The 45,122-nt window shown below is 67.0% G+C and carries 41 protein-coding genes and 1 pseudogene; 21 read left to right on the top strand and 21 right to left on the bottom strand.

Going from position 1 to position 45,122, the window contains the following annotated elements; genetic code table 11:
- Positions 1-1,298, bottom strand: a 1,298-nt coding sequence (locus APZ21_RS23670; protein WP_204249144.1) for an IniB N-terminal domain-containing protein, incomplete at its 3' end; no start/stop codon positions are given.
- A 296-nt stretch (positions 1,299-1,594) separates the two neighbouring features.
- Between APZ21_RS23670 and APZ21_RS23665 the strand changes: the two genes are divergently transcribed.
- The 6 genes from APZ21_RS23665 to APZ21_RS23640 all read left to right on the top strand — a co-directional run bounded on the left by APZ21_RS23665 (position 1,595) and on the right by APZ21_RS23640 (position 11,066).
- Positions 1,595-3,421, top strand: a complete 1,827-nt coding sequence (locus APZ21_RS23665; protein WP_054815518.1) for an Hsp70 family protein — start codon at positions 1,595-1,597, stop codon at positions 3,419-3,421.
- Positions 3,414-5,972 carry a LuxR C-terminal-related transcriptional regulator gene (locus APZ21_RS23660; RefSeq protein ID WP_082393405.1) on the top strand — a complete coding sequence of 853 codons (2,559 nt, stop codon included), beginning with the start codon at positions 3,414-3,416 and terminating at the stop codon, positions 5,970-5,972. The genes APZ21_RS23665 and APZ21_RS23660 overlap by 8 nt, the downstream gene beginning before the upstream one ends.
- Positions 5,973-6,014: 42 nt before the next feature.
- A complete protein-coding gene (locus APZ21_RS23655) occupies positions 6,015-7,163 on the top strand; it encodes a hypothetical protein (protein WP_054815516.1) in 1,149 nt (382 codons plus the stop codon).
- A 109-nt stretch (positions 7,164-7,272) separates the two neighbouring features.
- Complete coding sequence (locus tag APZ21_RS23650; RefSeq protein WP_054815515.1) at positions 7,273-8,631, top strand: S1 family peptidase; 1,359 nt, start codon at positions 7,273-7,275, stop codon at positions 8,629-8,631.
- 110 nt (positions 8,632-8,741) lie between these two features.
- Positions 8,742-10,070, top strand: coding sequence for a S1 family peptidase (locus APZ21_RS23645; RefSeq protein WP_082393403.1), 1,329 nt, complete (start codon positions 8,742-8,744; stop codon positions 10,068-10,070).
- Positions 10,071-10,208: 138 nt separating this feature from the next.
- Positions 10,209-11,066, top strand: a complete 858-nt coding sequence (locus APZ21_RS23640) for an NRDE family protein (protein ID WP_054815514.1) — start codon at positions 10,209-10,211, stop codon at positions 11,064-11,066.
- A 56-nt stretch (positions 11,067-11,122) separates the two neighbouring features.
- Here APZ21_RS23640 and APZ21_RS23635 read toward each other — a convergent pair whose 3' ends face one another.
- Complete coding sequence (locus APZ21_RS23635) at positions 11,123-11,836, bottom strand: DUF8020 domain-containing protein (RefSeq protein ID WP_239476784.1); 714 nt, start codon at positions 11,834-11,836, stop codon at positions 11,123-11,125.
- Between the two features lie 461 nt (positions 11,837-12,297).
- On the opposite strand from APZ21_RS23635, the gene APZ21_RS23630 reads away from it, so the two are divergent.
- The 5 genes from APZ21_RS23630 (at position 12,298) to APZ21_RS23610 (ending at position 18,330) form a co-directional block, all read left to right on the top strand.
- Entirely contained in the window at positions 12,298-15,522 is a 3,225-nt protein-coding gene (locus APZ21_RS23630; RefSeq protein WP_054815513.1) for a (Fe-S)-binding protein, read from the top strand.
- Positions 15,523-15,932: 410 nt separating this feature from the next.
- A complete protein-coding gene (locus tag APZ21_RS23625) occupies positions 15,933-16,268 on the top strand; it encodes a WXG100 family type VII secretion target (RefSeq protein WP_156371303.1) in 336 nt (111 codons plus the stop codon).
- Positions 16,265-16,564: a WXG100 family type VII secretion target gene (locus APZ21_RS23620; RefSeq protein ID WP_054815511.1), complete on the top strand. Its 300-nt coding sequence runs from the start codon at positions 16,265-16,267 to the stop codon at positions 16,562-16,564. Before APZ21_RS23625 ends, APZ21_RS23620 begins: the two co-directional genes overlap by 4 nt.
- Positions 16,565-16,568: 4 nt before the next feature.
- Complete coding sequence (locus APZ21_RS23615) at positions 16,569-17,873, top strand: hypothetical protein (RefSeq protein ID WP_156371302.1); 1,305 nt, start codon at positions 16,569-16,571, stop codon at positions 17,871-17,873.
- Between the two features lie 16 nt (positions 17,874-17,889).
- Complete coding sequence (locus APZ21_RS23610) at positions 17,890-18,330, top strand: hypothetical protein (RefSeq protein WP_054815509.1); 441 nt, start codon at positions 17,890-17,892, stop codon at positions 18,328-18,330.
- Between the two features lie 68 nt (positions 18,331-18,398).
- On the opposite strand, the gene APZ21_RS23605 is transcribed toward APZ21_RS23610, so the two are convergent.
- The 3 genes from APZ21_RS23605 to APZ21_RS23595 form a co-directional block, all read right to left on the bottom strand.
- Positions 18,399-19,547: an acyl-CoA dehydrogenase family protein gene (locus APZ21_RS23605; RefSeq protein ID WP_054815508.1), complete on the bottom strand. Its 1,149-nt coding sequence runs from the start codon at positions 19,545-19,547 to the stop codon at positions 18,399-18,401.
- Positions 19,547-20,776, bottom strand: coding sequence for an acyl-CoA dehydrogenase family protein (locus APZ21_RS23600; RefSeq protein ID WP_054815507.1), 1,230 nt, complete (start codon positions 20,774-20,776; stop codon positions 19,547-19,549). The genes APZ21_RS23605 and APZ21_RS23600 overlap by 1 nt, the downstream gene beginning before the upstream one ends.
- 124 nt (positions 20,777-20,900) lie before the next feature.
- On the bottom strand, positions 20,901-21,437 hold the full coding sequence (locus APZ21_RS23595) for a YdcF family protein (RefSeq protein ID WP_054815506.1): 537 nt from the start codon (positions 21,435-21,437) through the stop codon (positions 20,901-20,903).
- Positions 21,438-21,575: 138 nt separating this feature from the next.
- Between APZ21_RS23595 and APZ21_RS23590 the strand changes: the two genes are divergently transcribed.
- A complete protein-coding gene (locus APZ21_RS23590) occupies positions 21,576-22,898 on the top strand; it encodes a UDP-glucose dehydrogenase family protein (protein ID WP_054815505.1) in 1,323 nt (440 codons plus the stop codon).
- 191 nt (positions 22,899-23,089) lie between these two features.
- Positions 23,090-24,547, top strand: coding sequence for a DUF7159 family protein (locus APZ21_RS23585; RefSeq protein WP_239476783.1), 1,458 nt, complete (start codon positions 23,090-23,092; stop codon positions 24,545-24,547).
- Between the two features lie 109 nt (positions 24,548-24,656).
- Here the strand turns inward: APZ21_RS23585 and APZ21_RS23580 are convergent, their stop codons facing one another.
- From APZ21_RS23580 to APZ21_RS23570, 3 genes are all read right to left on the bottom strand, one after another.
- Complete coding sequence (locus tag APZ21_RS23580; protein ID WP_156371301.1) at positions 24,657-25,955, bottom strand: YibE/F family protein; 1,299 nt, start codon at positions 25,953-25,955, stop codon at positions 24,657-24,659.
- A 364-nt stretch (positions 25,956-26,319) separates the two neighbouring features.
- Positions 26,320-27,567, bottom strand: coding sequence for a pyridoxal phosphate-dependent aminotransferase (locus tag APZ21_RS23575; protein ID WP_054815502.1), 1,248 nt, complete (start codon positions 27,565-27,567; stop codon positions 26,320-26,322).
- Between the two features lie 58 nt (positions 27,568-27,625).
- A complete protein-coding gene (locus APZ21_RS23570; RefSeq protein ID WP_082393402.1) occupies positions 27,626-28,966 on the bottom strand; it encodes a helix-turn-helix domain-containing protein in 1,341 nt (446 codons plus the stop codon).
- 279 nt (positions 28,967-29,245) lie between these two features.
- Here APZ21_RS23570 and APZ21_RS23565 point away from each other — a divergent pair, with 279 nt between their 5' ends.
- Positions 29,246-29,713, top strand: a complete 468-nt coding sequence (locus tag APZ21_RS23565; RefSeq protein WP_054815500.1) for a hypothetical protein — start codon at positions 29,246-29,248, stop codon at positions 29,711-29,713.
- A gap of 102 nt (positions 29,714-29,815) precedes the next feature.
- Here the strand turns inward: APZ21_RS23565 and dcd are convergent, their stop codons facing one another.
- Positions 29,816-30,415 carry a dCTP deaminase gene (gene dcd, locus APZ21_RS23560; RefSeq protein ID WP_054815499.1) on the bottom strand — a complete coding sequence of 200 codons (600 nt, stop codon included), beginning with the start codon at positions 30,413-30,415 and terminating at the stop codon, positions 29,816-29,818.
- Positions 30,416-30,493: 78 nt separating this feature from the next.
- On the opposite strand from dcd, the gene APZ21_RS23555 reads away from it, so the two are divergent.
- A complete protein-coding gene (locus APZ21_RS23555) occupies positions 30,494-31,267 on the top strand; it encodes an SDR family NAD(P)-dependent oxidoreductase (RefSeq protein WP_054815498.1) in 774 nt (257 codons plus the stop codon).
- A 126-nt stretch (positions 31,268-31,393) separates the two neighbouring features.
- Positions 31,394-32,146: a phosphatase PAP2 family protein gene (locus APZ21_RS23550; protein ID WP_054815497.1), complete on the top strand. Its 753-nt coding sequence runs from the start codon at positions 31,394-31,396 to the stop codon at positions 32,144-32,146.
- A gap of 180 nt (positions 32,147-32,326) precedes the next feature.
- On the opposite strand, the gene APZ21_RS34360 is transcribed toward APZ21_RS23550, so the two are convergent.
- From APZ21_RS34360 to APZ21_RS23540, 3 genes are all read right to left on the bottom strand, one after another.
- The gene (locus tag APZ21_RS34360) at positions 32,327-32,488 is read right to left on the bottom strand and encodes a hypothetical protein (RefSeq protein ID WP_156371300.1); all 162 of its coding nucleotides are present in this window, start codon (positions 32,486-32,488) and stop codon (positions 32,327-32,329) included.
- 339 nt (positions 32,489-32,827) lie between these two features.
- Positions 32,828-32,986 (bottom strand): hypothetical protein, encoded by a 159-nt coding sequence (locus tag APZ21_RS23545; protein WP_156371299.1) that lies wholly within the window; start codon positions 32,984-32,986, stop codon positions 32,828-32,830.
- A gap of 188 nt (positions 32,987-33,174) precedes the next feature.
- Positions 33,175-33,396, bottom strand: a complete 222-nt coding sequence (locus APZ21_RS23540; RefSeq protein WP_054815495.1) for a helix-turn-helix domain-containing protein — start codon at positions 33,394-33,396, stop codon at positions 33,175-33,177.
- A 144-nt stretch (positions 33,397-33,540) separates the two neighbouring features.
- Here APZ21_RS23540 and APZ21_RS23535 point away from each other — a divergent pair, with 144 nt between their 5' ends.
- A complete protein-coding gene (locus APZ21_RS23535) occupies positions 33,541-35,010 on the top strand; it encodes a Scr1 family TA system antitoxin-like transcriptional regulator (RefSeq protein WP_054815494.1) in 1,470 nt (489 codons plus the stop codon).
- Here APZ21_RS23535 and APZ21_RS23530 read toward each other — a convergent pair.
- Positions 35,007-35,234, bottom strand: a complete 228-nt coding sequence (locus APZ21_RS23530) for a hypothetical protein (protein ID WP_156371298.1) — start codon at positions 35,232-35,234, stop codon at positions 35,007-35,009. The genes APZ21_RS23535 and APZ21_RS23530 overlap by 4 nt on opposite strands.
- 168 nt (positions 35,235-35,402) lie before the next feature.
- Positions 35,403-36,161: a DUF8020 domain-containing protein gene (locus tag APZ21_RS23525; protein WP_156371297.1), complete on the bottom strand. Its 759-nt coding sequence runs from the start codon at positions 36,159-36,161 to the stop codon at positions 35,403-35,405.
- Between the two features lie 231 nt (positions 36,162-36,392).
- Here APZ21_RS23525 and APZ21_RS36480 point away from each other — a divergent pair.
- Positions 36,393-36,870: pseudogene (locus tag APZ21_RS36480) on the top strand (IS1634 family transposase); the annotation flags it as partial.
- 92 nt (positions 36,871-36,962) lie between these two features.
- On the opposite strand, the gene APZ21_RS34355 reads toward APZ21_RS36480, so the two are convergent.
- The 3 genes from APZ21_RS34355 to APZ21_RS23510 all read right to left on the bottom strand — a co-directional run bounded on the left by APZ21_RS34355 (position 36,963) and on the right by APZ21_RS23510 (position 39,360).
- Positions 36,963-37,211 (bottom strand): hypothetical protein, encoded by a 249-nt coding sequence (locus APZ21_RS34355; protein WP_054815491.1) that lies wholly within the window; start codon positions 37,209-37,211, stop codon positions 36,963-36,965.
- 1 nt (position 37,212) lies between these two features.
- Positions 37,213-37,845 carry a TNT domain-containing protein gene (locus tag APZ21_RS23515; protein WP_204249143.1) on the bottom strand — a complete coding sequence of 211 codons (633 nt, stop codon included), beginning with the start codon at positions 37,843-37,845 and terminating at the stop codon, positions 37,213-37,215.
- A 231-nt stretch (positions 37,846-38,076) separates the two neighbouring features.
- Positions 38,077-39,360 carry an alpha/beta hydrolase gene (locus APZ21_RS23510; RefSeq protein WP_239476785.1) on the bottom strand — a complete coding sequence of 428 codons (1,284 nt, stop codon included), beginning with the start codon at positions 39,358-39,360 and terminating at the stop codon, positions 38,077-38,079.
- Positions 39,361-40,222: 862 nt separating this feature from the next.
- Here APZ21_RS23510 and APZ21_RS23505 point away from each other — a divergent pair.
- A complete protein-coding gene (locus APZ21_RS23505; protein WP_054815489.1) occupies positions 40,223-40,636 on the top strand; it encodes a hypothetical protein in 414 nt (137 codons plus the stop codon).
- A 21-nt stretch (positions 40,637-40,657) separates the two neighbouring features.
- On the opposite strand, the gene APZ21_RS23500 is transcribed toward APZ21_RS23505, so the two are convergent.
- From APZ21_RS23500 to APZ21_RS23485, 4 genes are read right to left on the bottom strand one after another with little or no spacing between them, the layout of a single operon-like run.
- A complete protein-coding gene (locus APZ21_RS23500) occupies positions 40,658-41,281 on the bottom strand; it encodes a hypothetical protein (protein ID WP_054815488.1) in 624 nt (207 codons plus the stop codon).
- Positions 41,278-42,579 (bottom strand): putative toxin, encoded by a 1,302-nt coding sequence (locus APZ21_RS23495; protein WP_054815487.1) that lies wholly within the window; start codon positions 42,577-42,579, stop codon positions 41,278-41,280. Before APZ21_RS23495 ends, APZ21_RS23500 begins: the two co-directional genes overlap by 4 nt.
- Positions 42,580-42,585: 6 nt before the next feature.
- Positions 42,586-42,873, bottom strand: coding sequence for a WXG100 family type VII secretion target (locus APZ21_RS23490; protein WP_054815486.1), 288 nt, complete (start codon positions 42,871-42,873; stop codon positions 42,586-42,588).
- The gene (locus tag APZ21_RS23485; RefSeq protein WP_054815485.1) at positions 42,863-43,207 is read right to left on the bottom strand and encodes a WXG100 family type VII secretion target; all 345 of its coding nucleotides are present in this window, start codon (positions 43,205-43,207) and stop codon (positions 42,863-42,865) included. Before APZ21_RS23485 ends, APZ21_RS23490 begins: the two co-directional genes overlap by 11 nt.
- Before the next feature lie 206 nt (positions 43,208-43,413).
- On the opposite strand from APZ21_RS23485, the gene APZ21_RS23480 reads away from it, so the two are divergent.
- Positions 43,414-43,737, top strand: a complete 324-nt coding sequence (locus APZ21_RS23480; protein WP_054815484.1) for a phospholipase D-like domain-containing protein — start codon at positions 43,414-43,416, stop codon at positions 43,735-43,737.
- Positions 43,738-43,758: 21 nt separating this feature from the next.
- The gene (locus APZ21_RS35780) at positions 43,759-44,412 is read left to right on the top strand and encodes a 3'-5' exonuclease (protein WP_054815483.1); all 654 of its coding nucleotides are present in this window, start codon (positions 43,759-43,761) and stop codon (positions 44,410-44,412) included.
- Positions 44,413-45,122 lie beyond the last annotated feature (710 nt).

The raw sequence follows: 45,122 nt of genomic DNA, 5'->3' as shown, positions 1-45,122 counted from the left end.
CCACCGGCACTTGCCCCCAGCCCCGCCGCGGCGTCCACCGCGCCACCGAGACCCGCGTCGAGGTGAGTCCCGACGTCCGCCACGCCGGCGAGCGCACCTTCGACGCCCACACCCGCGTCGACGACACCCCCGAGTGCGCCACCCGCATTCGCGCCCAGAGCGGTCACGGCGTCCGTCGCACCCGATGCCGAACCTCCGAGGGATGCGCCGAGTCCACCGACCGCGCCCGCCGCACCATTGAGCGCACCGCCGAGGGAACCCGCGACATCGGTCGCGCCCGAAAGGGCACCGCTCAAATCTGCACCGAGATCGGCATCCACGGACAATGCGCCACCCGAGTTCGCACCCGATGCGGCGTCCACCGCGCCCGACAGGACCCCACCGAGATCGGCTGCGGCAGTGGTGGTTCCACCCACCGCGGCAGTCAGATCAGCACCGAGCGAAGCCGCCGCGCTCGTGGTTCCACCCACCGCGGCGGTCAGGTCGGCACCGAGCGAACCTGCCGCGGTCGTAGCTCCACCCACCGCTGCGGTCAGATCAGCACCGAGCGAACCTGCCGCGGCGGCCGCGCCGGTCGCAGCGGCGGTTAGGTTTGCGCCCAGCCCGGTGGCGACATCGAGGGCCGCGCCGAGATCGGCGTTCGAGCCCGCGCCCAAGTCGGCGGCGGAGTTCAGGACTCCGTTCAGGCCCGCGGCGAGATCGGCGGTGACGCCGGGGGTTCCGGTGAGGCCCGCCCCGAGCCCGGCGGCGGCGCCGAGGGCTCCGGCCAGTCCGGCGGCGGAGTTCATGGCGGCGTCGAGGTCGAGGCCCGCACCCGTGTCCAGAGAGCCTTCGAGGTTCGTGTCGGCGCTGCCACCGAGGCCGATGGCGCCGCCGAGATCGGCGAGGGCGTCGAGCCCCGCGCCGAGGGTGGCGCCCGCTTGAACGGCCGCGTCGGCGGCGGCGCCGAGTGCGCCGGTGAGGTCGAGGTCCAGTCCGGTGTCGCCGGTGAGACCGATGTCGGCGCCGGTGCCCGCGCCGACTCCGACTCCGGCGTCGGCGGCTACGGCGGCCGCCGCGCCCAAAGTGGCGGCCGCGGCGGCGTTACCGCCCGCGGCGACGATGGCCGACAGCTGGGAGCCGCCCGTGACCAGGGCCGATTCGGCGACCATCGGCGCGACCGCCGCGATGTCCTCGGGACTGACCGCGGACAGGCCCGCCGCGGCGAGCGCCTGATCGGGATTGGCGCAGTAGCCCAGCGCCGCATCACGATCACGCAGCAGGTTCAAGATGAACTCGAGAATCGCATTGGGGGTCATCGGATCTTCTCCTGGGATCGGCGGACCTCTTCCATCCGCGGTCGTTAAAATCCATTTCACGGTAGGGACCGAACTCGTTACTCCGAAACGGGGCCGATCCCCACACCGCGCATCGGAAACCCATTAGGGGCCACAACGGCATTAGGGGAATTTCCCCGCAGTTCCCCGACTGCCGGTAACGGTTCCTCGCCAGCAACCGACAGAACGGGTGCGTCGGCCGGAGCTCCGCTTCGCACCCACCGGACTACGCACCAGCGACTATCGGGCCCCACTGAGTTTTCGAACGAGGTTCACGAATGACAGAGCGTCTGGCGCTCGGCATCACGGTTGGAGCGTTGCAGTCGGTCGCGGTCGCGGCGTCGGGAGGTCCCGGTGACCTCACCGCCGACCCGGTCGCGTCCGGTCTGGTCCTGACCCATCCGAGTGTGGTGCGGGTGGCCGACGGCGCCGCGCCGGTCTTCGGATCGGCGGCGACCCGCACCGGACACACGCGCGCGGTACTGCTCGACGGCTTCCTCGACCGGGTCGGCGACCCGGTCGACATGCTGGCCGAGGACGGGTCGACCCATCGCGCGGCGGATCTGACGGCGACCGCGGTGGCCTGTCTGATCGATGAAACAGCCTCCGCGACAGGACGAACCCCCGACGCGGTGGTGGCCTGTCATCCGGCGCGCTGGTCGACGCACACGGTGCGCGCGCAGCGCGCGGCGCTGGCCGAGGCCGGACAGGCGGAGGTGACGCTGGTCCCGGAGCAGACGGCCGCGGTGCGCTGGCTCGAGGCGGCGCACGGTCGACTCGGCGAGGGCGCGATTCTCGTCTACGACCTCGGCGCGACCGGCCTCACGCTGTCGGTGCTGCGCACCGGCGCGCAGGCGGGTCCGCTGGGACCGCCGCTGCGCAATGTCGACATCGCCGGGGCCGAATTCGATCTCCTGACCATGCGCTATGTCCTGGCAAATGCGCTGAATGGAAAGGAATTCGATCCCTTCGACCCGGCTTCGGAAAGGGAATTGTCGGCGCTGCGGGAGCGTTGCCGAAAAGCGAAAGAATCGCTTTCCATAAATACCGCTACGGTTGTTCCGGTCCACCTCGACCCGAGCGTCCCGAACGGTCAGCAGATCCGCCTGATCCGCGACGAACTCGAGGATCTGCTGCGCGGGCCGCTGCTGACCTCGCTGGCTCTTATGCGTGACACCGTCCACCGAGCCGGACTCGACATCCCCGATATCAGCCGCATCCTGCTGACCGGCGGCGGCGCGTCCATCCCATTGGTGGCCGAACTGATCTCCACCGAGTTCGGCCTGCCCGTGGTCGCCGCGGACGCGCCCGCCCAGACGAGTGCGCGCGGGGCGGCGCTGCTGGCCGCCGACCTGCTGAAGGCCACGGTCGCGCCCTCCCCGCGCGCGCTGATCCTGCCGCCGCCCGCCGAGGCCGAGGCCGTCGCGACCACTCCGATTCCGCGCGCCCCGACCGCCCGCGTCCCGGAACCGCCGACACCGAGTCCGCCCCGACATCCCGCACGCGGACGAGCCGCCGTCATCGCGAGCGCGGCCGTTTTGATCGCGCTGCTCGCGGGCGGCACGGTCGCCATCGGCACCGGCGGCGATTCGGGCACCGGTCCGCCCTCGGACCGGGATGCCGCCACCACGGAGCAGACCACGCCGACCGGCGCGGGTTCGGCGTCGGTCCAACCCGCCGCCGACCCACTCACACCGGGTTCCCAACCGTCGACGGGAGCCCCGCCGGGCGCACCCGCGAGCGGCGCGCCGGGCAGTACCGCGGTGTCGGTCGCCAATGGCGCCCGACCCGACCAGACGGGGAATACGCAGGGCCAACCGGGACAGACCGGACAACCCCAGGGGCAGGACGCGCCGCGCCCGGCGCCCGCCCCCGACTCGCCCGCGCCGCAGCAATCCCAGACACAGCCGCAACCCCAGCCCGCCCCGCAGCCGCAACCCCAACCGACCCAGCAGGTCCCGGCGCCGACGCAACCGTCGCTGCCCAAGCCGCAGACCCCGAGCCTGCCCACGGGCGTGCTTTCCGACACCATCGACGGCGTCGGTGGCGCGGTCGGCACGGTATTGCGGGTGCCCGGCGAGGTCCTCGGAGGCAACGGTGGCTGACACCGCATTCGACACCATGCCGTATGCGCGAGACATCTTCCGCGAGTTGGATTCCGCGGACCGTGAACCGATCGCCGTGCTGATCCGGGGACGTTCGGGCACGGGTAAGTCGACCCTGCTTGCGGCAGTGCGCACCAGACTCAGATCCCGCGGGGTCGCGTTGTGGGACAAGCTCTGCCAATCGCGCCCCGCGCAAACCGCCCCCGTTCCCCCCACCGCCCAGGACTACGCGCCCGCACCGGCGCTGATCATCGACAACGCGCACACTCTTCCCGAATCCGAACTCGAATCACTCTGCGCCGCCATCGAATCCGGCGATCACACGGTTGTGGTGGCGGTCCAGCCGCGTCCCCACGACGAGCGGCTGCGCACCCTGGCCGAGGTCGTCGCCCGACGCGGCCGCGTCATCGATCTGCGCCCGCTTGGCATCTCCGATATCGGACCGTTCGCTCGGGAACTGGGTTTGGCTGTGCCGCGCTCGCTGGCACAGCACATCCACCAACAGACCGGCGGTATCCGCGGCGGCGTCGTCGCGGCGCTCACCGCGGCCTGCTCGACCCGGCTCGACGCCGCCGCCCGCGCCGCGGACGAGGCCGTATCCCATTGGGCGCGTACCCAATTGGACAATCTCGAACCCGACCTGCTCGAGACTCTCGCGGTCGCGACCACCGGTACCGGACTCGATTCCAGCGAACTCACCGACGTGCTCGGCATCGACGCCGAGGCGGCGCGCGGACTCATCGACCGCGCCCGCGCGAGCGCCCTGGTCACCGATGCCGATCTGCTGCTGGCCCCGGCGGTCCCGGCACTGCGCACCGTACTCGGCGACCGCCGTTATCTCGATGTGCAGCGCAGGCTGCTGGCCGCGCGCCTCGATGCCGGTCTGCTGCGCGACCAGACCGCGCTCGCCTTCGCCGAATCCGGCGTTCGCGATCCGCGCCTGGCCGAATTCCTCTGCGCCGCGGCGGGTCACGCGGGGCCGGACGCGGTGCGGTACTACGCGGCGGCGGCGTCGGCGGGCGCGGAGATCGAGCGCATCGCCCTGCGCTGGGCCGAGGCCGCGGCCCGCGTCGGCGACGGCGAGACCGCGATGCGGCTCGCCGAACCGGTGCTGGCCCGCCCCGATGTCGCGGCAGCGGATCTGAGGGACGCGGTGCGGATCTGCGCGGGCGTGCTGACCCGGCGCGGTCTGATCACCCGCGCCGCTCAGCTCTACACCTGGCTCGGCGGGCACCGGGTGCACGCCGACTGGGCGGTGGCCGCGACCGTGCACTGTCTGGCCGGTGACCTCGCCACCGCCGAGAAACTGTCCGGTACGGCCGCGCAATGGCCGCCCACCGAGGCCGATACCCAGGCCCGGCTGGTCGCGACGGCACTGGCCGACACGCTGTCGGTACCCGCGACCGATCCCGGCGCGGCGGTCTCGGCGCTCGTGCAGGCCGCGCGTCTGGACGCGACCGCCGACCGATTCCTGCCGTGCACCGCCGTCTCCCTCGCGATCCTGCTGTGTCTGAGCACGGGCGAGCCGCGACGCGCGGGCGAGACACTGGCCCACACCTGCGGGCGTGACGCGCGGGGTCCGCAGTCGCGGGTGCTCGCGGCCTGGGTCGCGATGCTCGGCGGTGACGAACAGCGCGCCGCCGACACCGTCGCCGCGATCGACTCGGCCGCGCTCGATCCCCGCGACAGGCTGCTCGCGCACGGCGTCGCGGTCGGACTCGCCCGCCGCGGCGGTGATCAGGCCGCGCTCACCCGCGCCTGGCAGGCGGCCTATCCGCTGTTCGACGACGTCGACGCCGATCTGCTGGCACTGCTGCCCGTCGGCGAACTGTGGTTGGCAGGCATCCGGCTGAAGGACGAGCGGCGGGTGCTGCCGCTGGTCGAGTCGTGCGCGACGCTGCTGGTCCGTCTGGGTCAGCCGTCCGCGTGGGCGAATGCCTTCCACTGGTACGGGGTGCAGGCGGCGATCGCGCACGAGAGTCCCGACCGGCTGCTGCCGCACGCGCGGCTGCTCAAGTCCGCGGCGGAAGCGGGTGACCGGCACGCCGCCGTCCTCGCCGACGCCGGGCGCACCTGGGTCTTCGTACTGCGCGGCGAGGTGTCGGCCCCGCACGTGGCCGCGGCGGTCACCGGACTGTGCGGCATCGGACTCACCTGGGACGCCGCGCGGCTGGCCAGCGAGGCCGCCTTGGCCGCGGGCGACGCGGCCACCGCCACCGCGCTGCTGAAGACGGCCCGCGCGATCCGGGCCGAATCCCGCCCGCCCGAACCTCGGCCAACGCGACCGCCCGCGCCGACCGCCCCGCGCGGTCGCACCGCCGAGCCCGCCCCGGCCGCCGACACCGCCGCCATGCTGAGCGAGCGTGAACGCGAGGTGGCCGAGCTGGTACTGCTGGGTCTGACGTACCGGGAAATCGGCGCTCGCCTGTACATTTCCGCGAAAACGGTGGAGCATCATGTCGCCCGCATCCGCCGCCGAATCGGTGCCGGATCGCGTTCGGAGCTATTGTCGATGCTTCGCGCCATGGGACACGGCTCGCTGCTCGTGTGACGTCCGGCGCGATGCCGATGCCGTCGAATCGAGGAATTGGGAATGGCCACTGGGGTGGGCCTGCGGATCGCCGAGGAAGAATCCACCGCGGCGATCGTCACCGACGGGGGGGACCTGCGGTACGTGGTCCGCGAGTCGGTGCTGCACATGGCCGACGACGGGGACACCGTTCTCGGCGGTGCGCCACCCGAGAATTCCCACTCGATCAGCGGATTCGTCTCCGCGGTCGGCGACCCGGCGGGACTGTCGGTGGACGACGGGGAGGCATACCGCGCCGAGGACCTGTACGCGACGGCGGTGTTCTGCCTGATCAACCAGACCACCGAATTCCTCAACGGCCCCGCCGAGTTCTACGCGACCCATCCGGGCGACTGGCCCGCCGCGCAGGTGCAAGCGCTGCGCGAGGCGCTGGACTATCTCGGCCTGCGTTCGGTGGTGCTGGTCAGCGAAGCCGATCTGCCCGCGCTCGATACCGCGCAGCCGGGTAAATCCTTCGCCTACGACGCCGCCCGCGCCGCACTGGCCGCGGTGCTCGCGACCCCGGCGGGCGCGACCCCGCCCGATCCGGGCAAGCCCGAGAACGCCACGGTGAAAACCGATGTGATCCCGGCGGTGCCGACCCCCTCGGAGCGCCCGCAGGCGTACTCCCAGGCCATGCCCGCGGCCACCCCGGCGGTGACCGACGCGGTGACCGAACCTCCCGCTGTCACCACCCCGCCGCAGGCGCAGGCCGCCACGGATACGGCGGCTCCCCGCCGTATTCCCCTGCTCATCGCGGCGGCCATTCTGTTCGGCCTGGCACTGGGCGGCTTCGGCGTCGCACTCCTGTTCCGCGGCGACGACGCCACCGCGCCACCGCCCGCGCGCGACGCCCGCTCCGAGCAGTCCACGCCGCTGCTGCCGCCGCCACCGCCGCCGGTCGTGCCGTCGACCACCGCGGAACCGTCCATCGTGGTGACCCGGACGGTCGACGCGGAACCCGAGACGACGACACCGGAACCGCCACCGCCGACGACACCGGAACCGACGACGACCCCGCCGCCGCCGACGACCACGACCCCGCCGCCGTCCACGACGACCCGTCGCCCGTCCACGACACGCCCGTGGTTCCCCACCCCACCGGCCTGGATGCCGACCGACTCCGGTTGGACGCCACCCACGTTCACAGCGGAGATCCCGCCCCTCCGTTGATTTGATAGCGACCTCGTACGGTTTTTGCCCTAGAGTGATGCGCTGACCGGTCAAGTCGGAGCCGATCCGGCGCCGTGTAGCCGGCATCTCGTGCCGACGAAGGGACTTCATGCGCAAGTTGGTGGCGCGCAGCGCCGCGGTCAAGGCGGCCTCCATCGGATTCGCGGCGACCGTTCTCCTCGCCCCTTTGCTCGGTTCCGGCGCGGCGTCCGCGCAGACGCCCGAACAGCTGGCCGCCGACGCGCTGCCCGCCGAATTGGTGCAGGCGATCTCGCGGGATCTGAAGATGACGCCTGCGGAATACCTCGACCGCGCCGCGCGGGCTCAGCAGCTCGGGGAGTACGCGCGCGAATTCCGTTCGCAGCGACCGGATTCCTTCGCGGGCGCGTGGATCGCCGCGGACGGCAAGCCGACCGTCGCGGTCACCTCGGCCGACGCGGCGCGCATAGCGGGCGCCGACGGGTACCAGACCCATATCGCCCCGGTTTCGGCGGACAGCCTGGAACATTCGCTGACCCAGGTGAACCAGTGGATCGCGACTCTGCCGCGCGACCTGTCCGAGGCCATCAACTCGGTCGCGATCGACATGCTCAACAGCCAGCTGGTGCTGAGTATCGCCAACACACCGGCCGGGCACGTGCTGAACCTGCCGACCCTGATCGCCAACGTGAAGGTCGTCCTGTCGCCGGGCAACGGCGGCCCGATCGAGCGCAGGCCGATGGGCGGCGACACCTACATCAGCGCGCCCGTCTCGCTGCACGACACCTCGCTGCGCGGGGTCGACGTGTGCTCGTTCGGTTTCAACAGCGTCGACGCGAACGGCAACGCCCTGAATATCAGTGCGGGCCACTGCGATCCGAACGTGGCGAAATCGGATCAGGCGGCCTCGGTCTACCTGCCGAATGTCCGCGACATCGTGAACAGCCCGGAACTCGGCACCTTCGTCACCGCGCAGATCGGCGGACGGTCGGGCCTTGACTACTCGGTGATCGCGCTCAACGATCGCGCCGTGCGCGCAGGCATGGACCAGCCGTCGGTACGCGGCGCCAACGGCACCACGCTGACCATCACCGGCATCGCCGATCCGGTGACCGGCGCCCCGGTCTGCAAGTCAGGTCAGTCCTCGACCTTCACGTGCGGGTTCGTGGTGGCCGACCGGGTCGAGACCCAGCTCTATACCGCCGATGGCGAGAGCAAGACGGTGCGCGGCTTCGCCAGTTCCGCCTGCACGCTCGGCGGCGACAGCGGCGGCGCCATCGTTTCGGGCACCCTCGCGCTCGGCATCACCAGCGGCTCCAATGCCGCCGACGCCCCGAGTTGCAACGAGGCGAATATGGCGCTGGCCGCCTACGGCGGCACGGCGACCCTCGGCATCCCGATTCGCGCCATCCTCGCCGATATCGACGCGGGCGCCGCGGGCGGGATCGGCAGCGGAATCACCGTGCGCACCAAGCAGAACCAACAGTGATCCATGACACATTGCACCAGTCCCCGCCCCGGCGCGCCCGACTGCGGGTTCGGGGCCCCGGCATCGACGGATGAGTAGTGATACCGATCCCGAACCCATATAGTTTCCGCATGCTCCTGCCACGTAAAGGTCAGTTCCGGTCCGCTGCGCGACAGACGCGGGTCAAGAAATCGGTGATCGCCGCGTCGGCGGCGATCCTGTTGTTCGGGCCGACCGCGGCAGTAGCGAACGCCGAACCGACGCAGACCACCGATCTGCCCGCCGAGCTCGTCACCGCGATCACCCGCGATCTGAAGATCTCCCCCGAGGAGTATCTGCGCCGCGCCGATCTCGCCCAGCAGATCGCCGCCTTCGCCACCAACGCCCAGCGGCAGTATCCGCAGGTGTTCGCCGGTTCCTGGCTCGACGACTCCGGTAAGGCGGTTCTCGCGCTGGCCCAGGGTCCCGGTGCGGACGAGGCGCGCGGCGCGGCGCAGTCGGCGGGCTTCGAGGTGCGCAATGTCGCCAAGAGCGAGGCCACGCTGCGCGGTGAGAAGACCGCCTTCGAGCGCTGGCTCGACAGCCAGCCCGAGGCCGTGGCCAAGCTGGTGCGCGGCGTCGTGGTCGACACCGTCAACAACAGCATCGCGGTGCGGGTCGAGCAGGCCGGGCTGCCGCTGCCGAGCTTCATCGACCCGTCCCGGGTCATCGTGACCGCGCCGCCGGTCGCGGGCGAGCAACTGCCGCAGGCGAGCGAGATCGCGGGCGAGATCTACAACGGCTCGCTCTCCGGCGGCGACGGCTTCGTCTCCGCCGCCGGCCGCGGTTCGCTGCGCTGCTCCTTCGGATTCAACGGCACCGACCGTGCGGGCAACGTGGTCAACATCACCGCAGGCCACTGCAACCCCGACATCCCCTCGGCGGGCACCGACCGCGCGACCGCGGTACGCGAGCTGCTGGCGGGCGAGAAGGCGGGCGCCCCGCTCGGTTCCTTCCAGAAGTCGGTGCTCGGCGCGCAGGACTACTCGATCGTGCGCATCAACGACGAGGCCAAGGACCGTTTCGCCAACAACGGCGTGCGGGTGCCCGGCGCGGCCCCGATCCGCATCGAGGGCGTGGCGACCCCGGTCGTCGGCGCGCCGGTCTGCAAGTCGGGTTCGCGCACCGGGTTCAGCTGCGGCATCGTCAACGCCGTCGACCAGACCGTGCAGGTCGGCGACCGGGAACTCACCCAGAGCTTCTCGGCCGGCATCTGCGCCCTGCCCGGTGACAGCGGCGGCCCGCTGGTGACCGGCCGTCTCGCCCTCGGCATCGCCAGCGCCTCCTCGGTCGCCGACTATCCGATCTGCGAGATCCCCAACCTGATCGGCGCGCTCACCGGCGATGTGCCGCTGCTGTTCGCGCAACCGGTCAGCGTCGTGCTCTCGGACAACCCGGGACTGCGGGTCCGCACCGAGTGAGTCGAAGCACCGAAAAGGCCGACAGCCGTCGCTGTCGGCCTTTTCGCTGTTCGACGGCAGGTTTCCACCGCCGATACGCGGCCTGAACGGTGTGCGCCCCCGTGCCGGGTCCGGCGATTCTCGGGCATTCTGGACTGCATGTGTTTGGTGTTGATCGGCTGGCGTGCGCACCCGGACTACCGATTGATAGTCGCGGCCAACCGGGACGAGTACTACACCCGGCCGACCGAGTCCATGCGGCGCTGGCCGGAGGCGCCCGGACTGCTGGCCGGACGTGATATCGGGGCGCGCGACCGGGCCGAGGGCGATCCGCCGGGCACCTGGTTGGGCCTGCGCGAGGACGAGGGCCGGTTCGCCACCGTCACCAATGTGCGCAACCCGCGCGAGGATCGGGCCGACGCGAGGTCGCGCGGGGCGCTGCTGATGGATTTCCTGCGCGGCGCGGCGCCGGGGCCGGGCGACCCCGAGAAATACGTCCAGGGCGTCGCTGCGGCCCCGGACGACTACAACGGATACAACTTGGTCGTCTCCGACCTACGGACGCTCTGGTGGCATTCCAACCGCGCGAATGCCGGAGCGCGGCAGCTGCCGCCGGGTTTCCACGGTCTGTCCAATGCACCGTTCGTCACCTCGGCGGCGCCGGGACCCGATACCGAACTCGAGGCGCCCGCGCGGATCTGGCCGAAGGTCGGGTCCGGCATGGCGGCGCTGCGCAAGGTGGTTGAGTCGGAACCGGATGAGGTCGAGCGCTATTTCGACGTGCTCTCCGATCCCACCCGAGCTCCCGAGGACCTGTTGCCCGACACCGGGGTTCCGCGTGAGATGGAACGGGCGCTGTCGGCGGGCTTCATCGCCCACCCCGTGCACGGGACGCGGGCCAGCACGGTGCTGCTTGTGCGCGCCGACGGCGTCTTCGACATCGTGGAACGCTCCTTCGGCCCGCTGGGCGCGTCGCTCGGCGAGGTGAGCTCCCACGGCAGGCTGCCTGTGGCCTGAGACGCCGATCGGCCCGTTCCCACGCGAGAACGGGCCGATCGGTGATGTCGGAATCTCTACTTCGGGGCGTCCGGCTTCGGAGCCTCGACCTTCTTGTCGGCCCACTGCGTGGTGTTCTCCGGGGCCTGCATGACATTGATGAGCTCGATGCCCGCGGCGACCAGGGTCGGCCCGCCGACAGCGATGGTGCCGAGGATGCCGCCGACGCCCGCGCCGGTCACCAGACCGGGGATGCAACCCGCGGGCAGGGTGACGACACAGCCGATGACCGCGCCGATGGCGGTGCCGACGAAGCCGCCGATGGCGGTGCCGATACCGAACTTGGACGAGAAGTCGTTCTGCGCGCGCTGATTCTCGGCGGCGGAGGCGATCGGCTTGATCGCGACCGGCGAGTCGAGTTTCAGATCTGCGGGCTTGTCCGGCGTGATCTCGAGGACGGTGTTGTCCTTCTTGAGCTCCGACTTCACCGGGATCTGGGTGCCCGCGGCGTCGAATTCCATGGGCAGGGTGACGACCGTGTTGCCCTTGCCGTCCTTGATGTCGACGACGCTGACCTTCGGGTCAGCGGGCGTCGCGCCGTCCTTCTGAGTGAGCGCGAACGTCCCCCCACGGACGGTCGCGACTACGGTCTTGTCCACCAGCTTGACCGAGTAGTTGATGGGCTGATCGGCGGTGGGCGCCGGCGCGGGCTGGGCGTGTGAGGTCCCCATGGCAACGGTCATCGATCCGATGACCAGAGCGGCCGCCGCGGTGGTCCTGCGGAGGTTCATTCAGATTCCAATCCATCATCAGGGTTGTCGCGTCCCGTCCTCACACGCGAGAACTCATTCGATCCGAGAGGTGGTCGGCCCTATCCGGATTCTCCCCGAGCAGTGTGAAAGCGAGCACAGCAAACAGAACGTCGTGAGCGTAGTCGAATGCGGCCCACAATGCGAGATCCCGCTTGGACCAGCCAAAGTAAGTGTGCCCTAATAAAAGCCGCTCCATCGGGCCTTGTCCTGGATAGTTACCGCTTCGGGAGTCGGGCCATTCTCAGCCGGTGATGTGACATTCATCACAGGTAAATTCCGGGTCAAGTCCCAGCGTACGGGGATAGCGGGGAAATCCCGATCGTACGATGGGGGTCGTTAGTTACCGGTGGGTAACTTACTGGCGGTTACGATACGAGCCAACCGAGTCGGCGGCTCCGCCGACTTCGAACGCTCGTGTTGCCTGAAAGAAAGGTCGCGACATGAATGCCCTGACGTTGACGCTGGGCACGATTGGGGCGGCGCTCAGCCTCTTGTGTTGGGCGTCGTTCTTCGGTGGCGTCCGTAACATCGCGCGCACCATCATGGTCGGCCAGTCGGCGCCCGATCGCTGGCGCCCGTTCTTCCCGCGCCTGAAGCAGATGCTCGTCGAATTCCTGGCCCACACCAGGATGAACAAGTTCCGTACCGTCGGCTGGGCGCACTGGCTGGTGATGATCGGCTTCCTCGGCGGCTTCATCCTGTTCTTCGAGGCATACGGTCAGACCTTCGATCCGCAATTCCACTGGCCGATCTTCGGCAACTGGGCGATCTACCACCTGTGGGACGAGATCCTCGGTATCGGCACCGTCGTCGGCATCCTGACGCTGATCGTCATTCGCCAGCTCAACCACCCCCGGGTGCCGGAGCGTCTGTCGCGGTTCAGCGGATCCCGATTCGGTCCGGCCTATGTGATCGAGTCGATCGTGCTCCTCGAGGGTCTCGGCATGATCCTGGTGAAGGCGGGCAAGATCGCCACCTACCACCACTCCGACGCCACCACCGACTTCTTCACCATGCAGGTCGCCAAGTCGCTGCCCGAGAGCGCCGTGCTGATCTCGGTCTTCGCCTTCGTCAAGCTGATGTCGGGCAGCCTGTTCCTGCTGCTGGTCGGCCGGAACCTGACCTGGGGTGTGGCCTGGCACCGCTTCGCGGCCTTCCCCAACATCTACTTCAAGCGCGAGGACAACGGCGGCGTCGCACTCGGCACCGCCAAGCCGATGATGTCCAACGGCAAGGCGCTCGACATGGAAAATGTCGACCCCGACACCGACACCCTCGGCGCGGGCAAGTTCGAGGACTTCTCCTGGAAGGGCATCCTCGACTTCACCACCTGCACCGAATGCGGTCGCTGCCAGTCGCAGTGCCCGGCCTGGAACACCGGAAAGCCGCTCTCGCCCAAGCTGCTCATCATGTCGCTGCGCGACCACGGCTACGCCAAGGCGCCGTATCTGCTCGCGGGTGGCCGCAAGGACATGGGCGGCGACGAGATCGGCCTGGTCGACGCCGAGGGCAACCCGGACGAGAAGAAGCTCGCCCGCGTCTCGGAGGCCGCGCGCGCCGAAGCGGACCGTCCGCTGGTCGGCGGCGAGGACGTGAACGGCATCATCGATCCCGAGGTGCTGTGGAGTTGCACCACCTGCGGCGCCTGCGTGGAACAGTGCCCGGTCGACATCGAACACGTCGACCACATCATCGACATGCGCCGCTACCAGGTGCTCATCGAATCGGAGTTCCCCTCCGAGCTCGCGGGTCTGTTCAAGAACCTGGAGAACAAGGGCAATCCCTGGGGTCAGAACGCCAAGGACCGCCTCAACTGGATCAACGAGATGGACTTCGAGATCCCGGTCTTCGGCCGGGAAGCGGAGACCTTCGACGGCTACGAATACCTGTTCTGGGTCGGCTGCGCGGGAGCATACGAGGACCGCGCCAAGAAGACCACCAAGGCCGTGGCCGAACTGCTCGCCACCGCGGGCGTGAAGTTCATGGTGCTCGGCCAGGAGGAGACCTGCACCGGCGACTCGGCGCGACGCGCGGGCAACGAATTCCTGTTCCAGCAGCTGGCAGCGCAGAACATCGAGGTGCTCAACTCGGTGTTCGACGGCGTCGAGCAGAGCAAGAAGAAGATCGTCGTCACCTGCGCGCACTGCTTCAACGCGCTCAACAACGAGTACCCGCAGGTGGGCGGCAACTACGAGGTCGTGCACCACACCCAGCTGCTCAATCGCCTTGTGCGGCAGAAGAAACTGATTCCGGTGGCCTCGGTGTCGCAGAACGTCACCTACCACGATCCCTGCTACCTGGGCCGCCACAACAAGGTGTACAACGCACCGCGCGAATTGATGGCCGCCTCGGGTTCCAAGCTGGTGGAGATGCCCCGCCACGGCGAACGCTCCATGTGCTGCGGCGCGGGCGGCGCGCGCATGTGGATGGAGGAGCAACTCGGCAAGCGCATCAATATCGACCGCGTCGACGAGGGCCTGAGCACCCTGTCGGGTTCCAACGGCGCATCGGCCGAGGCGCCCGGCAAGATCGCCACCGGCTGCCCGTTCTGTCGCGTGATGCTCACCGACGGTGTCACCGCGCGCCAGGAGAAGGGCGAGGGTGAGGGCGTCGAGGTCATCGACGTCGCGCAGCTCATGCTCGAGGCCATCGAGCGGGTCGAACCGGCGAAGCTGTCGGAGAACCTGGTCGTCGTCCAGGAGCCCAAGGCCGAACCCGAGCCGGAACCCGAGCCCGAACCGGTCGCCGCGAAGGCCGAAACCCCCGAGCCCGCCAAGGCGGCGCCCGCGGGCGGCGGTCTGGCCATGAAGGGCGGCGGCAAAGCGCCCGGCGGCGGACTCGGCATGAAGGGCGCGGCCAAGGCACCCGGCGCCAAGGCCGAACCCGCCGAAGAGACCGCGCCGGCCGCCGCACCCGCGAAGGGTCTCGGCATGAAGGGCGCGGCCAAAGCGCCCGGCGGCGGACTCGGCATGAAGGGCGCGGCCAAAGCGCCCGGCGCGAAGGCGCAGGCCGCCGAAAGCGCTCCCGCCGAAGCCGCCGAAAGCCCTGCCGCACCGGTCAAGGGCCTCGGTATGAAGGGCGGTGCGAAGGCCCCCGGCGCCAAGCCCGCCGCCGCATCCGCCGCCCGGACCGAAGCCGCACCCGCGGCGGAAGCCCCGGCCACCGAAGCCACCGAGGCCGAGGTCAAGCCAACGGTCGCCGCCAAGGGCCTGGCCATGAAGTCCGGCTTCAAGCGACCCGGCGCGAAGGTCGCGGATGCCAAGGCCCCCGCCCCGCCCGCGGACTCGGCCCCGGCCGAACCGGCGGCCACCGCGCAGTCGGCGCCGGCCGCCGAGGCGGAATCGACCGTCGCCGCACCGGCATCGGCCCCCGCCGAGGTCAAGCCGACGGTCGCCGCCAAGGGCCTGGCCATGAAGTCCGGCTTCAAGCGACCCGGCGCGAAGGCTCCGGGCGCCAAGGTCCCCACCGCGGCCGAATCCGCGCAGGCGGACGCGGCTCCGGCCGAATCGGCACCCGCGCAAGCAACTGTCGAGGCACAACCCGCCGCGGAGTCGAACGGCAGCAACGGAACCGACAACGGCGCACAGCCCATAGCCCCGCCGACCGCCAAACCGGGCGGACTCGGCTTCAAGTCGGGCGCCAAGGCCCCCGGCCGCCGAAGCTGACCTCCCTCGACAGGGCAACCGAGCCCGGGTCCCTCGCGGACCCGGGCTCGGTTCTTTCCACCCGAACGCAATCCTTCGAAAGCAGCCCCTGATCCGCCGCCGAAGCACCCGACCCAACCGCGAATCGCCGCCGCCCGCATTTCCGCCCTCAGCGCCGACGAATGCCGTTCACGCCACCTTCGGAGGCGCCCCCACACAGCACGCCCGCGCTCGACCGGACACCACCGACGACAGAGCGGTGCTCATGGCAACCGGACCGGCGAAAAGTCCGCGCCGAAGGACGCGTGGCTCGTCTGGGACGGACACGGGCCACAGGTTCGGCGCCAAGGGAATGGGTCGCCCGAGTAGCCTCGTCGAGCTGGTTCGATCTGGACCGAAGACAACCGGGCCGGTAGCTTAATATCATGAATATGGTTGGGGGAGAGGGCCTGTCACTGAACGTGGTCCCGGATGGGGTACGGGATGTCGGCAGGTATGTTTTCGGCGTCGCGGAGGCATTGCGCACCGCGTTGGATTCGGCGAGTACGGAAGTGTCGGCATTGACAGGCGGCAGCTGGACGGGGACGGCCGCGGACGAATTCGAGACGGGTTGGTCGGAGGCGTACAGCGGCGGGGTCAAGATTGTCGAGGCGCTTGCCGGGTTGGCGGAGAAGTTGGGCATCACCGCTCAGACCTATCAGCGACGCGACGAGTCCAACGCGAGCACGATGGGCTACGCGAGCCTCGACCTTCCCGACCTGCTGTGACCGCGGAATTCTCGGTCGACGTCGATCATCTGGACCAGGTCGTGGGCCGATTGACCGGATTGATCGGCTTCGTGTCCGATCATCTGGACGAGCTGGGCGCCCGCGTCTCGACGCTGATGCAGAGCGGCGAATGGACGGGTGCGGCGGCCGCCGCGTACAACGTCACCCATGAAGAGTGGATGACCGGGGCGCGCGAGTTGCTGGAGGGGCTGACGCAGATGCAGCAGGCGGCGAAGACCGCCCACGCCGCCTACACCGATGCACAAGAGATGAATGTGCGGATGGCCAGGGGCTGAATCGGTGATCATCGCACCGCACTCGTATTACACCGCAGCAAACGAGTGTTACACAATATCCAAGGAATTCCAGGCCGTCTACAACCCCTTGCAGACTGTGCTGCTGGAAACCGGCGGGATGGCGGGAAGCTATCAAGCCGTCAAGGCGTGGGCCAAGAGCTACGATGAGCGCGCGGGCGCTTTCGCACTGGTCGCGACGAATTTCGCTCGGACACTGGTCCATTTCGGCGACATCCTGACCGCGGCCGGCTACAACTGGGAGGTCTCCAACTACAGGGCGAATCGCAAGCCGAACAAAGGTGCCGCCCCGGACCTTCCGCGCACGGTCCCCTCCGAATTGCCCTACGGGTCCGATGTCGTTCTCGGTGTGGCCTCTTCGCACACCAATAGCCGTGGGCTCGAATCCGAATTCCCAGATCTCTACGACAGAGTCACGTCCCGAATCGCCGGCGGTGAGATTCCGGACGGCGACACCGACAAGTTGGATCGTATGGCGAATGCCTGGAAAACCTTCGCCACCGACAACACGGTCTTCGGCGCACGATCTCGGCTGCGTTTGGTCGCCGACGGCTTGGAACGCGGTTACCGATCCGACATGCCGCCCGATATCCCGTATCTGGCCGAACACCTTCGCACGCTGGCGACGAGCGCGGACGAAATCCGCTTGGCCGCGAACGACATGGCCGACGCCACCGCTGATCACCATGTCGCACTCGCCGCGATGCGTTCCGACATCGACAACCGGTTCACCGCCGTCGTGGTCGGCGCTTCTGTCGTGATCGCGGTATCCGTTGTCTGGCTTCGCAACCCGCGAATGATGACTTTGGAGGGCGCCACACTCGACACCGCCGCCGCGGCCGTCGCAGGCGCGATCGGTTCGTTCTTCACGGGACTCAGCGGAATCACCTTCACCACAGCGGTACTCGTGACGGGCGGTTTGGCGACGATCGCCGGGCTGGCAATCCTGATCACGACCATCGATGACGACAGCAGCGGGGCGCACCCCACTCTCGGAGGCGACGATCCGATCACCCAAGAGATCGCCCAAAGGATCGCCGATCACGCGAATGGAAGAGCCGAGCAGGGCGATGGCTCACACTACGTCGCCGGCGTAGCACCCGCTGATCTGGCCGAATATGTTCGCAAGGTTCTCGATGGCGAAATTCCGACCGAGCAGCGACATGACCTCGCCAATGGCCGCGTCGGCTATTGGGATCCCGTGAAGCGTGCTCTCATTGTAGAAGACGAAAATGGTGGAACAGTATTCACTCCGGACGATGGCCGTGAGGCATTCGACGGATTGAGATGATGCGAAAGAGGAACAGGTGAGCGAAAGCCAATCCGCAGGCGAGTTCATAATTGAGGGAGACCATTTTGAGGTCATCAGGCAGTTGACACGCCAGATGGCAAACGTCAATAGGGATTTCATGGTCGAACAAGGCTGGACTCGCGATGTCGACACATTGCTGTACGCGCTGGTGAAATCTGTTCCCAGAGATGTGGAACCACAGGCTCGAATCAGGATCAGAGTCGGCGAGGGGGAAACCGACACACCCAACTCTCAGGTAAAAACCCTGCGGGCGAACGAGGAGGCGGTGCGACATATTCCGACGTACATCTGTAAACTTTGGCCCGTCCTTCTCGCTGCGACATGGGAAAAGCTGGGAAGCCTGGAAGCTCGTTACCGCACCGGCTTCAACGCGGACGAAATCACCGCCGCGCTCACTTCGATGACCGCCGCGGTCGAGGAAGCGCTCGAGGTGTGACGGTCCGCGACACGAGCGGAAGCGATCCGCTCGTGTCCGGTTCGACGTTCAGGGTCGGGTGAGATGGGTCAGGGGCGGGTGAGGGATGCGTAGCGTGACAGGTGGAAGTCGGTGGAGCCGAATTCGTTTTCGAGAGCTGTCAGGCGTTTGAAGTAGTGGCCGATGGCCAGTTCTTCGGTCATGCCCATGGCGCCGTGCAGTTGGACCGCGTTCTGGCCGATGAAGCGGGCGGCGCGGGCGATGGTGACCTTGGCGGCGGAGATCGAGCGGGCTCGGGCCGACGGCTCGGCGGCGAGCGAGTGGATCGCGAGATAGGTTGCGGCGATGGCCTGTTCGAGTTCCATGTACATGTCGACCATGCGGTGTTGCAGCACCTGGAAGCTGCCGATGGGGACGCCGAACTGTTGGCGCTGTTTGGTGTATTCGACGGTGTCGGCGAGCACCTTGCGCATACAGCCGACCGCTTCGGCGGCGGTGGCGGCGATGGCGTCGTCCATGGTCGCGTCGATGGTGTCCCAGGCCGCGCCCTCGACGCCGAGCAGTGCCTCGCCGGGCAGGCGCATTCCGTCGAAGGTGAGGTCGGCGCCGAGCCGGTCGTCGATGGTCCGGTAGGAGTCGACGCGCATGCCCGCGGGCGGGCTGTTCGGGTCGAGTTCGAGCAGGAACAGCGAGATCCCGGACTTGTCGCGGCGAGTGCCGGAGGTCCGCGCCGAGATGACGAGGTGGGTGGCCAGCGGCACGCTGGTCACCACGATCTTGGCGCCGTCGAGTACCCAGTCGTCACCGTCGCGGCGGGCGGTGGTGCCGACGTCGTGCATCGTCTGCCCGGAGGTCGGTTCCAGCGCGGCGAAGGCGATGCGCGCGCTGCCCGCGACGATATCGCTCAGCACCGCGTCGGCCCGGTCACCGCCGGAGCGGTCGAGTAGTCCGCCGCCGATCACGACGGTGTCCACGAACGGCTCGACGACCAGCGCGTAGCCGAGTTCCTCCGCGATGATCATCAATTCGATCGCGCCGCCGCCCATGCCGTCGACCCGTTCGGGCAGGGTCGCGCCGAGAATGCCCAGTTCGTCGGCGAATCCGCGCCAGATCGCGGGTTGCCAACCCGGTGCGGTCTTGGCCGCGGTACGGCTCTTCTCGAGGTCGTAACGCCCGCGCAGGAAACTCGCGATCGCGTCGCGCAGGAGCCGTTGCTCCTCGGTGAATGTGAAGTCCATCAGAGCCCCAATGCTGCCTTGGCGAGAATGTTTCGCTGGATTTCGTTGCTACCGGCGTAGATCGAGCCCGCGCGATCGTTGAAGTAGTGCAGCGGCGCGACCGCCTGCCATTCCTCGCCGCTGCGGTAGCCGTCGGCGGGCGGGGTGTACTGGGTGACCGGGCCGCCGGGTTTGGTGGCGTGCGGCTGGTAGACGCGACCGCGCGGTCCGGCCGCGATGAGCGCGAGTTCGGTGATCTGCTGGCTCAATTCGGTACCGAGGATCTTCAGCATCGAGGAGGCCGGGCCGGGGTCCTTGCCCTGGGCCATCGCGGCAAGGGTTCGGTATTCGAGGATTTCGAGCACTTCGGTGCGAATCCTGGCGTCGGCCAAGCGCGCCGAGAAGGCGGGGTCATCGATGAGCGGATTGCCGTCGGGGCCGGTCTGTTCGACCGCCGCGGTAGCGATGTCCTGCGCCTGCACCTGGAGCATGGGCGAGAGCGCACCGCCGCGTTCGTGCACGAGCAGGTATTTGGCGACGGTCCAGCCGTCGTCGATCCGGCCGAGCACGTTGGCCTTGGGAACCCGCACATTGTCGAAGAAGACCTGGTTCTGCACTTCTTCGCCGGAGGTCATGACCAGCGGCCTCACCTCGATGCCCGGATCGTTCATGTCGATGAGCAGGAAGGTGATGCCCTGCTGCTTCTTCCCGGTGCGCGAGGTTCGGACCAGGCAGAAGATCCAGTTCGCCTCGGTGGCGTGGGTGGTCCAGATCTTGGAGCCGTTGCAGATGAAGTGTTCACCGTCATCGACCGCCGACATGGACAGCGAGGCGAGGTCGGAGCCGGATTCGGGCTCGGAGTAGCCCTGGCAGAAGAAGATCTCGCCGGTGAGGATGCGCGGCAGGTAGTAGCTCTTCTGTTCCGGGGTGCCGAAGGCGATGATCGCCGGGGCGACCATGCGAATGCCCATCGGCGAGAGGGTGGGCGCGCCCGCGAGCATGGATTCGCGGCCGAAGATGTAGTGCTGGGTGAGGGTCCAGTCGCAGCCGCCGTGTTCGACAGGCCACGCGGGCGCCGCCCAACCGCGTTCGTGCAGGATGCGCTGCCATTCCATGCTGGCTTCGTGGTCCGGGTAGACGCTCGTCGCGAGCCGTCCCGCGCGACGCAGTTCGGGCGTCAGCTTCTCCTCGAGAAAGCCCCGCACCTCGTCTCGAAAGGCCAGATCGGCCTCTGACCATTCGTAATCCATCTGCCCCTCCCGGAGGGTATGCCACATTGCACCACTGTTGACGCAGCGTCAACGTGCCTCTCAATGTAGGGCGGCCGGTGTCCGAAATCAAACTGAAGCCGGTCGCCCGCAGTTGGTTGTCGCCTCAGCAGTCCTCGAAGAAAGCCTTCGCGTAGCCGACCGACTGGTACAGGTAGTCGTACCCCCAGCGCGGCACCGAAAGGGCGGGCCGCGGATCGACGAACAACAGCTCCCCGTCCCAGCATTTGCCGATGACATAGCGGGCGCGCGAGATATGCGGGGTGAAGGTGACCACGATGACCCGGCGCCATCCCTCGGCTCTGGCGCGCCGAGCCAGTTCGCGACCCTCGCCCCGGGTGGTGCGTGGCGCGGGATCGAAACAGATCACCTCGAAGCTGTAGCCGCCGTGACAGATTCTGTTGACCATCGGACTCACCCGGTAGGGATCGGAGATCAGCACCCGCGGCGCGTAACCGGCGCGCGCGAGCCGCAGCCCGAGTTGTTCGCGGCCGTCGTGCGCGCCGCCGAGCACCAGGATCGCGTCGGCGCGAACGGGCCGGTCCACCCGCGGCCGAACATAGACCGGCCACAGCGCCGCCACCGCGACCGCGAGCACCGTCACGAGTCCGGCGGCTGCCAAGGCGTATCTGCGTCCGCGCACCCGTCCGATGCTATCGGCGACCCGTCGTCGCAGGTCGCGACATCGTCGACGATCACTTCGCCACCTGTACACCTGCTGTTGCGTTGACTCTTGCCTCGCTGACGCGGCGCGGCCACCGGGGGGGCTTACCAATCGATCATGCGATGCACAGTCTTCGGAACCGGATACCTGGGTGCCACGCATGCGGCGTGCATGGCCGAACTCGGCCATGAGGTCGTGGGGGTCGACGTCGACCCGGGCAAGGTGGCGAAGCTGTCGGACGGGGTCGTCCCGTTCTACGAACCCGGACTCGAAGGTGTGCTGCGGCGCAACCTGGACGCGGGCAGATTGCGGTTCACCACCTCCTACGAGGAGGCCGCCGCGCACGCCGACGTGCACTTCCTCGGCGTCGGCACCCCGCAGAAGAAGGGCGAGTACGCCGCCGACCTGAAATATGTGCACGCCGTGGTGGATACGCTGGCACCGCTGATCGACCGGCCCTCGGTCATCATCGGCAAGTCGACGGTGCCGGTGGGCACGGCCGCGGCCCTCGGCGCCCGCGCGCGTGCGCTGACCTCGGCGCCGGTCGAGGTGGCGTGGAATCCGGAATTCCTGCGCGAGGGTTTCGCGGTCAAGGACACCCTGCACCCGGACCGCTTGGTACTCGGCGTCGACCGCGACCGCGAGGGTTCGGCCCGGGTCGAGGAACTCGTGCGCGAGATCTACGCCCAGATCATCGCCGCCGAGATCCCCTTCCTGCTGACCGACCTTGCCACCGCCGAATTGGTCAAGGTCTCGGCGAATGCCTTTCTGGCGACCAAGATCTCGTTCATCAACGCGGTCTCCGAGGTCTGCGAGGCGACCGGCGCCGACGTCACCATGCTCGCCGACGCGCTCGGCTACGACGCCCGCATCGGCAGGCGATTCCTGAACGCGGGACTCGGATTCGGCGGCGGCTGCCTGCCCAAGGACATCCGCGCGTTCATGGCCCGCTCCGGCGAGCTCGGCGCCGATCACGCGGTCGCGTTCCTGCGCGAGGTCGACAACATCAATATGCGCAGGCGCACCAAGGTGGTCGACATGGCGACGCGGGCCTGCGGCGGATCGCTGCTCGGCGCGAATGTCGCGGTGCTCGGCGCGGCCTTCAAGCCCGAGTCCGACGACGTGCGCGATTCTCCCGCGCTGAACGTGGCGGGCATGATCCAGCTGCACGGCGCGGTGGTCACGGTGTACGACCCGAAGGCGCTGGAGAATTCGCGGCGGGTCTTCCCCACCCTGAATTACGCGACCTCGGTCGCCGATGCGTGTGATCGCGCGGACGTGGTCCTCGTGCTCACCGAGTGGCAGGAGTTCACCGCCCTGCGCCCGCACGACCTGGACCGGGTGGTCCGCGCGCGCTCGATCATCGACGGCAGGAACTGTCTCAATCGTGCCACCTGGCGAGATGCCGGATGGGTGTACGCCGGACTCGGCACACCGTAGAGTTGCGTGCGAACGAAAACAGGCTTCCCGCTGTCCGTACGCGATTCGCCCCAGGCCACGCCGGGAACGCATTGTGATCGAACACAGCGAGGCCGGAGGCCGGCAGCGGAGCGGGTATCGTCCGAGGTGGGCCATCCGTTCTCGATGACGCGGGCTCGCATGTCGTAAGCGTGAAACGGGATGGGCAGCTGATGAGTTCGGTACTGGGAATTTCGGTGGGGGCCGGCGCTGTCCGTATGGCGCGACCGCACGCCGGGACCCCGCACGGGCATGTCGAGCCGCACGCGTTCGATCTCCAGACCCTGCCGGTGATCGACACCCCGGCCGAGGATCTGGCCGCCGAAGCGGTCGGCATGATGCTGGAGTCGGTGTCCGACATCTCCGCCACCGCGGTCGCCTATCGCAGTGAACAGCAGGCCAGGTCGGTGCGCGCCGCGATGGCCCGCCAGCAGATCACCAATTACGAGCTGGTCCCGGAGATCTTCGCCGCCGTCGAGTTCGCCCAGTCGACCGGCGATATCCGCGGCATCTCCTCGCTGGTCGTCTACGACCTCGGCAGTTCCGGTCTGTCGGTGAGCGTGGTCGACACCCAGACCCGTGAGGTACGCCACACCGAACGCACCAGCGATATCAGCGGCGATTACCTGGATTCGCTGATCCGCGAGCAGCAGATTGCCTCGGGCCGTATCGCCCACCCCACCGATCCGGCCGGACTGGCCGCACTCGACGCGCTGTGCCGCGAGGCCAAGGAGCAACTGTCCACCAACACCGCGGTGGCGCTGCCGAGTGAGCAGGGCCTGGTGCTGCTGGCCCAGGAGAACTTCGAATCGCTGATCATGCTCGCGGTCGAGTCCTCGGCGCGCATGGCCCGCGATGTCATCGTGCGCTCGGATCGCCCGGTGCACGGTGTGCTCGCCATCGGCGGCTGCGCCCGAATTCCGCTCGTCGCCAAGGTTCTCGACCGCTGGATGGGCGTTCCGGTCATCGTGCCGGAGAGCCCGGAGACGGTCACCGCCCGCGGCGCGGCCCTGCTGGCGCGCCCGGTGCGCCCGGCAGCGGTGCCCGCGCCCGCGGCGATGGCGATCGACCAGGACACCCTGTCACCGGCCTGGCTGTCGGCGCCGCCGAAGAAGGGCAAGCGCAAGCACACGGTCGACAGCGATTCGTCGGGTGAGGAATGGCTCGGCCACCACGAGATCCAGGATTGGCCTGCGCGCGCTGCGCGCGGCCGCCCGCGTGACGAGCTGTCGCCGGAATGGCTGGCGGGCGAGCGGATTCGCGGCAAGCGCGAGATCAACGGCGCGGTGCTGACGGTGAGCGCGTTGACCGTGGTCGCGGCGATCGGTCTCGGACTCGGCTACGGCCCGCAGGTTCTCGAACGCGATTCACAGAGCAGTAGTGACGGGTCGACCTCGGTCACGCCGACGAGTATTCCGCGCACCACCACACTCGACCCGCAGATCGCGGTCGCGCCCGCGACCACGACGGAGACCGAGGCGACGGTGGCCGCGCCGCCCACGCGCCAGCAGCAGAACGCGCCCGCGCCCGAGCCTCCGCCCCAGGGGCCGAACACCTTTGTGGTTCCGGGTCTTCCGCCGATCGTGGTGCCGACCATTCCCCCGGAGTTCTTCCCGCAGGGCACACGCTGACCGTCCTGGTCGCCGACTCGCGCCACGCCCGGCCCTTCGCGACGAACAGTCACCCTCGGCCGAGGTTCCCGACCGGAGTCGCGTCCGTCCGTCCGTGACGGGCCCGAGCTCAATGCCTGGCGTGCCGCGCGTGACGGCGGGGCACCGGCGGGGGCGGGGGCGGGGGCGGAGTACGTGCGGCGCCGAAAGGGCGGGCGAGCAGGACCGCGATGGCGGTGGTCAGCGGCACCGACAGGGCCAGTGCGATGCCGCCTACCGCGGATCGGGTGATCTCGATGGCGACCGCGTCGCCGGTGAGCACGTCGCGGATCGAGCGGCCCGCCACGCTGAACAGCAGCAGCAACGGCAGCGCGCCACCGGCGTAGGCGAGGACAAGGGTGTAGACCGTACTGGCGATGTGATCGCGCCCGACCCGCATGGTCGCGGCGAAAACCTCTCGACGCGAAGCGGATTGGTCCAGCGCGGCGAGTTCGAAGGCGGCCGAGGCCTGGGTGATGGTGACGTCGTTGAGGACGCCGAGGGTGCCGATGATGAAGCCCGCCAACAGCAGTCCGGTGATGCTGACGTGTTCGATATAGGTGGCGACGTTGGTGTTCTGCTCCTCGGAGAGTCCGGTGAGATGGGTGACCTCGATGGCGACCCAGGACAGTCCGGCCGCGAGCAGCATGGAGGTGAGCGTGCCCAATAGCGCGGAGCTGGTGCGCAGGTTCACCCCGTGGGCGAGATACAGCACCACGTAGAGGATCACCGCGCCCGACACCAGCGCGACCGGCACCGCGGGCTTCCCGTCGAGCAGTGCGGGCAGCAGGAAGACCACGAGTACCGCGAACGCGAAGAGGAGTCCGATGAGCGCCCGCAGACCGCGCCAGCGCGCCACCGCGACGACGACCACGACGAAGGCGACCACGATCAGCGTCAGCGGCAGTCCGCGCGAATAGTCCTCGAAGGAATACAGGGGTGTGCCGTTGACGTCGGCCTGACGGACCAGCCGGATCTCATCGCCCGCGCGCAGATCGGGTTGTCCGGGGCCGGGAGCGATTTCGAACAGCGTCCTGTTGCCTTTGTGCGGTCCCGAGTCGATCGTGATCAGACTCCGCTGACAGGTGTAGGCATTCGAGCGCGGCGCCTCTGGTTTGTCGGCGAATACCTTGCCGAGCGAGGGACTGCCGCAGGGTCCGACGTCCTGTACCACGACCGTGCCCGCCTCGGTCTGCACCGCGCCGCCGCCCGCGTTCTGCATGGGCAGCGGGATGTCGACGTGTTGCGCACTCGGCCACAGCCATATCGCTCCGACGACGACGGCGACACCGATGAGGCTGAGCAGTCCGATGACTACGCGCGCGGCCGTCGCGCCGATGGCGAGCGGTTCGGAATGGTCGTGATGGTGGTGGTGATGGTGGTCGGTCACCGGGCTCCTACCTTGTCCGTCGCATGCCCCGGGGAGCATTCCCGGTGCAGAGCTTAAAGGATCTGGTTTTCAAGATCGCGCGGCATGAAGGCGGCGGAAGGATTCGGGAGGGGGCGGCGGAGAGCAGGGGGATGTCTCCGCCGCCCACAGGCCGGCGGCCCAGGGGGGTAGGCGGCCGAGCCCGAGGCCAGGTTGTCCAGGGGGGGTAGACAACATGGCCGGGCACTCGAAGTGCCAAGCGCTACTGTACACAAAACTCGAAGTTTTGCGCTAGCCCACTAGCAAATCTCGCGTCATTCTCAACACTGAGTCTGTTTCAACGCGCAGAAACAGGGCAATTCATATGCCAGGAACGGGCTGAACCCTACTGGCGGTAGCTGGCCAGGAAGTTGCCGAAGCGCTCGATCGCGACCGCGAGATCACGCGCCCACGGCAGCGTCACGATCCGCAGATGATCGTGATTCGGCCAGTTGAACCCCGTCCCCTGCACCATGAGGATCTTCTCCTGGAGCAACAGATCCAGGATCAGCTTCGAATCGTCTTGGATCTCGTAGACATTCGGGTCCAGCCGCGGGAACGCGTACAGCGCGCCCTTGGGCTTGACGCAGGACACCCCCGGAATCATGTTGAGCCGCTCCCAGGCCACATCCCGCTGTTCGAGCAGTCTGCCGCCGGGCAGGATCAGATCCTCGATGCTCTGATGGCCGCCGAGCGCCACCTGAATCGCGTGCTGGGCGGGCACATTGGGGCACAGACGCGAAGAGGCCAGCAGATCGATGCCCTCGAGGAAGCCGGCCGCGTGGTCCTTGGGACCGGTGATGGCCAGCCAGCCCGAGCGGTAGCCCGCCACCCGGTACGCCTTGGAGAGACCGTTGAAGGTCAGACACAGCAGATCGGGGGCGAGGGTCGCCAGACAGACGTGCTTGGCGTCGTCGTAGAGGATCTTGTCGTAGATCTCGTCGGCGAGCAGCAGCAGCTGATGTTTGCGCGCCAGGTCGACCAGCTGTTGCAGCACCTCGGCGGAGTAGACCGCACCGGTCGGGTTGTTCGGGTTGATCACCAGCAACGCCTTGGTCCGGTCGGTGATCTTCGATTCGATATCGGCGATGTCGGGTTGCCACCCGCTGGACTCGTCGCACAGGTAGTGCACCGGGGTGCCGCCGGCAAGACTCGTCATCGCCGTCCACAGCGGATAGTCCGGTGCGGGAATCAGCACCTCGTCGCCGTTGTCGAGCAGCGCCTGCATGGTGATCGTGATCAGTTCGGAGACGCCGTTGCCGAGGTAGACATAGTCGACGTCGAGTTCGGGGAAACCGGGCACCAGCTCGTACCGGGTGACGATGGCGCGCCGCGCCGACAGTATGCCCTTGGACTCCGAGTAGCCCTGGGCATGCGGCAGCGCGGCGATGATGTCGCGCATGATCACGTCCGGCGCCTCGAATCCGAACGGCGCGGGGTTGCCGATATTGAGTTTGAGGATGCGATGCCCCTCGGCCTCGAGCCGCGCCGCGTGCGCGTGTACCGGTCCACGGATCTCGTAGACGACATTCTGGAGTTTCGTCGACTGCTCCAGCACACGCGGAGGACGATGCGGTAGATGACTCGGGCTCACCGTCCCATCGTGCCATCCCCGGCAACTGTGTTTCGGCACACGCGTCGGCCCGCGACGCTCAGGCCCCCGAATCGCCGGGCGGTATGCCCTTGACGGCGGTGCAGCCGCAGAACTCCTCGATTCGCTCGTCGAGTTGCCGCGCCTGGGCGGCGTTCCGGTAACCGGGTTCGGCGATACGCCTGCGCACGCCGGTCAGGCGTTCCTCGAGCTGCACGATGCGCTTGTCCTCGTCGAGCGCGAGCACCGGGGCCAGCGCCTCGGCCGCGCCATCGAGACTGCCGTTGATCAGGTGCGCGGCCGCGTTGTCCACCCTGGCCAGTGACTCCGCGCCGTAGGAGCGCTGCTGGGAGGGTCCGTTGGCGTACAGGTCGATGGCCCGGCGCGTCGCGGTCAGCGCCGGGCCGGCCAGACCGAGGTGGATATAGGTCGCCCCGGCGTAGTACTGGGCCTTGGCGTCGTTGAAACCGAAAACGCCGCCGATCTCGTCGTGCAGATCGTCGGTCTCGGCGATCTCACGCGCATCGTCGGCGGCGCGAATACAGCGTTCGGTGTCCTCGGCGCTGCCCATTTTGGACCAGATCCTGGCCTCGATGGTGAATAATCGCACCTTCGCGGTCGCCGACTCGGCGAATTCGTGACCGCTCTGGGCCAGCACCACCGCCCGCCGCGGACGTTCGGCGGAGTACTCGATGAGCGCGTGCATGCCCCTGGTCCAGGCCCGCAGCCCGTTGTGCCCGCACAGTTCGGCATAGGAGCGGGCGGCGCGGATCTGTTCGCCCGCGGCGTCGTAGTAGCCGAGGTCGGTACTCGCGTTGGCGAGCAGACCGGACAGGGTGCCTGCGAGCAGGTACAGGTGACTGGTATGGACGGGCCGCTGCTGCCCCTCGAGCAATCGATACACCCGGCGGCGCACCCGCAGCATCTCCACCATCATCGGCACCGGGGGTATGTGGACGTAATCGTTCGCGATGCGCATGACATCGGCATCGAGCTGTTCCAACGTGGTCGCGCCCACATTGGTGCCCTCGGCCCGTCCGGCGTGCTCGCTCGCTTCGTGGGCAGCCGCCATGATCAGATCCCTCTCCGAAATCGCCGCCAACGCATCGCCTCTCATCGCACCGGTATCGATGAGAGCGAGAAGGTCCGCGTCGCTCGAATAATTGGCCCGCGTCCCGACGACAGGACCCGGATCGGTCACCGGCGCGACCGGTCGGTCGATCAAGGGCTGATCGATCAGCGCCGCAAAACGTGCCCGCACGACTTCGTCGGACCTGGCCAGGGAGGTGTCGAGGGCGGCTTGATTGATCGGGCGCGGATGCACCCGGACTCCCCCCGCCTCCCACTTGGATACCAGGCGTTCGTGCACTCCGAGATGAGCGGCGAACTCCCTGATACTCATGCGCTTGGCATCGCGAAGGGCACGGGTCTCTCTTCCTGACCATTGCCGGACCACGATGTCATCCCTTCCGAACGAGACTCTTCACCCAGGGTACGAGGCCATTGTGTCCACTGCCACAACCAATTCGAAGTTGCTATATACAGTGGCACGCCGGTTGCGGTCCGCTCGGCCGCGTCCGCTCGGCAGGGGCAGCGAAATGGCAGCAAAAGGCGGGCATGCGGGCGATACCGTGTCTCCCTTCCACGGGCGACCCTTGAGACAGGAGGCAAGGAGTTGGCCGTGAACGCAGATTCGTCTGCCAACGCAGACAGACTCAGGACCATCGACGACTGGGTGGCCTTCTACCGGCACGAATACGGGCTACCGGTGACCGAACGTGGCGGTTTCGTCATGTTACCCGTCAGCGGCCGCGTATGCGTCCTACATCTGCCGACCGCCCGGGCCGAAAAGGTCAGGGCCGCATTGGAACAGCAGGGGACGAGGGGTCCCGTGCTGGCCCGGCAGATCCGATGGAGCTTTCTGGCCGAACCGGATACCCGGCCGGGAACGCAGGTATTGGAGGTCCTCGACAGACTCGATATCGGCATACCCGCCATCGGTAGTGCCGTGATGTTGCCGACCGGCCTCGGGCGGTGGACCCGGGAAGGGTGCTTCTGGGTCAGCCCGCCCGGCCGCGGCGGCACGCTTCCTCCGCTCTCGACCGTCGTCACGACGGCGCTGGCGGTGGGAGCGGGCGGCGGGGACTGAATGCGTCGCGGTCCCCGTCGCCGCCCGGCATTCCGGCCGGATCCGCCCCCGTAACAGTCGACGGGGCGGATCCGGCCGGATGTCACTGCCGGACAATCACATTCAGCGCGATTCGACCGACTCGACCACCGTGCTCGACAACGGGAAGTTCAGGTAGGACCGCGACGGTGTCGGCCCCCGCTGGCCCTGGTACTTCGATCCCGCCGCGGCACTGCCGTAGGGATGTTCGGCCGGACTGGTCAGGCGGAACAGGCACAGCTGGCCGATTTTCATACCCGGCCACAGGGTGATCGGCAGATTCGCCACATTGGACAGTTCCAGGGTGATGTGCCCGCTGAAACCGGGGTCGATGAATCCGGCCGTGGAATGTGTCAACAGCCCCAGACGGCCGAGACTGGATTTCCCCTCGAGTCTGCCCGCGAGGTCATCGGGCAGGCTGCACATCTCGAGGGTGGAGCCGAGCACGAATTCGCCCGGATGCAGGACGAACGGCTCCCCTTCCGCGGGCTCGACGAGGCTGGTCAGCTCGTCCTGACGCTGCGCGGGATCGATATGGGTGTAACGGGAATTGTCGAAGACCCGGAACATGCGGTCGAGGCGCACATCGATACTCGACGGCTGGATGAGATTGTCCAGCAGCGGCTCGACGCCGAGACGCCCAGCGGCGATCTCCGCGCGGATGTCACGATCGGAAAGCAGCACGCGAGGAAGCCTAACGCGTCGACCCATCTCGGTCGCCGTTCGCACCGCATGAAAGATTGAAATGGATATCCTCTCATCGTGACCGAGACATCTCCTTTCGATCTGCACGGCCACGTCGCCGTCATCACCGGCGCCAACTCCGGCATCGGGCTCGCCTTCGCCCGCGGCCTGGCCCGGGCGGGCGCCGACGTGTGCGTCATCGGGCGCAATGCCGAACGCAACGAATCCGCCGCCGAACAACTGCGCGCATTCGGCGGCCGGGTACTCGCCCTCGGCTGCGACGTGGGCGAGGAACAGCAGGTCGTCGACGCCATCGGCCGCGCCGCCGCAGAATTGGGCCGCATCGACTCCTGCTTCGTCAACGCGGGCGTCCCACAGGGCATGGAGCCGTTCCTGGAGACCTCGCTGGACGAGTTCCGACGAGTCACCTCCATCAACCTGGAGTCGGCCTTCGTCACCCTGCGCGAGGCCGCGAAGGTGATGGTGGCCAAGGGCGAGGGCGGCAGTCTGGTCGGCACCGCGAGTCTGGCCGCGCGCCAGGGCGTTCCGCGCGGGCAGAACTACGCCGCGAGCAAGGCCGGGCTGATCGCCATCATGAATTCGATCGCCGTGGAGTTGGCCAAACACGGAATCCGCGCCAATTCGGTGCTGCCCGGATGGGTGGAGACGCCCATGACCAAGGACCTGTTCGCCTGGGAACGGTTCCGCGAACGCGTGCGGCCGCGCATTCCGGTCGGACGCTGGGGTCGGCCCGAGGACTTCGAATCCGTGGCGGTGTATCTGGCGAGTCCGGCCAGCGCGTTCCACACCGGCGACACCCTCCTCATAGACGGCGGCTACAGCCTGTTCTGAGACCGGCGATCCGTCGGCTTCCGACACCGCGTCGTCGGTGCCGGAAGCTGTACGTCGTCGCCCGAGTGCGACAGACCCTGGGGCATACACAGCTAATTCTCAGCGTCGGCGTGGAGGGTTGGTGGTATGCCTGCTGAACCCGCACCCGGCCGGTTCCGTGTCCCCGGACTCACCGCGCTCGCGATTGTGCTCGTCGTCTTCGTCGCGGCGCTGACCCGCGGCGTGCGGCACGAGAACGGCAATGCCGGCATGGACCCGCACATCCGGGGCTGGATCCTCGCGCGCCGCACCGAAACGCTGAACACGCTCGCCCACACGGTCACCCTGCTCGGCAACACCCTCACCTTGACCCTGATCACCGTCGTGGTGTGCGCGGGTCTGCTCTACTTCGGTCACCGCGGCGAGGCATACCTGGTCGCTACCACCGGAATCGGCGCGAGCGTCCTGACCTTCGTCGGGAAACGGCTGATCGGCCGCTCCCGCCCGCCGGCCGCCGACAGGCTCGCCACCGAGTCGAGCCTGTCCTATCCGAGCGGCCACAGTCTGGGGACCATGGCGGTCGTCGGCATCGTCGCGATCGCCCTGGCGCCGCGCCTGCGTCGCGCCGCCGCACGGGTCGCCGCGTTCATGACGGCCGCGGTCTTCGTCGTCACGGTGGGGTTGTCCCGGATATACCTGGGCGTGCACTGGCCGAGCGATGTGCTCGCCGGATGGTCGATCGGCGCGGCGTGGATCCTCGTCTGCGCGGGCGCGTACGCGTACGCGAAACACAGATCCCACCGTAGCGCCGGCGTCTGCGGGGACGCCGGGACCTCGACCGGACCGTCTTCGGATACCGCTGCACCACAGGACATCTCGGATCACCGGAGATCCCGATAGCCGCGATCACGCCGTGGCGTCGAAGCGACGGCGCGAATCGTCACAGCCGACGCGGATCACCGCGCGATCCGTTATACGGACGCCACTGAGAGTTGAGAGCCGAATGCCGACGAGTCCACCGGGGGATGGCTCTCGGAAACTGTCGTCACCAGGCCGAACGCCGCGACGATCCGACCACGATCACCCGTCGCCGTCGCCGGCCTGCCCGTAGTAGGTCCCGTCCTCGGCGCCGCTGAACACGGGCCGGAAATGCGCGGCGTTGGGATCCACCGCGGTGTATACCTCGGGGGCGACGTTCTCGTGACTGAACAGTCCGGGCACACGCCCGTCTTCCTGACTCATATCGTCGAGCCTCCTCTGATCTGCGGCACCAGCCGATCACGGCGTCCGCACCTTGACCACCGACCCGAGCCGAGCCAGGACCGATGCTTCCTTCGCATGGTACGACGCCCACCCGACACTTCGCCGACCCAATATTCTCGACACCCCCACCGCTACCTTCCGTCCCCCGGTAGAACACGACGTTATCCGGCGACCGCCGTAGCGGGTTCTCGGCATCGCGCGCGGCGAAAGCTCGGGCCGGCTCCCCGGACGGAGTCGGTTACCGTCCGCTCGATCCGTGTCGGTAAGCCGTGGGCCGAGTGGCGCCACGATGCCGGACCGGCGATCATGCGCGCAGGTTCAGCGGCGCGAGACGAATCGGCGCACCACGACGAGTCCGGTGAGCATGGTGGTCGCGAACCCGCCACCGGCGGCGAGAGCGGACTGAGCGAGAGAGGACCTCGCCGCCGACGCGAGCAGGAGACCGAGCAGCGCGACGATGGCCGATAGCTCGATCACGATGACGAGACTCAGTAGCAGAACCGCCGATTCGTATCGGATGCGATGAGAGGCGTTGGTGGAGAGTACCTTTCGCAATATCACGACCGTGCTTTCGTGCGTGTCGAGCCCGACGGCGCCGAGCGGGATCCGTTGCCCGCGAGCGCCGTGGCGTCGACGCTCGCGGGGGCAGGTGGGTTGGATTGTTGTCAGCGTTCGGATTCCGTCGTGATCGCGGTGAGTTCGACGTCCAGAGCCGCGGCGACGCGACGGGCGACATCGTGCGTACATCCGCGACGGCCGCTTTCGATGTTGGCTAGGTGCGAGGGGCTGATGAAAATCCGATCGGCTAGTTCGCGGCGACGGAGGTTGTGCGCCTGTCTGAGTGCGCGGATCGTCGCTCCGACCCTGATTGCATCCTGCAATGCCATATCTGCATCGTAACCAGAGCTGGCATAGCATACCAGTTTGAATAGGAACCATCTTCTATTCAACCAATTCGATATGGTCAGAACGGTTCCCGGCGGAACGCGGCTATTCTGGCGTAATCTTCCAGCTAGTGGCAAAGTATGCCTATGGCGGTGACCGAGGACTGGAAACGACTGGCCGACACGGTGATCGCACGACGGCGAGAACTCGGAATGGACACCCGCGGGCACCTCGCGCGCGCCACCGGCCTCAGCTATCGGCTACTGGGTGATCTGGAACGCGGCACACGAGACGTATCGGAGGGCACACTCGCGCTCGTGGAGCAGGCCCTCGGCTGGGTACCCGGTAGCGCGCGCGACGTTCTGGCCGGCGGCCCGCCCGCTGTCGGTGCGAGTCCCGCGGTACTCACCGGCCCGACCACCGCGCGCGCCAACGAGGATCGCGCTCCCAGGTCGGCGATACGCGCCCTCACCGACGGGTACCGCATCGCGACCGAGATCATCGAATCGGGGGCAGAGCACCACGGCACCAGACTGTTCGAAGTGCTCAGCGCCATCGGCAATACGCTCTTGGCGAACCCGGACTCGGGCCTCGTCGAAGACGCCAACGACAAGGCCGCCGACGGGGATCGTGAACCGTTCCGCACCGCCGCCCCGACGGTGCTGCGGATGGCGCTGGGCGAGTACCTGCGTCAACTCCGCGAGCGCGGCGACCTCACCGGACACGACGTCGCGATCGCACTCGGCTGCCCCGCGGAATTCCTCACCGACCTCGAATCCGGCCGCGCCGCCTTCGAGGAGGGCCTCGTGCGGAAGCTGCTCGACCTCTACGAAGTGGAGAACCCCGACCTGGCCGCCGAGATCATGAAGCTGGCCGCCGAAGCCGACCGCTCGGGCTGGTGGACCCATGACAACAAGGCGCTCCCGCGCTGGTTCGAAACCTACGTCGGACTGGAACGATCCGCCGACACCATACGGACATTCGAAAGCGCCTACATACCGGGGCTCCTGCAAACCAGGGATTACGCGCACGCGGTGATCGGGATGTCACAAGGCACATCGGTGGTCACCCCGGCGCAGGCCCGGGAAGTGGCGGACCGTGTACGGATACGCATGGAACGCCAGCACATTCTGTCGCGAGCGGACCCCGTGCGGCTCTGGGCCATCATCGACGAGAAGGCCCTGTACTGGATTCCCCGCACCCGCGAGGTCCCGCGCCCCGGGATCGACCAAGACCTCTACCGTCGACAGATCCACGACATCTACCGTCACCAGATCGAGCACCTGATCGCGATGTCGCGCAATCGGCACATCACCCTGCAAATATTGCGCCGCGACAGTACCCGAAAAGAACTCACGCTCGCGTTCAGCCTGTTGCGCTTCGGCTTCCAGCGCTCACATCGGCCCGACCTCGTCTATATAGAGCACCTGTCCGACGCCATATACATGGACGACCCCAAAGACGTCGAACCGTACGCCGCCCTGTTCGACCGCCTCGGCGTCGCCGCCCTCTCCCCTCGCGCATCCACCATCTACCTGGAACGACTCAGCAAAAGACTGACCGACCACCCCGAATCACTCGACGCGGCACGCGAGGAGATCCGACCAGATCCCTAATGCTTCTTCGTCTTGTTCGGCTTCTTCTTCACCTTCGGCTTATCGTGATCGGGCTCCCACTCGTAGCCCGCCTGGTTCAGCTCGCAATGCCAGTTCTCCACCAGCACGTCCCCCCGATCCAGCTCACACCACCGCTCGCTCTTGCCACACCCCGAAACCCCCATCGACGCGACCACCGCGATCCCCAGGGAAATAGCCGTAGCGTGCATCCGATGCCGACGCATCCAACCTGCTCCTAACAAGTCCCCGCAGTACCCGCGGTCGTTCTTACAGCGCACAACCAGCATTCGGGTATCCGGCCGAAAAGTCCAGAGGCACGGGCAAGCGATCAGCGCAACCGCAAGCCCGCTCGCGTGCGCGGATAGCGACTACGACGATCTGCCGGCTGGGCTTCACCCGCCGTACGGACTCATCCCCTGTTGGCACCGGATGAACTTGGTCATCAGGTCGTCGGTGGGAGACATACCCGGCATGGGAGCGTTCAACGCGACAGCCATACCGACGAGACCTCCGATGATGGATGTGGCGAGCATTCCGGGCATCAGCAGCGGGAACCCGACCAGTATTCCGACGACCATCCCGATTGTCGTACCAAGCGTGGCGTTCCAGCAGTAGATCCGCTGTTCGGAAGTCAACGGCTCCTGGGCGATGTCGATATTCGTTTGCGCCGGCCCGGCCGAGGCGATCGTGACGGCGCGACCCGAATCCGCGATCCGCGCCGTGAACGACACGACCCGATCGGCGATGCGAAGCGTCAACGGTACCTGCCCGATCAGCTGTCCCGAGTCGTCGCTGATATCAAGACGGCTACCGTTCAGGACGAAGCGCCCGCCGTCGACCGTGACGCCGATCGCGGATTCCCCCTCGACGGATCTCGACACGGTGTAATCGACCCCGGAGTCGTTGCCGCTCATCGATTCCAGCGATGCCGCGGCATAGTCACTGCCCGGCCGCGCATCGGCCGGTGCCCCGTTGGCGGTACCGATCACAACCGACGTGCTCACCGCCGCGATCAGCGCCGCTACGGCAAATCGCTTACCCTGCATTGCATTTCCCCTTGCTATCTGAGTTGTTCGAGAGAACGAGAACGGACCGGTCGCGGCGGTACCGAAACGACCGATGCTATGTGTGTGAATGGCTCTGGCCTGCATGGCATGTGGGAGCTGCCAGCAAGAATGGGCGAACGACTGAACCTGTCGATGCGTCCTCTGTTACCTCCCCCGCGCGGCAGATGCGGCTGCCGCGCAGAACACTATCACGCCAAGTCCGATGTGCCAGTGCTGGTTCCGACGTGCATTCCTCAGCCCGAAACCATCTCACTTACCGTGAGCAGCCGGCGCAGGGCGGACGCGATCCGGAAGTCGAGGACAGGAAGCCGAACAGAATCGAGAACCGCTCTCGACGACGCCGACCTCCGGTTCATCGTCGGTTCCCGCGTCACCAAGGCGTCGATCGATCTGGAGTCCCACTTCCGTTGGCACGGTGAGACATTCGTTGATGGGTAGGTCATCGACACCGTTACGTTGAAGCGCGGCGCGAACGTCGACAACAACACGGCGGACCGCGCCGAACCGGTCTGGGACCCCGACACCCACCCGGGATCGTGGCGGGCGGTCTGAGCCTATTCAACGAAACGCTACGTCCGCGACAACCGCACCCTCAACGCTCGAGAAGCGAAGGCCCGCGCCGTCATCGCGAGCGAGAAAGCCGATCGGGCACCATGTTTCGTGAAGGACGGCAAGACCGGCAAGACCTTGGACGAGCCCGCGCTCGCGCGGGCCGGCGGCTGGCGGGCTTGAAGGCTATGTCACGAATCTGCCCGTCGACATGATGGGCGCGGGTGAGGCGATCGGCTCCTACGTGCCAAGCAACGCGGACCGCAGCCAGTTTCTCGAGCTCTGCCGCCATCTGTGGGGGGTTGTGCCAGACCACCGGAGATCGGCGGTCGCGGATCATGGCGGGGGATGCCCCATGACCGACCGGTAGAGCCACGCGACCGCATCGGATTCCGCCTCGAACCGGGCTCCCACATTGTCTTTTCCGCGTTCGTGGACCCCGACCTCCCAATCGCCACCCGATCCCGGTCGTAGGAACCAGAAGTCCTCCGGCAACGGGTCGGGGTCATGGACACCGACGAGCCGAAACCAGTGCGGAGGCTTTCCGGCGGCGAGCAGGGCGGCGAGAAGTTCCTTACGATCCATATCAGTGGGGTATTTCCTCGACCAGGTAGCCATTGTCGATCATCCATTGGATGTTCAACATTCCTGGGTCCGGACCCGCGTATTCCGGCCCCGGCACATAGCTGGGATTCAAGACGTACTGGTTGCCGAGTCCGGGTTGTCCGAACCATGGCGCGGCCGGCCCGGCATCGACCCTGAACGCCTGTTGCACGCAATAGACGTGGTAATCGCTCTGCGGAGTACCGCCGTAGGAGTTGAGGTTCGACGGCGGCAGCGCTCGCTCGCTGTACACCACGCCCACCGGCGCCAGATACTTCCCCATCGGACCGCCGAACCGGTCGACGCGCGTACCGACCGACAGCGTCTCCGGGTGCGCTGTCGAATGGTCGCCGATGAAAAGGAAGCCATTATCGGGCGGATAGATATAGTTGGTTCCCGGGTGGAATTTCGCCACGAACCCGGCTTCGGTGTAGTTCCCGAAACGCTTGTACCCCTCCAGCAGCGGGCCTACCGGCGGAGTCTGCGGCAACGGCTCCGGCCCCAGGTAGGGACGAGCCGGGTCGTAATACGGCGTGGCCGGCACATTGGCCGGCGTACCGGGATTACACGCCGACGCCGAGCCTGACCCGGAACCGGTGCCCGGTAGCGCCTGCACCGTGATCGGGTGCCCGGCCAGCAGGAGTAGGGACGCGAATACAGCGGTGAGCAGAGACCGGTAACGCAACAGTACCTCCAGGGGAAAGTAGATGCGGCCCGGTGAGCATACGTAGCCGCCGCCCTTTCGCCCGGAACCGTGATCGCGTGTCGCCGGCCTCGATCCACGGGAGGATGGGCGCGCCCTCGAGTCCTCGGGAATCAGGTTGTCATCGACGGGGCCGAAAGCAGATCAAGGCGTGGAATGATTCGCGTAGCAGGTGATGTCGGTATCCGGCATGGTTCCCGTGCTGAAATACGTGTTGATCGCGTTATTCACGCAGTCGCTGAGTTCGGGCCGGAATGTCATGTGGATACGGACATCCTGTAGCGTCACCATCCGCGACTCGGACATGTCCTGATGCAATCGGACTCCGTGGGCGTAGGGAGTTCGGGGATCTCCCGTCGCCTGCAGGATGAGCGCGGGCACCGAATTGCGGACGACTGTCGCGGGCTCGACCGGGCGAGGCCAGAAGGCGCACGGCTGGATGTTGTTCGCCAGCGCGCCGAACACCGGCTGCGTGGCGCGGGTCTCTTCGATATTGCGCCAATACCAGGTCGGATCAATCGGTGCCCCGGCATCGCCGCAGGCGATCTGCGCGAGGACCGAATTCTCATTGTCGCGCAGCGCCGCCACGATGGCACGCAGCCGGGGGGTTCGCGATGTAGTGGGCGGACCGCCCGCGGCATCGGCGATCTCCCGCACAGTGGCGGCCATCGCTTCGTTCAGCCGGAAGTTCATCAGCAGTCCGTGCAGGATGAACGGAAGCCAGTGATCGTCGATGGCAAACCCATCGATGACAATCGGTTGGCGCGCGGCGATACGCACGAGCGCCTCTATATTCGCCCGCACCTGCCGCGGAGTCGCACCGAACCGGAACTCGTCATCCCGGTCGGAAACCCAGTCGGCCCAGTCGTCCAGCGCGATCTCGTCTGCCGGACCCCAATCCTGTACCAAGCCCTCCCAGTATCGGTCGGGGTCGATCGCGCTGTCGAGCACGATGCGGTCGCTCCGCTCGGGAAACATCTGCGTGAACACCGCACCGAGGTAGGTGCCGTAGGATACGCCGTAGAAGTTGACCTTCTCCTCCCCCAGAACCCCTCGCACAATGTCGATGTCACGCGCGGTGTTGCGAGTGGTGAACTGCCTCAACGCGATCGGGTCACGAATCAGGCAGGACGCGGCCATCCCCGCGGACTGCACGGTGTCGTGCACGAATCCCAGCGGGTCAAGACCCGCCGACCGAATCATCTCGCCTACCGGCCACCCGCACCGCGGACTCCGACCGGATTCGCCGACCCCGCGCGGATCCATGCCGATCAGGTCGTAACTCGCCAAGACCCCCGGCGAGAGCACGTCACCGAGCAGATCCGGACTGTCCAGCCCCTCGGCACCGGGACCGCCCGGATTGGACAGCAGGATTCCCCGCCGCCGCACCGGATCACCGGCCTTGACCCGCGAGATCGCCACGGTCATGGTGCGACCGTCCGAATTCCCATACTCGAGCGGCACCAGTACATCCGCGCACTCACCACCGGCCTTGTCGACATTCTCGATGCCGCAGGGCTTCCACTCGAGCCGCTGATGGTAGAACCGGTCCAACCCGATCGGGTGCGCGTCGTCCACCGGATCCGCCTGGCTGTACGCAGGCACAGCCATCGACAGGGATACCGCCACCACGCACATCGAACGCCAGAACAGGTTCACCGACAACAGACTTCGCCTCTCGACCTGAAGGATCAGCGGATTGGTGCGACGTGAACCGTAGCCGATACGGTGGTTCGATCGCGGCACCCCACACCCGCTCAGGTTGCACCGGCCCCGTTCTACAAGTTCGTGGTCCGGGTTCCCGAAGGCCAAGCCGACAAGGAACCGCGCGTCGACGTCACTCGCGATGTCACCCAAGCGGTGATCGACGCCGAAGCGGGCAGGTGGCCGGTTCCCGAAAAGCGGGTCCGGGTGTTCACCTGGGAGGTCCCCGACGGCACCTGGGCGGCGGCCAGGTCAGCGACCTCGGCGACATCCTCGAATTCATCGCACCGGCCTCGGTGGACCCGCTCGCGCCCGAATGGCCGAGCGTCGCCGCGACCAGGCCACCGCCCTGCTCACAGCCGCGGGCCTCGCACCGATCACGAGCAGCCGGAGATGACACGCCCGCGGACACACGTCTTCGTGGCCGCGGCGTGCTCTAGATCTCCCAGAGCGATACGGCGCCCAGCACCATCGTGCACATCCCCTCGATGGACACCGTGGGCTGACGACGCGAGGCAGTCCTGATCGCCGGATGAGATGACTGGTGAGTGTTGGGTAGAGTGTCGCTGGTCGAGGGGAGGCGCACATGTCCTGGCGCGACAGCACGCCGGTGCCCGCTCAGGCCGACATCGATGAGTTGCTCGATGTCGCTCTCGATATGGCCGAGAAGCGATTATCGGAGCGTGGGGAATTCTTCCCGTTTTCGGTGGTTGTCGAACGCAATGGGGATCGCCAGGTCATCGTTTCCGACGCCGATTCTGCTCAGCGGGCTCATGAGTTGAACTTCGAAGCTGTCGCGTTGATGCGGACCAGGATTCGAGCAGCGGCGCTGGCAGTCGATGTACGGATTCCCGAGACGGGGTCCGATGGGATCGAAGTGCATCTCGAACATGTGGATGGTCCGGCGATGAGAGTGCTCGAGCCGTATCGGGTGGCAGGTGGTTCGGTGGTGGCCGGCGATTTGGAAGGGTTTACCGCCGAGCGGCGTATCTGGCGGTGAGGTGTCCGGGGTGTGGCGGGCTCAGCTCTGGTCGTAGCGGATGATCCGTTCGGCGCTGCGCTTGTACCATTTGTTTTTCGAGGTGAGGAACGGTTCGATTTGTTCGCGCACGCCTTGGGCGCGGAGTCGGGCAAGCGCGTCGAGGACATGTCCGCAGACTGTTTCGTCATCGAGCTGGGATATCGCGACCGTGGCCGCGGCCGGGCTGCGTGATTTCGCCAACCAGGAGATGACCATCTGGCGGTCGTCGCCGAATTCGCGGTTGGTCGCGATCTCGGCGAGCTGATCGAAGTAGCTGGGTTCGGCCGGTATGTCGCACAGGGCATTACCGGCGGCCCATCGCGCTCGCGAGCTCACGGGCTTGGTGGTGTCGAATTGGGAGATCAACGCGGGGACGGCGACCGATCTGCGGGCTTCTTTGCGTCCCAGCGCATTGGCGAGGACGAGACGGGTCAGCTCGCGTCCCTCGGTCTCTGGTCCGGGCCAGCGTGACTCCAGGTCGGACAGCCAGCCAGACAGCACGGTGATGATCTCGGGAGTGCTATAGGGCTGCCGTGAGATGTCGGGGATTGTCTGGCCGTTGCCTCCGGCCCGGTGATAGTCCTCGAGCAGCTGTTGTGCGGCGTCGTCATCGGTGGCGGTCAACTGTTGAGGTCCATTCTCACGTGTTTGATCTTGCCTTGCTTGACCAAGTCCTCGATCTCAGGTGCGAGTTTGGTTCGGTTATCGGTGATGAGCACTAACTCGTAGCCGTTGGTTTGGCTGTAGCTGAGGAAGTCTTTGAGCTGGTCAGTGTATTCCTGCTTGTCGACGTTCTTGACTTCGGTCAGGCGCCGATTGGAATGGTCGAGATCGTCGGGTGTGCGGTTTCTGGCGGTCCGGCTCGGTGAGGGGAGCGATTCCTTCTTCTTGGTCGGGTCGATTCCGGCTCTGGATTCGGCCTTGGCGCCCTTGAGCTTGTTCTGCCGGGCTTGGTCGGCTTTCGTGGGCTCTGGCGGTCGCTTGAGCTGTTTGTCGAGCACCGGCTTGAACTTGGTGTTGACGCTGCTGGTCACGGTGGTCGATACGGCATCGAGCATTCCGCCGCTGACTCGGCGCGCGTCTGCGAGCCCGACGAGGATCTGGGTGATCTTGCGGTTGCTGTTGTCGATTTCGGCTTCGGCGGTCTCCCGGATGATCTTCGTGATCGGGCGTCCGACCGTGGCGGCGTCGATCACATTGATGGCCTGGACAACCGTCTGTACTTGCAGTTCCCATTCGATGGCCTCTTGGGCGGCTTCGAGGATATCGGCGTAGCCGCTGGTGGCACCAGAGAGCTGGAGCATCGCGTCGCCGAGTATCTCGGTTCCGTCGAGGACGGTGGTGTTGGTTTGGTCGATATCTGGGATTTCCGGCGCGGTCGACCCGTTCAAGAGCTTCATCTTCGACTTGATTTCGGTATCGAGGGTGTTGTACTTGGTTGCTGTGGTCGACCAGCTTGCGGCTGCTTTTTGGAGCAGTCCGGTGTCACCGTCGACCCATTTGACGGCTCCCATGACCACCTTCCAGCCGGTGGGTTCGGCGCGTGTGCCGCCTCCAGGGTTCTTGGGTGGCCTGGCGGTGAACGATTCACCGCCGGGGTCGGCTTCAGGGAGTGCGCCGCCAGGCTTGTTGTACTCTTCGGCGTTCTCGGATTCGTCGTGATTGACACCACTCTGACGTACCAGAGCGGCCATCCTGCACAGGACATCGGTTGCTATACCCGCCGTCACGACAGCTTCGACGGCGGCTTTGTGGTATTTGCCGCCCCATTCCAATCCGCCGTCGTCGCCGCCGGTCATCTTCACCGCGCTTCGGAGTTCGTTGTCCAGCTGGCGCAGAGCGGCCGAGGTGCTGGTGCTGGCTCGGCTGTAGGCGCCAGCGAGTTCGTAGAACAGCTCGGGGTCGACGTTCAGGTCGGTCACAGTCGTTCAGCCTCGCCACATTTCGAGGTTGGCGGCTATGGCGTTGCTGTAGTTGGTGTGCGCGGCGCGGGCGGCCTGGCGCATGTCGTAGATTCCGTCGCGGATCTCTGCGGCGGCAGCCATGAGGCGTCGATGCGAATTCTGCTGCGCGGTAGCCGCTTCGCCGTCCCACACGCCCTGTAGCTTGCCAATAGCGGTGTCGAATGCGGTAATCTGGTCATCGAAGAATCCTTCGAACGCCGTCATCCTCGCGATGACCGAGTCGAGCAGGTCCAGGTCGACGCTATGAGACATCGGGCAGATCCAGGGAGGAGGCGACCGATTCGATAGCGTCGGCGTTGACGTTCTCTTGCGCGAGATACGTTTCGGCGCTTGCGTTGAGGGCAGCCGTTGTGTCGCCCATCGCATCGAGTAGGTCGGCCAGTCCTTGTCGCACCTCGGCGTATCCGTCGGCGAACAGGTTGCCTCGGTGCCCTTTCCAGTTCGTTATCAGAGTCTCGACGTCGCTATCGAGGGACTTGAATCCTGTCGCCAACCCGTCGAGCAGGGTTCGAACTGCTTGGGCGGCGGCAACAAGTTCAGTAGGGGTGACGGTGAATCCCGCTGCACTCGAGATGGAATCAGTCATACGCTCCCCCGGGCATTCAATCTCAGCCCCGCATAGCTCCCCAACCGCTACCGGATTCGCATGTCGCACTATGCAGCAGCTCTCAGCTCAGCGTCGATAATAGGGCCGTGATTGAGTTCCGAGCAACCAAGCACGCCTGCGGGACTCGCCAGTCAAGTACGGAAACGTGCTGACCAGGAGGGGGGCCCACCGGCCCAGGTGTCGCGGTGCGGGACTACCTGGACACGCGGGCCGCCGACCACCGGCCCACAGCGTGGTCGCTGACCACGACACAGGTCGCGGCGCATATGAAGCCCGGCACAGTGCTGCGGACGAAGACCTTCGACGGCGGCTACGTCCGCAACCACGCCAAGTCCCTCGTGATCGATCACCGGTTCCTGCTGGCCACCAGCGCGAACTTCTCTCACAGCGCCGAACATGAGAACGTGGAATTCGTTCTGTACCTGGACAACCCGAATTTGGCAGAGGCAGTCGAACAGCAGCTTCACGAGATCGCGAGCCTCGTCTACAAGCCCATCGCCGACCAGTGATGTGCGGTAAAGGAGAAGCGGATGGCCGTCCTGCGCATCGGCAAAGAGTTCTTGCTCGACTACGGCAAACTCGACCGGCCGCTCCAAGTGAAGATTTCCGAGGTCTTCGGCAGGTTCGCCGACGCCACGCACACCGGAATCCACCTGGAGAAGATCAATACCGCCCGCTATCCGCGCTACCGGTCCATCAGGATCGACAATTTCTGGCGCGGCATCGTGCTCGCCCCGGAATCGGGCAACACCTATCTGCTGCTGCGGGTCCTGCCGCACGACGACGCCTACGCCTGGGCCGGCAGGCACGAACTGACCGTGAACAGCGCCACCGGCGGCATCGACATCGGCGATATCGCAGCACTGGACGCGATGATGCCCGCACTGGACGTGCGGGTCCGAGCCGCCACCGACGCCGTCTCCGTCGGCACGATGCACCGCATGAAGGGCCTCGAGTTTCGCTGCCTCGCCGTCGCCGGTGTGGGCACCGCCGCGGTCCCGGCCCCGAATGCCGTCACTCCCGCCGCCGAGGACCCCCACACCCATGAGCGCGACATCAGGCGGGAGCGTTCCCTGCTGTTCGTGGCCTGCACCCGAGCCCGCGAACAGCTCGCGGTCACCTGGCATGGACCGGCGAGTCCCTTCCTTGCCGCACTGGCGCAGGTTCCGGCGACGCGAGCCTGAACGATTCGCCGATAGCCTCCGCGCGGTTCTCGCGAGTCCACCGCAAGTCTTCGATACCCCATACCGTGCCGTCGGAGTAGGTCTCGACGGCGATCGGTGTGCAATCGAGCGTCCAGCCTCCGATCTCCGTGGCGGTGGACGGGTCGCCTGCGCGATCGCGCAGCTCCCGAGGTCGGGGAGTTGGCCCTCCCCGACCCCCGGGGCGGTTCGGAGCGTACGGAGAATGTAGTGGTGGTGGATTATGAAGGCGCACAGCACGTGTGGGATCAGGGAATTTCTGACGGTGCCAGACCTGTGTGATGGAAGGGGAGCATTCCCGACACTGCGCGAGATCGGTTGCGCCGTGACGTGTCCGCATTCCGCGGTTCCGTTCGGCGTGTAAATCCCCGCCTCACACGCCACACAGCGGTGTGTGCGGTGGTGCCCGCGCGCCGCCAGGCATGCGACGCTGCCGACCAACACCTGATTCGCACCGAGCCGATGCCCGGGCACACCCGCAGTGAGGGCTCGACCCACTTGTCGCGCGCCGGATACAACCGACCCGCCGCCACCTGCACGCCGTCGACGAAATGACCGGGCATGTCCAGCACATTCCTGGCGGAGGGTGATCCCGAATTCTTGCCTGGTTACCTTCTGGGGCGCACCACTGTCGTCGTACGCCCCAAAGGGTCTTTCATCGTCGTCGTCGGCACCGTTTGAACGGTCAGGAC

The organism is Nocardia arizonensis, assembly GCF_001310275.1.
Lineage (GTDB): Bacteria > Actinomycetota > Actinomycetes > Mycobacteriales > Mycobacteriaceae > Nocardia > Nocardia arizonensis.
Note: the sequence above shows the minus strand (reverse complement) of the source record. Positions and strands in the feature narration are given on the sequence as shown.

Bases quoted from the DNA above. Each gene is read 5' to 3' on its own strand.
- APZ21_RS23665 (WP_054815518.1), top strand. From the start codon at position 1,595: ATGACAGAGCGTCTGGCGCTCGGCATCACGGTTGGAGCGTTGCAGTCG.
- APZ21_RS23655 (WP_054815516.1), top strand. From the start codon at position 6,015: ATGGCCACTGGGGTGGGCCTGCGGATCGCCGAGGAAGAATCCACCGCG.
- APZ21_RS23650 (WP_054815515.1), top strand. From the start codon at position 7,273: ATGCGCAAGTTGGTGGCGCGCAGCGCCGCGGTCAAGGCGGCCTCCATC.
- APZ21_RS23645 (WP_082393403.1), top strand. From the start codon at position 8,742: ATGCTCCTGCCACGTAAAGGTCAGTTCCGGTCCGCTGCGCGACAGACG.
- APZ21_RS23640 (WP_054815514.1), top strand. From the start codon at position 10,209: ATGTGTTTGGTGTTGATCGGCTGGCGTGCGCACCCGGACTACCGATTG.
- APZ21_RS23635 (WP_239476784.1), bottom strand. From the start codon at position 11,836: ATGAACCTCCGCAGGACCACCGCGGCGGCCGCTCTGGTCATCGGATCG.
- APZ21_RS23630 (WP_054815513.1), top strand. From the start codon at position 12,298: ATGAATGCCCTGACGTTGACGCTGGGCACGATTGGGGCGGCGCTCAGC.
- APZ21_RS23625 (WP_156371303.1), top strand. From the start codon at position 15,933: ATGGTTGGGGGAGAGGGCCTGTCACTGAACGTGGTCCCGGATGGGGTA.
- APZ21_RS23605 (WP_054815508.1), bottom strand. From the start codon at position 19,547: ATGGACTTCACATTCACCGAGGAGCAACGGCTCCTGCGCGACGCGATC.
- APZ21_RS23600 (WP_054815507.1), bottom strand. From the start codon at position 20,776: ATGGATTACGAATGGTCAGAGGCCGATCTGGCCTTTCGAGACGAGGTG.
- APZ21_RS23590 (WP_054815505.1), top strand. From the start codon at position 21,576: ATGCGATGCACAGTCTTCGGAACCGGATACCTGGGTGCCACGCATGCG.
- APZ21_RS23585 (WP_239476783.1), top strand. From the start codon at position 23,090: ATGAGTTCGGTACTGGGAATTTCGGTGGGGGCCGGCGCTGTCCGTATG.
- APZ21_RS23570 (WP_082393402.1), bottom strand. From the start codon at position 28,966: ATGAGTATCAGGGAGTTCGCCGCTCATCTCGGAGTGCACGAACGCCTG.
- APZ21_RS23550 (WP_054815497.1), top strand. From the start codon at position 31,394: ATGCCTGCTGAACCCGCACCCGGCCGGTTCCGTGTCCCCGGACTCACC.
- APZ21_RS34360 (WP_156371300.1), bottom strand. From the start codon at position 32,488: ATGAGTCAGGAAGACGGGCGTGTGCCCGGACTGTTCAGTCACGAGAAC.
- APZ21_RS23540 (WP_054815495.1), bottom strand. From the start codon at position 33,396: ATGGCATTGCAGGATGCAATCAGGGTCGGAGCGACGATCCGCGCACTC.
- APZ21_RS23535 (WP_054815494.1), top strand. From the start codon at position 33,541: ATGGCGGTGACCGAGGACTGGAAACGACTGGCCGACACGGTGATCGCA.
- APZ21_RS23530 (WP_156371298.1), bottom strand. From the start codon at position 35,234: ATGCGTCGGCATCGGATGCACGCTACGGCTATTTCCCTGGGGATCGCG.
- APZ21_RS23525 (WP_156371297.1), bottom strand. From the start codon at position 36,161: ATGCAGGCCAGAGCCATTCACACACATAGCATCGGTCGTTTCGGTACC.
- APZ21_RS34355 (WP_054815491.1), bottom strand. From the start codon at position 37,211: ATGGATCGTAAGGAACTTCTCGCCGCCCTGCTCGCCGCCGGAAAGCCT.
- APZ21_RS23510 (WP_239476785.1), bottom strand. From the start codon at position 39,360: ATGACCGTGGCGATCTCGCGGGTCAAGGCCGGTGATCCGGTGCGGCGG.
- APZ21_RS23505 (WP_054815489.1), top strand. From the start codon at position 40,223: ATGTCCTGGCGCGACAGCACGCCGGTGCCCGCTCAGGCCGACATCGAT.
- APZ21_RS23490 (WP_054815486.1), bottom strand. From the start codon at position 42,873: ATGTCTCATAGCGTCGACCTGGACCTGCTCGACTCGGTCATCGCGAGG.
- APZ21_RS23485 (WP_054815485.1), bottom strand. From the start codon at position 43,207: ATGACTGATTCCATCTCGAGTGCAGCGGGATTCACCGTCACCCCTACT.
- APZ21_RS35780 (WP_054815483.1), top strand. From the start codon at position 43,759: ATGGCCGTCCTGCGCATCGGCAAAGAGTTCTTGCTCGACTACGGCAAA.